At 63.2% G+C, this 55,675-nt stretch carries 55 protein-coding genes and 1 pseudogene (2 of these 56 only partly in view); 30 read left to right on the forward strand and 26 right to left on the reverse strand.

Translation table 11 applies throughout. The features are described from left to right. Positions 1–514, reverse strand: partial view of a D-amino acid dehydrogenase gene (dadA, locus tag FEM01_RS17090; protein ID WP_138220666.1) — the 5' end (the start) only. Its footprint begins 788 nt before the window's first position; the window shows 514 of its 1,302 coding nt (coding positions 1–514); it begins with the start codon at positions 512–514; its stop codon lies off the left edge, out of view. A gap of 155 nt (positions 515–669) precedes the next feature. On the opposite strand from dadA, the gene dadR reads away from it, so the two are divergent. Next, the gene (gene dadR, locus FEM01_RS17095; protein WP_003258963.1) at positions 670–1,158 is read left to right on the forward strand and encodes a transcriptional regulator DadR; all 489 of its coding nucleotides are present in this window, start codon (positions 670–672) and stop codon (positions 1,156–1,158) included. Positions 1,159–1,162: 4 nt separating this feature from the next. Here the strand turns inward: dadR and FEM01_RS17100 are convergent, their stop codons facing one another. Beyond that, entirely contained in the window at positions 1,163–1,516 is a 354-nt protein-coding gene (locus FEM01_RS17100; RefSeq protein WP_138220667.1) for a YkgJ family cysteine cluster protein, read from the reverse strand. Between the two features lie 147 nt (positions 1,517–1,663). On the opposite strand from FEM01_RS17100, the gene FEM01_RS17105 reads away from it, so the two are divergent. Then, positions 1,664–2,956, forward strand: a complete 1,293-nt coding sequence (locus FEM01_RS17105) for an NAD(P)/FAD-dependent oxidoreductase (protein WP_138220668.1) — start codon at positions 1,664–1,666, stop codon at positions 2,954–2,956. Positions 2,957–2,993: 37 nt separating this feature from the next. Here FEM01_RS17105 and FEM01_RS17110 read toward each other — a convergent pair whose 3' ends face one another. Beyond that, positions 2,994–3,224, reverse strand: a complete 231-nt coding sequence (locus FEM01_RS17110) for a DUF1127 domain-containing protein (protein ID WP_138220669.1) — start codon at positions 3,222–3,224, stop codon at positions 2,994–2,996. Between the two features lie 177 nt (positions 3,225–3,401). On the opposite strand from FEM01_RS17110, the gene FEM01_RS17115 reads away from it, so the two are divergent. After that, positions 3,402–4,832 (forward strand): PLP-dependent aminotransferase family protein, encoded by a 1,431-nt coding sequence (locus tag FEM01_RS17115; RefSeq protein WP_138220670.1) that lies wholly within the window; start codon positions 3,402–3,404, stop codon positions 4,830–4,832. Positions 4,833–4,893: 61 nt separating this feature from the next. After that, entirely contained in the window at positions 4,894–6,450 is a 1,557-nt protein-coding gene (locus FEM01_RS17120) for a phospholipase D family protein (protein ID WP_138220671.1), read from the forward strand. Positions 6,451–6,500: 50 nt separating this feature from the next. Here the strand turns inward: FEM01_RS17120 and FEM01_RS17125 are convergent, their stop codons facing one another. Both FEM01_RS17125 and FEM01_RS17130 read right to left on the reverse strand, forming a co-directional pair. Next, positions 6,501–7,640, reverse strand: a complete 1,140-nt coding sequence (locus FEM01_RS17125) for an MFS transporter (protein ID WP_138220672.1) — start codon at positions 7,638–7,640, stop codon at positions 6,501–6,503. 126 nt (positions 7,641–7,766) lie between these two features. Next, on the reverse strand, positions 7,767–9,260 hold the full coding sequence (locus FEM01_RS17130; protein ID WP_138220673.1) for an aldehyde dehydrogenase: 1,494 nt from the start codon (positions 9,258–9,260) through the stop codon (positions 7,767–7,769). Between the two features lie 196 nt (positions 9,261–9,456). Here FEM01_RS17130 and FEM01_RS17135 point away from each other — a divergent pair, with 196 nt between their 5' ends. Further along, a complete protein-coding gene (locus tag FEM01_RS17135; RefSeq protein ID WP_138220674.1) occupies positions 9,457–9,816 on the forward strand; it encodes a cupin domain-containing protein in 360 nt (119 codons plus the stop codon). Between the two features lie 112 nt (positions 9,817–9,928). On the opposite strand, the gene rpmG is transcribed toward FEM01_RS17135, so the two are convergent. Continuing rightward, positions 9,929–10,084: a 50S ribosomal protein L33 gene (rpmG, locus tag FEM01_RS17140; protein WP_003253507.1), complete on the reverse strand. Its 156-nt coding sequence runs from the start codon at positions 10,082–10,084 to the stop codon at positions 9,929–9,931. Positions 10,085–10,095: 11 nt separating this feature from the next. Continuing rightward, a complete protein-coding gene (gene rpmB, locus FEM01_RS17145; protein ID WP_054894119.1) occupies positions 10,096–10,332 on the reverse strand; it encodes a 50S ribosomal protein L28 in 237 nt (78 codons plus the stop codon). A gap of 362 nt (positions 10,333–10,694) precedes the next feature. Here rpmB and FEM01_RS17150 point away from each other — a divergent pair, with 362 nt between their 5' ends. Next, entirely contained in the window at positions 10,695–12,284 is a 1,590-nt protein-coding gene (locus tag FEM01_RS17150; protein WP_138220675.1) for an ABC transporter substrate-binding protein, read from the forward strand. A gap of 130 nt (positions 12,285–12,414) precedes the next feature. Here the strand turns inward: FEM01_RS17150 and radC are convergent, their stop codons facing one another. Beyond that, positions 12,415–13,095 (reverse strand): RadC family protein, encoded by a 681-nt coding sequence (gene radC, locus FEM01_RS17155; RefSeq protein WP_138220676.1) that lies wholly within the window; start codon positions 13,093–13,095, stop codon positions 12,415–12,417. 126 nt (positions 13,096–13,221) lie between these two features. Between radC and coaBC the strand changes: the two genes are divergently transcribed. From coaBC to argB, 4 genes and pseudogenes are all read left to right on the forward strand, one after another. Then, the gene (gene coaBC / locus FEM01_RS17160) at positions 13,222–14,433 is read left to right on the forward strand and encodes a bifunctional phosphopantothenoylcysteine decarboxylase/phosphopantothenate--cysteine ligase CoaBC (RefSeq protein WP_138220677.1); all 1,212 of its coding nucleotides are present in this window, start codon (positions 13,222–13,224) and stop codon (positions 14,431–14,433) included. A 5-nt stretch (positions 14,434–14,438) separates the two neighbouring features. Further along, positions 14,439–14,894 carry a dUTP diphosphatase gene (gene dut / locus FEM01_RS17165; protein WP_138220678.1) on the forward strand — a complete coding sequence of 152 codons (456 nt, stop codon included), beginning with the start codon at positions 14,439–14,441 and terminating at the stop codon, positions 14,892–14,894. A gap of 137 nt (positions 14,895–15,031) precedes the next feature. Continuing rightward, positions 15,032–16,405: pseudogene (locus FEM01_RS17170) on the forward strand (phosphomannomutase/phosphoglucomutase); the annotation flags it as partial. Positions 16,406–16,435: 30 nt separating this feature from the next. Beyond that, a complete protein-coding gene (argB, locus tag FEM01_RS17175) occupies positions 16,436–17,341 on the forward strand; it encodes an acetylglutamate kinase (RefSeq protein WP_138220680.1) in 906 nt (301 codons plus the stop codon). 167 nt (positions 17,342–17,508) lie between these two features. Here the strand turns inward: argB and pyrE are convergent, their stop codons facing one another. Then, the gene (gene pyrE / locus FEM01_RS17180; RefSeq protein ID WP_138220681.1) at positions 17,509–18,150 is read right to left on the reverse strand and encodes an orotate phosphoribosyltransferase; all 642 of its coding nucleotides are present in this window, start codon (positions 18,148–18,150) and stop codon (positions 17,509–17,511) included. A gap of 80 nt (positions 18,151–18,230) precedes the next feature. Between pyrE and FEM01_RS17185 the strand changes: the two genes are divergently transcribed. Beyond that, positions 18,231–19,010 carry an exodeoxyribonuclease III gene (locus tag FEM01_RS17185; protein WP_138220682.1) on the forward strand — a complete coding sequence of 260 codons (780 nt, stop codon included), beginning with the start codon at positions 18,231–18,233 and terminating at the stop codon, positions 19,008–19,010. Between the two features lie 64 nt (positions 19,011–19,074). Here FEM01_RS17185 and rph read toward each other — a convergent pair whose 3' ends face one another. Further along, complete coding sequence (gene rph / locus FEM01_RS17190) at positions 19,075–19,797, reverse strand: ribonuclease PH (protein WP_138220683.1); 723 nt, start codon at positions 19,795–19,797, stop codon at positions 19,075–19,077. 226 nt (positions 19,798–20,023) lie between these two features. Between rph and FEM01_RS17195 the strand changes: the two genes are divergently transcribed. Both FEM01_RS17195 and gmk read left to right on the forward strand, forming a co-directional pair. Then, a complete protein-coding gene (locus FEM01_RS17195; RefSeq protein WP_138220684.1) occupies positions 20,024–20,887 on the forward strand; it encodes a YicC/YloC family endoribonuclease in 864 nt (287 codons plus the stop codon). A 12-nt stretch (positions 20,888–20,899) separates the two neighbouring features. Next, entirely contained in the window at positions 20,900–21,520 is a 621-nt protein-coding gene (gmk, locus tag FEM01_RS17200; protein WP_138220685.1) for a guanylate kinase, read from the forward strand. Positions 21,521–21,711: 191 nt separating this feature from the next. Here gmk and FEM01_RS17205 read toward each other — a convergent pair whose 3' ends face one another. From FEM01_RS17205 to FEM01_RS17215, 3 genes are all read right to left on the reverse strand, one after another. Next, positions 21,712–23,250, reverse strand: coding sequence for an APC family permease (locus tag FEM01_RS17205; protein ID WP_138220686.1), 1,539 nt, complete (start codon positions 23,248–23,250; stop codon positions 21,712–21,714). Positions 23,251–23,363: 113 nt separating this feature from the next. Beyond that, positions 23,364–24,137: a gamma-glutamyl-gamma-aminobutyrate hydrolase family protein gene (locus tag FEM01_RS17210; protein WP_138220687.1), complete on the reverse strand. Its 774-nt coding sequence runs from the start codon at positions 24,135–24,137 to the stop codon at positions 23,364–23,366. 4 nt (positions 24,138–24,141) lie between these two features. Further along, the gene (locus tag FEM01_RS17215) at positions 24,142–25,524 is read right to left on the reverse strand and encodes a glutamine synthetase family protein (RefSeq protein WP_138220688.1); all 1,383 of its coding nucleotides are present in this window, start codon (positions 25,522–25,524) and stop codon (positions 24,142–24,144) included. Between FEM01_RS17215 and FEM01_RS24520 the strand changes: the two genes are divergently transcribed. The 6 genes from FEM01_RS24520 to FEM01_RS17240 all read left to right on the forward strand — a co-directional run bounded on the left by FEM01_RS24520 (position 25,523) and on the right by FEM01_RS17240 (position 30,467). Beyond that, complete coding sequence (locus FEM01_RS24520; protein WP_276610868.1) at positions 25,523–25,654, forward strand: hypothetical protein; 132 nt, start codon at positions 25,523–25,525, stop codon at positions 25,652–25,654. The genes FEM01_RS17215 and FEM01_RS24520 overlap by 2 nt on opposite strands. A gap of 76 nt (positions 25,655–25,730) precedes the next feature. After that, complete coding sequence (locus FEM01_RS17220; protein WP_138220689.1) at positions 25,731–26,603, forward strand: LysR family transcriptional regulator; 873 nt, start codon at positions 25,731–25,733, stop codon at positions 26,601–26,603. Between the two features lie 229 nt (positions 26,604–26,832). Further along, positions 26,833–27,096, forward strand: coding sequence for a DNA-directed RNA polymerase subunit omega (gene rpoZ, locus FEM01_RS17225; RefSeq protein ID WP_008091595.1), 264 nt, complete (start codon positions 26,833–26,835; stop codon positions 27,094–27,096). A 59-nt stretch (positions 27,097–27,155) separates the two neighbouring features. Further along, on the forward strand, positions 27,156–29,264 hold the full coding sequence (spoT, locus tag FEM01_RS17230) for a bifunctional GTP diphosphokinase/guanosine-3',5'-bis pyrophosphate 3'-pyrophosphohydrolase (protein ID WP_138220690.1): 2,109 nt from the start codon (positions 27,156–27,158) through the stop codon (positions 29,262–29,264). A 24-nt stretch (positions 29,265–29,288) separates the two neighbouring features. Further along, the gene (locus tag FEM01_RS17235) at positions 29,289–29,669 is read left to right on the forward strand and encodes a RidA family protein (protein WP_138220691.1); all 381 of its coding nucleotides are present in this window, start codon (positions 29,289–29,291) and stop codon (positions 29,667–29,669) included. 66 nt (positions 29,670–29,735) lie between these two features. Continuing rightward, positions 29,736–30,467, forward strand: a complete 732-nt coding sequence (locus FEM01_RS17240; protein WP_138220692.1) for a hypothetical protein — start codon at positions 29,736–29,738, stop codon at positions 30,465–30,467. Between the two features lie 63 nt (positions 30,468–30,530). Here FEM01_RS17240 and FEM01_RS17245 read toward each other — a convergent pair whose 3' ends face one another. Then, positions 30,531–31,388, reverse strand: a complete 858-nt coding sequence (locus tag FEM01_RS17245) for an SDR family oxidoreductase (RefSeq protein WP_138220693.1) — start codon at positions 31,386–31,388, stop codon at positions 30,531–30,533. A 190-nt stretch (positions 31,389–31,578) separates the two neighbouring features. On the opposite strand from FEM01_RS17245, the gene exbB reads away from it, so the two are divergent. The 6 genes from exbB to FEM01_RS17275 all read left to right on the forward strand — a co-directional run bounded on the left by exbB (position 31,579) and on the right by FEM01_RS17275 (position 38,298). Then, positions 31,579–32,550 carry a tonB-system energizer ExbB gene (gene exbB / locus FEM01_RS17250; protein WP_138220694.1) on the forward strand — a complete coding sequence of 324 codons (972 nt, stop codon included), beginning with the start codon at positions 31,579–31,581 and terminating at the stop codon, positions 32,548–32,550. A gap of 3 nt (positions 32,551–32,553) precedes the next feature. Then, entirely contained in the window at positions 32,554–32,982 is a 429-nt protein-coding gene (gene exbD / locus FEM01_RS17255; protein ID WP_138220695.1) for a TonB system transport protein ExbD, read from the forward strand. Beyond that, positions 32,979–33,713, forward strand: coding sequence for an energy transducer TonB (locus tag FEM01_RS17260; protein ID WP_138220696.1), 735 nt, complete (start codon positions 32,979–32,981; stop codon positions 33,711–33,713). Before exbD ends, FEM01_RS17260 begins: the two co-directional genes overlap by 4 nt. Positions 33,714–33,807: 94 nt before the next feature. Continuing rightward, entirely contained in the window at positions 33,808–34,734 is a 927-nt protein-coding gene (locus tag FEM01_RS17265) for a hydrogen peroxide-inducible genes activator (protein ID WP_138220697.1), read from the forward strand. 3 nt (positions 34,735–34,737) lie between these two features. Next, complete coding sequence (recG, locus tag FEM01_RS17270) at positions 34,738–36,816, forward strand: ATP-dependent DNA helicase RecG (protein WP_138220698.1); 2,079 nt, start codon at positions 34,738–34,740, stop codon at positions 36,814–36,816. A gap of 78 nt (positions 36,817–36,894) precedes the next feature. Continuing rightward, a complete protein-coding gene (locus FEM01_RS17275; RefSeq protein WP_138220699.1) occupies positions 36,895–38,298 on the forward strand; it encodes an HDOD domain-containing protein in 1,404 nt (467 codons plus the stop codon). Positions 38,299–38,421: 123 nt separating this feature from the next. Here FEM01_RS17275 and FEM01_RS17280 read toward each other — a convergent pair whose 3' ends face one another. The 4 genes from FEM01_RS17280 to FEM01_RS17295 form a co-directional block, all read right to left on the reverse strand. After that, on the reverse strand, positions 38,422–38,793 hold the full coding sequence (locus FEM01_RS17280; protein WP_138220700.1) for a helicase: 372 nt from the start codon (positions 38,791–38,793) through the stop codon (positions 38,422–38,424). A 141-nt stretch (positions 38,794–38,934) separates the two neighbouring features. Further along, a complete protein-coding gene (locus FEM01_RS17285; protein WP_138220701.1) occupies positions 38,935–39,231 on the reverse strand; it encodes an HU family DNA-binding protein in 297 nt (98 codons plus the stop codon). A gap of 185 nt (positions 39,232–39,416) precedes the next feature. Continuing rightward, entirely contained in the window at positions 39,417–40,565 is a 1,149-nt protein-coding gene (locus FEM01_RS17290) for an NAD(P)/FAD-dependent oxidoreductase (protein ID WP_138220702.1), read from the reverse strand. A gap of 33 nt (positions 40,566–40,598) precedes the next feature. Beyond that, positions 40,599–40,766 carry a rubredoxin gene (locus FEM01_RS17295; RefSeq protein WP_138220703.1) on the reverse strand — a complete coding sequence of 56 codons (168 nt, stop codon included), beginning with the start codon at positions 40,764–40,766 and terminating at the stop codon, positions 40,599–40,601. A gap of 156 nt (positions 40,767–40,922) precedes the next feature. Between FEM01_RS17295 and FEM01_RS17300 the strand changes: the two genes are divergently transcribed. Together FEM01_RS17300 and ubiA are read left to right on the forward strand one after the other, a co-directional pair. Further along, complete coding sequence (locus tag FEM01_RS17300; protein WP_138220704.1) at positions 40,923–41,480, forward strand: chorismate--pyruvate lyase family protein; 558 nt, start codon at positions 40,923–40,925, stop codon at positions 41,478–41,480. Then, the gene (ubiA, locus tag FEM01_RS17305) at positions 41,480–42,370 is read left to right on the forward strand and encodes a 4-hydroxybenzoate octaprenyltransferase (RefSeq protein WP_138220705.1); all 891 of its coding nucleotides are present in this window, start codon (positions 41,480–41,482) and stop codon (positions 42,368–42,370) included. Before FEM01_RS17300 ends, ubiA begins: the two co-directional genes overlap by 1 nt. A 362-nt stretch (positions 42,371–42,732) precedes the next feature. Here the strand turns inward: ubiA and FEM01_RS17315 are convergent, their stop codons facing one another. Beyond that, positions 42,733–43,101 carry a COG4315 family predicted lipoprotein gene (locus FEM01_RS17315; RefSeq protein ID WP_138220706.1) on the reverse strand — a complete coding sequence of 123 codons (369 nt, stop codon included), beginning with the start codon at positions 43,099–43,101 and terminating at the stop codon, positions 42,733–42,735. A gap of 173 nt (positions 43,102–43,274) precedes the next feature. Here FEM01_RS17315 and phoB point away from each other — a divergent pair, with 173 nt between their 5' ends. The 3 genes from phoB (at position 43,275) to FEM01_RS17330 (ending at position 46,881) form a co-directional block, all read left to right on the forward strand. Next, positions 43,275–43,964 (forward strand): phosphate regulon transcriptional regulator PhoB, encoded by a 690-nt coding sequence (gene phoB / locus FEM01_RS17320; protein ID WP_003253341.1) that lies wholly within the window; start codon positions 43,275–43,277, stop codon positions 43,962–43,964. A gap of 180 nt (positions 43,965–44,144) precedes the next feature. Next, the gene (gene phoR, locus FEM01_RS17325; protein ID WP_240791770.1) at positions 44,145–45,416 is read left to right on the forward strand and encodes a phosphate regulon sensor histidine kinase PhoR; all 1,272 of its coding nucleotides are present in this window, start codon (positions 44,145–44,147) and stop codon (positions 45,414–45,416) included. 124 nt (positions 45,417–45,540) lie between these two features. Next, positions 45,541–46,881 (forward strand): hemolysin family protein, encoded by a 1,341-nt coding sequence (locus tag FEM01_RS17330; RefSeq protein ID WP_138220708.1) that lies wholly within the window; start codon positions 45,541–45,543, stop codon positions 46,879–46,881. Positions 46,882–47,107: 226 nt separating this feature from the next. Here FEM01_RS17330 and FEM01_RS17335 read toward each other — a convergent pair whose 3' ends face one another. The 7 genes from FEM01_RS17335 to FEM01_RS17365 all read right to left on the reverse strand — a co-directional run. Further along, positions 47,108–48,007, reverse strand: a complete 900-nt coding sequence (locus FEM01_RS17335) for a peptidoglycan DD-metalloendopeptidase family protein (protein ID WP_138220709.1) — start codon at positions 48,005–48,007, stop codon at positions 47,108–47,110. Positions 48,008–48,207: 200 nt separating this feature from the next. After that, complete coding sequence (locus FEM01_RS17340) at positions 48,208–49,113, reverse strand: response regulator (RefSeq protein WP_138220710.1); 906 nt, start codon at positions 49,111–49,113, stop codon at positions 48,208–48,210. Positions 49,114–49,276: 163 nt separating this feature from the next. After that, positions 49,277–50,047 carry a phosphate signaling complex protein PhoU gene (phoU, locus tag FEM01_RS17345; RefSeq protein ID WP_023630537.1) on the reverse strand — a complete coding sequence of 257 codons (771 nt, stop codon included), beginning with the start codon at positions 50,045–50,047 and terminating at the stop codon, positions 49,277–49,279. Between the two features lie 114 nt (positions 50,048–50,161). Continuing rightward, positions 50,162–50,995: a phosphate ABC transporter ATP-binding protein PstB gene (pstB, locus tag FEM01_RS17350; protein ID WP_138220711.1), complete on the reverse strand. Its 834-nt coding sequence runs from the start codon at positions 50,993–50,995 to the stop codon at positions 50,162–50,164. 102 nt (positions 50,996–51,097) lie between these two features. Next, the gene (gene pstA / locus FEM01_RS17355) at positions 51,098–52,768 is read right to left on the reverse strand and encodes a phosphate ABC transporter permease PstA (RefSeq protein ID WP_138220712.1); all 1,671 of its coding nucleotides are present in this window, start codon (positions 52,766–52,768) and stop codon (positions 51,098–51,100) included. Positions 52,769–52,785: 17 nt separating this feature from the next. Continuing rightward, a complete protein-coding gene (locus tag FEM01_RS17360) occupies positions 52,786–55,074 on the reverse strand; it encodes an ABC transporter permease subunit (RefSeq protein WP_138220713.1) in 2,289 nt (762 codons plus the stop codon). 148 nt (positions 55,075–55,222) lie between these two features. Next, positions 55,223–55,675 carry the 3' portion of a phosphate ABC transporter substrate-binding protein PstS gene (locus FEM01_RS17365; protein WP_138220714.1) on the reverse strand. The gene runs 546 nt beyond the window's last position, so only the last 453 of its 999 coding nucleotides appear in the window; its start codon lies beyond the right edge, outside the window; it ends in the stop codon at positions 55,223–55,225.

The raw sequence follows: 55,675 nt of genomic DNA on the forward strand, positions 1-55,675 counted from the left end.
TGGCGTCACGGTCGAGCAACTCGTAAGGCACACCGGACTGCTCGAGCACGGCGATATCCTTGGCTGCGGCATCCACTTGGGCCTGGGTGCGGAACAGCTGGGTGGTGCCCAGTGTACGAGCCTCGTAGGCGATGCCGGTTTCGGCGCGCAGCTCGTCGAGGCAGTCGCGGCTGTACTCGGACAGACGCACCATGCGCTCCTTGTTCACCGCATAGCGGCTGGCGGTGCAGTTGCGCAGCATCTGCGCCATCCACAGGTATTGATCGACGTCGCCGGTGAGCTTGATCGCCAAGGGGGCGTGGCGTTCGAGCAGCCACTTGATGGCTTTGAGCGGCACACCTGGAGCGGCCCACGGCGAAGCATAGCCAGGCGAGATCTGGCCGGCGTTGGCAAAGCTGGTTTCCATGGCTACCGCCGGCTGACGATCGACCACGGTCACATCGAAACCTTGCCGGGCCAGGTAGTAGGCGCTGGCGGTACCAATCACACCGCTACCAAGTACCAGAACTCGCATCGTTTATTCCTCGCACGCAGCACGCCGCGTTGTGTTGTTGATAGAGCAGGGATGCGCGCAGTATAAAAATTCAAGGCCAGTGCAATTCACTATATAAACGCCTATATTTGGCGAGAATTCTCGGCAAAAACGCCTTTGACGGAGCGGCATCCCCTATGAGAACCCAGCACCAGAGCAAGCGTGAACTGGACAAGATCGACCGCAATATCCTGCGGATCCTGCAGAATGACGGCCGCATCTCGTTCACTGAACTGGGTGAGAAAGTCGGGCTGTCCACCACACCATGCACTGAGCGTGTACGTCGTCTGGAGCGCGAAGGGATCATCATGGGCTATAACGCCCGCCTGAATCCGCAGCACCTCAAAGGCAGCCTGCTGGTGTTCGTCGAGATCAGCCTGGACTACAAGTCTGGCGACACCTTCGAGGAATTTCGCCGCGCCGTGCTCAAGCTGCCGCATGTGCTGGAGTGCCACCTGGTATCGGGCGATTTCGACTACCTGGTGAAAGCGCGCATTTCGGAGATGGCTTCGTACCGCAAGCTTTTGGGCGACATCCTGCTCAAGCTGCCGCACGTGCGCGAATCGAAGAGCTACATCGTTATGGAAGAGGTCAAGGAGAGCCTCTGCCTGCCGATCCCGGACTGATTGTTCAGACCAGCACCTGCCGGGTGCTGGCGATGAACTGATGCACCAGTTGCTCGGCCGCCGGGTCGATCGGCTGCACCGGGCCCTTGCCGCGTGGGCAGGCCAGGCGCGGGGTGGTGCCGAACAGGCGGCAGATCATCGGCCGCTCCTCGTAGACCGTGCAGCCGTTCGGCCCCAGATGCACGCAGTCCAGGCGTTCCAGGGCCGCCTCCTGCTCCTGCTGGGTCTTGCGTGGCAAGCGCGCCATTTCCTCGGCCGAGGTGGTGACCGGGCCGCAGCAGTCGTGGCAACCAGGCACGCACTCGAAAGAGGGAATGAGTTCGCGCAGGAAGTGGATCTTGTGGCGGTTGCAGGACATGGCGGGATACAAGGCAAGGAAATGATCCGAATTATAGTCTCATTCGCCGCTCAACCCGCTGAGCGGACACGCCCCCGGTAAGCGGGTTGCCGCCCTGCAAGAGCACAGCTTATCCTCGCTCCTCTTCTGACTTTCCATGGCCGTCCTATGATCCATAGCGCGCAGCACGCCGCCTCCTACTACGCCGCCAGCAGCGCGCCACACCCGGACCACGCGTTCCTGCAAGGCGAGCACAGCGCTGACGTGTGCATCGTCGGTGGTGGCTACTCGGGGCTCAATACCGCCATCGAGCTGGCCGAACGCGGCCTGTCGGTGATCCTGCTCGAAGCGCGCAAGCTGGGCTGGGGCGCCAGCGGGCGCAACGGTGGGCAACTGATCCGCGGCGTTGGCCATGGCCTGGAGCAGTTCCTGCCAGTGATCGGCGAGGACGGCGTGCGCAGCCTCAAGCTGATGGGGCTGGAAGCTGTGGAAATCGTGCGTGAGCGGGTCGCACGGCATGCCATCGCCTGCGACCTGACGTGGGGTTACTGCGACCTGGCCAACAAGCCGGAGCAACTGCAAGGCTTCGCCGAGGAGGCAGAGACCCTGCGCAGCCTCGGTTACCGGCACGACTTGCGCCTGGTGGCCAAGGACGACATCTACAGCGTGGTGGGCTCCGACCGCTACGCAGGCGGTCTGATCGACATGGGCTCGGGGCACCTGCATCCGCTCAACCTGGCCCTTGGCGAAGCCGCTGCAGCTGCCCGGCTGGGCGTGCGCCTGTTCGAACAGTCGCAAGTCACCCGTATCGACTATGGCCCGCAGGTAAAAGTGCACACCGCCCAGGGCCAGGTACGCGCCAACACCCTGGTGCTGTGCTGCAACGCCTACCACAACGATCTCAACCGCGAACTGGGCGGCAAGGTGCTGCCCGCCGGCAGCTACATCATCGCCACCGAGCCGTTGGGCGAAGAACGTGCGCGCCAGTTGCTGCCGCAGAACATGGCGGTCTGCGACCAGCGGGTGGCGCTGGATTACTACCGGCTGTCGGCAGACCATCGCCTGCTGTTCGGCGGTGCCTGCCACTACTCCGGGCGCGACCCGAAGGACATTGCCGCCTACATGCGGCCGAAGATGCTCAAGGTCTTCCCGCACCTGGCCGATGTGCGCATCGACTACCAATGGGGTGGCATGATCGGTATTGGCGCCAACCGCCTGCCACAGATCGGCCGCCTGGCCAGCCAGCCGAACGTGTACTACGCCCAGGCCTATTCCGGCCATGGCCTCAACGCCACGCACCTCGCCGGGCGACTACTCGGCGAGGCTATCTGCGGGCAACACGGTGGGCGCTTCGACCTGTTTGCCAAGGTCCCGCACACCACCTTCCCTGGCGGCAAGCTGCTGCGCTCGCCGCTGCTGGCACTGGGAATGCTGTGGTATCGGCTCAAGGAGCTGGTCTGACCCCTGCAGGAGCGGCCTTGCCGGGGCGCTCCTACAATCATTCCCGCCAGAACGGCTTGCAGCCCTCCTCCCGCGCCTGCTCCCAGCTCAGGCCAATATCGCGCAACTGCCGCGCGTCCATCTCCAGCAGCGCCCGGCGGGTCCGCCAGCGATGCAACATCAGACCCCAGCGCCCCAGGTCTGCGAACGGATCGTAGACCCGAGTGCGTTGCTCGGCCTCCATTTCTTTGGCCAGCAGCTGCACGCGGACATCGCTCATACCCCCCATCACCGTGCTCTCCCACTCAATCGATAGCGTGTGGATAGCTTGCCCGCGCAGGCAGTGAACGATACAGATCCAACAGCCGTTTATTATTCTCATACAGAATTGGCGATACCACGGCTGAATGGAGTATTTTCCTACGATCTGTATTGGTCCATCCCCCAAAAAAAGCCGGAGTATGCCGTGACGCTTTACCTCAACCTGGCAGAACTGCTCGGCTCGCGCATCGAGCAGGGCCTGTATCGACCCGGCCAGCGCCTGCCATCAGTGCGCGCCTTGAGCGTGGAACACGGCGTCAGCCTGAGTACCGTGCAGCAGGCTTATCGTCTGCTGGAAGACAACGGCCTGGTCTCGCCGCGCCCCAAATCCGGGTATTTCGTCGCCGAAGACCGCCACCTTCCGGCGCTGCCGGATATCAGCCGCCCGGCCCAGCGGCCTGTGGATATCTCCCAGTGGGAGCAAGTGCTGGAGCTTGTGCGCAGTACACCGCGCCCTGACGTGATCCAACTCGGTCGAGGCATGCCCGATGTCGACAGCCCGACCCTCAAGCCGCTGCTGCGCAGCCTGGCGCAGATCAGCCGACGCATGGACATGCCTGGCCTGTATTACGACAACATCCACGGCAACGCACAGTTGCGCGAACAGATTGCCCGGCTGATGCTCGACTCCGGCTGCCGCCTGGGGCCGGCTGATCTGGTGGTGACCACCGGCTGCCACGAGGCATTGTCGTGCAGCATCCGCGCGGTGTGCGGCCCCGGCGATATCGTCGCGGTGGACTCGCCGAGCTTCCACGGCGCCATGCAGACGCTCAAGGGCCTGGGCATGAAAGCGTTGGAGATTCCCACCGACCCCATCACCGGTATCAGCCTGGAAGCCCTGGAGTTGGCCCTGGAGCAGTGGCCGATCAAGCTCATCCAGATCACCCCCAACTGCAACAACCCACTCGGCTACATCATGCCCGAGGCCCGCAAAAAGGCCCTGCTGACCCTCGCCCAACGCTACGACGTGGCGATTCTGGAGGACGACGTGTACGGCGACCTGGCCTACACCTACCCGCGCCCGCGCACCGTCAAGTCATTCGACGACGATGGCCGCGTGCTGCTGTGCAGTTCGTTCTCCAAGACCCTCGCTCCGGGCCTGCGGATCGGCTGGGTCGCGCCGGGACGCTATCTGGAGCGGGTGCTGCACATGAAGTACATCAGTACCGGCAGCACGGCCTGCCAGCCGCAACTGGCGATTGCCGACTTCATCGCCGACGGCCACTACCAGCCCCACCTGCGGCGCATGCGCAGCCAATATCAGCGCAGCCGCGACCAGATGAGCGACTGGGTAACCCGCTACTTTCCGCCCGGCACGCGCGCCAGCCGGCCCCAGGGCGGCTTCATGCTGTGGGTGGAATTGCCGGAAAGTTTCGACACGCTGCGCCTGAACCGGGCTTTACTGGAGCAGGGTGTACAGATTGCTGTCGGCAGTATCTTTTCCGCCTCAGGCAAGTACCGTAATTGTCTGCGCATGAACTTCGCCGCGCGGTCCACCCCGCAGATCGAGGCTGCCGTGCGCAAGGTGGGGGAAACCGCACTTCGTCTACTGGATGCCGAACACACCGACGGGTAACTTTGCCCCGCCTGCGACGGTCCAACCCCATAAGTCCCTTGTTGCACAGGATGCCCCACCCTTGAGACTCCAGCGCGCTCTGCCTGTGCTGCTGGCGCTGTTGTTCGGCCTGTCGGGCTGCGCCAGCGTCGGTACGCCCCGTGACGTCAGCCAGGCCCTGCCGGCAGGCGAGTCGGCCTTTGGCCGCTCGGTATTGCGCCAGGCCGCGCCCTACGAGGGTCGCTCGGGCTTTCGTCTGCTACCCAACAGCAACGAGGCGTTCCGGGCGCGTGCCGAACTGATTCGCAACGCCCAGGCCAGCATCGACGTGCAGTACTACATCGTCCACGACGGCCTCAGCACCCGCGCGCTGGTCCACGAACTGCTGCGCGCCGCCGACCGTGGCGTGCGCGTACGGGTGCTGCTGGACGATACCGCCAGCGATGGCCTGGACACACTGATCGGCACCTTGGCCGCCCACCCGAACATCCAGATCCGTGTGTTCAACCCGCTGCACCTGGGCCGCAGCACCGGTTTCACGCGTGCCGCTGGCAGGCTGTTCAACCTGTCACGCCAGCACCGACGCATGCACAACAAGTTGTTCCTAGTGGACAACAGCATGGCCATCGTCGGCGGTCGCAACCTGGGCGACGAGTACTTCGACGCCGAGCCCAACCTGAACTTCACCGACATTGACCTGCTTGGCGTGGGTCCGGTAGCCGAGCAGTTGGGACATAGCTTCGACCAATACTGGAACAGCGCCCTGAGCCGCCCGATCAGCGACTTCCTGTGGCGTCAGCCGGACGCCGCCGACCTGCACGCCAGCCGCCAGCGTCTGGAAACCTGGCTGGCCAAGGCGCGCATCGAGCGCAAGGCGCTGTACGACCGGTTGATGGCCTACCAGACCCAACCGCGTCTGGATGTGTGGCGCAACGAGCTGATCTGGGCTCACAGCCAGGCGCTCTGGGACGCGCCGAGCAAGGTACTGGCCGACAACGAGCCCGACCCGCAGTTGCTGATGAGCCATCAGTTGGCACCGGAACTCAACGGCGTGCACCGCGAACTGATCCTGGTCTCGGCGTACTTCGTGCCGGGCCAACCTGGCTTGCTCTACCTCACCAGCCGCGCCGACTCGGGCACTTCGGTCAAGCTGCTGACCAACTCGCTGGAGGCTACCGATGTACCCGCCGTGCATGGGGGCTATGCGCCCTACCGGCGTGCCCTGCTGGAGCATGGCGTGCAGCTGTACGAACTGCGACGCCAGCCGGGTGATCGCATCAGCCGACGTGGCCTAACCTTCCACGGCAGCTCCGATTCGAGCCTGCACAGCAAGGCGATGGTGTTCGACCGACACAAGACGTTCATCGGCTCGTTCAACTTCGACCCGCGTTCAGTGCTGTGGAATACCGAAGTCGGGGTATTGGTGGACAGCCCGGAGCTGGCCGAATACACCCGCGAACTGGCCTTGCAGGGCATGGCGCCAGCGCTGAGCTACCAGCCGCAGCTGGTGGACGGAAAAATGGTGTGGGTCACCGAAGACAACGGTCAACGGCACATGCTGCTGACAGAGCCTGGCGGGCTGTGGCGGCGCTTCAATGCCTGGATCAGCAAGGCGGTGGGGCTGGAAAAAATGTTGTAGCGCGCCCCGCACCTGCATCACTTGAGCGGTCATGCTGCGCTCGCCATGACTCACGTAGCGGCCGGGTCGAACGCCCCCTTGCGCCGGGTCAGCAACACCAAACCGGCCGCCCCCGCCGCCATCAGCAATGGCAACGCATGCCCGCTGATCCACTGGCTACCGGCCCCGGCCAGCAATGGCCCAAGCAGGCAACCGATGCCCCACAGCTGCGCCACATGGGCATTGGCGCGCACCAGCGCATCGTCGCGATAGCGCTCGCCGATCAACACCAGCGACAAGGTAAACAAGCCGCCCGCACTGGCCCCGAACAACACCCACAGTGGCCAGATCACCCAGGTGTGCAGCAACAGCGGAATCGCCAGGCTGGACACCAGCAGGGTCAGCGCACAGCCACTGAACAACGCACGTCGCGACAGACGGTCGGCCAGCGCACCAATCGGCAATTGCAGTACCGCATCGCCCACCACCACGGTGCTGACCATGAACAGCGCAAGCTCCGTGGTGAAACCTTGTTGCAGGCAATACACCGGAAGCAGGGTGAGGATCATCGCCTCGAAGGCCGCGAACAAGGCAATAGCCCAGGCGATCACCGGTAGGCGCCGACAGAAGCCGAACAGATCAGCGAAGGTCACGCTGCAGGCCTCGGTGATCGGTGCCCCGCCCCGCCCCAACAGAATCAGCGGCGCCACCAGCAGCAAGCCGGTGGCGGCCCAGAAACCGAAATCATCGTCCGAGCCCAGCACGCCCAGCACCAGCGGTCCGGCCAATTGGCTGAGGGCGTAACTGCTGCCATACAGGGCGACCAGCCGACCGCGCCAGTGCTCGACCACCAGCTGGTTGATCCAGCTTTCGCCGAGGATGAACACGACGGTCAGCGACATGCCGATCAACAGGCGCAACGCCAACCACAGGGGATAGCTGGGCAGCAGCGCGACCAACCCGATCGACACCGCCCCACCCCACAGGCACAGGCGCATGGCCATGGGCACCCCGACCCAGCCGGCCAGGCGGCTGGCCAGGCTGGCACCGATCAGTACGCCAATCGCCGGCATCGCGGCCATCACGCCGATGGCGAACCCGCCGTAGCCCCAGCCTTCCAGGCGCAAGGACACCAACGGCATGCTCACACCGAGCGCAAGCCCGACACTGAGCACCGAGGCCAGTACGGCAAAGTAGGTTCCCCAGCGCATACATGCCTCCTGGAAAAACTGTTTTGGCCCATTCGCGGGCAAGCCCGCTCCCACAGGTTCAGCGCAAGCTTGAGACTTTGCGCAATCCTGTGAGAGCGGGCTTGCCCGCGAACTAGACCGAGTGGATTACAGCTTGATCCAGGTCGCCTTCAGCTCGGTGTACTTCTCCAGCGCATGCAGCGACTTGTCCCGGCCGTTGCCCGACTGTTTGAAGCCACCGAACGGTGCGGTCATGTCGCCGCCATCGTACTGGTTGACCCAGACGCTGCCGGCACGCACGGCACGGGCTGTCTGGTGGGCCTTGGAAATATCCGCAGTCCAGATCCCGGCAGCCAGGCCGTAAGGGGTGTCGTTGGCAATCGCCACGGCTTCTTCGGCGGTGTCGAAAGTGATCACCGACAGCACCGGCCCAAAGATTTCTTCCTGGGCGATCTTCATGGCGTTGGTTACGCCGTCGAAGATGGTCGGCTCGACGTAGGTGCCACCGGTCTCCTCAAGAATGCGCTTGCCACCGGCCAACAACTTGGCGCCGTCCTGATGGCCGGCGTCGATGTACGACAGCACGGTGTTCATCTGCTGGGTATCCACCAAGGCGCCGACGCTGGTGGCCGGGTCCAGTGGGTTGCCCGGCTTCCAGGCCTTCAGGGCCTCGACCACCATGGGCAGGAAGGTATCCTTGATCGAACGCTCCACCAGCAGGCGCGAACCTGCGGTGCAGACCTCCCCCTGGTTGAAGGCGATGGCACTGGCAGCGGCTTCGGCTGCGGCCTGCAGGTCCGGGGCGTCGGCGAAGACGATGTTCGGGCTCTTGCCGCCAGCCTCCAGCCAGACACGCTTCATGTTCGACTCACCGGCATAGACCATCAGTTGCTTGGCGATCTTGGTCGAGCCGGTGAACACCAGGGTGTCGACGTCCATGTGCAGGGCCAAGGCCTTGCCCACGGTATGGCCGTAGCCCGGCAGCACGTTCAGCACGCCTTTCGGCAGCCCGGCTTCGACGGCCAGTTGAGCGATACGGATGGCGGTCAGCGGCGACTTTTCCGACGGCTTGAGCACGACGGAGTTACCGGTGGCCAGGGCCGGGCCGAGCTTCCAACAGGCCATCAGCAACGGGAAGTTCCACGGCACGATGGCACCCACCACGCCTACCGGCTCGCGGGTTACCAGGCCGAGCTGGTCGTGCGGAGTCGGGGCGACTTCGTCGTAGACCTTGTCGATGGCTTCGGCAGTCCAGTGGATGGCGTTGGCAGCACCCGGCACGTCGATGCTCGACGAGTCGCCGATTGGCTTGCCCATGTCCAGGGTTTCCAGGAGGGCCAGCTCTTCGACGTGCTTGCGCAACAGGTCGGCAAAGCGAATCAGGGTAGCCTTGCGCTTGGCCGGGGCCAGGCGCGACCAAACACCGGAATCGAACACCGCACGGGCATTTTCCACCGCACGGTTGGCGTCGGCCAGGTCACAGCTGGCAACCTTGGCCAGGAAGCGTCCGTCCACCGGGCTCAGGCAGTCGAAGGTTGCACCGGATGCGGCATCGGTGTATTCGCCGTTGATGAAGGCACGGCCTTCGATCTTCAGTTGCTGGGCACGCTGTTCCCAGTCCGCACGCGTCAGGGTGGTCATCGGAAACTCCTCTGTTGTTAAGGTGCAGCACCGCACTGAGGACTCACGGGCGCTGTCAGGAATTCTGGCCGGGTGATGAACGTACACCGGCACACGACACCCTAAACCAGGGCGGTGAAACTATCAATATATTTGACACAAAAGGCCTAAAAGCCTACTGATGTGCATTTTATTAAACAACAACAGGAAATCCACCATGAGCATCGCCAGCATCGTCGACTTCGCCCAGGTTCTGACCGAAGCCGAACGCTACCGTCCTGCGGCCGAAAAAATCCTCAAAGGTGAGCCGGACCAGGCTGTCTACAACCATTACGCCAGCCCCTGCGGACAGTTCGCCGCAGGCGTATGGGAAGGCGAAGTGGGTCAGTGGACGGTGAACTACACCGAACACGAATACTGCGAAATCGTTCAGGGCGTCTCGGTACTGCGTGACCAGGACGGTCATGCCAAGACCCTGCGCGCCGGTGACCGCTTCGTCATCCCGGCGGGCTTCAAGGGCACCTGGGAGGTGCTGGAGTCGTGCCGCAAGATCTACGTGCTGTTCGAGCAGAAGTAACTATGTAGCTCCCGGCACCTGGGCCTGCACTTCAGCTGATCCAATCCCTGTTGGCAGGTAAAAAAAAACCCGCTTCCGTGAGGAAGCGGGTTTTTTTCAGGTTGCCGACCAATTACTTGATCTTGGCTTCCTTGTACACCACGTGCTTGCGGACGACCGGATCGTATTTCTTGATCTCGATCTTGTCCGGAGTGGTGCGCTTGTTCTTGTCGGTGGTGTAGAAGTGGCCGGTACCGGCACTCGAAACCAGACGGATCAATTCACGCATGATGCTCTCCCTTAAACCTTGGCGCCAGCTTTGCGGATGTCGACCAGAACGGCATCGATGCCGCGCTTGTCAATGATACGCATGCCTTTGGCGGAAACGCGCAGACGCACGAAACGATTCTCGGATTCAACCCAGAAACGGTGGTGCTGCAGGTTTGGCAGGAAACGACGACGGGTTTTGTTGTTTGCGTGGGAAATGTTGTTCCCGGTTACTGGACCCTTACCAGTAACTTGACAGACTCTCGACATGCCTCAGCCCTCTAAAACCACATGCCCAACCCGGCATGGGTTGGCCGCTTAATCTCTCAGTCTATGGCGCCAGGCGCCGTGTTTCCGAGGGTCTTATCGACCGGATCCGCTTTCGCGACAGGCCGAGCCCCTAGAAAAGAGCGCTGCTTTATACCAGAAAGACTCCGGCACAACAACAGAAGATGTGTCTTCAGGTCGGGCCAGGCGCGTCGGGGCAGCATAACGACTCGCTTGCCGAGCTGTCGACCGCCCGTCGCCGAATTAATGCGAAAGGGTGTGGTCATTTGCCCTTACCCGCACTAGGGTAGGAAATTTCCAGACTGCACCGGCAGAGGGTGCCATTGACCAGCCAAGGAGCCACCATGCGTGCTGCCGCCTTTTCTTTATTGTTCTCCACGCTCTGCGCTGCGGGCCTGGCCCAGGCCGCGCCGCTGTCGGTTTGCACCGAAGCCAGCCCTGAAGGCTTCGACGTGGTCCAGTACAATTCGCTGACCACCACCAACGCCTCGGCCGACGTGCTGATGAACCGTCTGGTGGAGTTCGACGCAGAGCAAGGCAAGGTGGTGCCCAGCCTGGCCGAGCGTTGGAGCGTGTCGCCCGACGGACTGATCTATGACTTCCAACTGCGCAAGGACGTGAAGTTCCACACCACGCCTTACTTCAAGCCCAGTCGCGAACTGAACGCCGACGACGTGCTGTTCAGCTTCCAGCGCATGCTCTACCCCGCGCACGCTTGGCACAAGACGGCACCCGGCGGTTATCCGCATGCCCAGTCGCTGCAACTGGGCAGCCTGATCAAGTCGATCGACGCACCCACGCCGTACACCGTGCGCTTTACTTTGACCCACCCAGACGCCACCTTCCTGGCCACCTTGAGCATGGGCTTCGCCTCGATCTATTCCGCCGAGTATGCCGACAAGCTGCTCAAGGCCGGCACCCCAGAGAAGCTCAACAGCCAGCCGGTGGGCACCGGTCCGTTCGTGTTCCAGCGTTTCCAGAAGGACGCGGTGGTGCGCTATCGCGCCAACCCGGAGTATTTCGCCGGTAAGCCTTCGGTCGATCCGTTGATTTTCGCCATCACCACCGACGCCAACGTGCGCTTGCAGAAACTCAAGCGCGGCGAGTGCCAGGTGGCGCTGTCGCCCAAGCCACTGGACGTGGCCGAAGCCGGCAAGGACGGTAACCTCAAGGTGGCGAGCGCGCCCGCGTTCATGACCGCGTTCGTTGCCATCAACAGCCAGCACCCGCCGCTGGACAAGCCCGAGGTGCGCCAGGCGATCAATCTGGCCTTCGACAAGCAGGCCTACCTGAAGGCCGTGTTCGAAGATACCGCGACTGCCGCCAACGGTCCCTACCCACCCAACACCTGGAGTTACGCCAAGGACCTGCCGGGCTACCCGATGGACCAGCACAAAGCCAAGGCGCTACTGACCAAGGCCGGTCTGGGAGAAGGCTTCCAGACCACGATCTGGACCCGCCCATCGGGCAGCCTGCTCAACCCCAACCCGGCCCTGGGGGCGCAGATGCTCCAGGCCGACCTCGCGAAGATCGGCATCAAGGCCGAAATCCGTACCCTGGAATGGGGTGAGCTGATCCGCCGCGCCAAAGCCGGCGAGCACGACCTGCTGTTCATGGGCTGGGCCGGCGACAACGGCGACCCGGACAACTTCCTCAGCCCGCAGTTTTCCTGCGCGGCGGTGACTTCGGGCACCAACTTCGCGCGTTTTTGCGACAGTCGCCTGGATCAACTGATCAACGCTGGGCGCACCACCAACGACCAAAGCGTGCGCAGCCGCCTGTACCAGCAGGCGCAGACGCTGATCCAGCAACAAGCACTGTGGTTGCCTTTGGCGCACCCGACTGCCGCGACGCTGCTGCGCGAGGATGTCCAGGGCTATCACGTGAGCCCGTTCGGGCGGCTGGATCTGAGCAAGGTGTCGGTGGGCCGTTGAGTCGGTAGACCGCAGGACCGGCCTTTTCGCGGGCAAGCCCGCTCCCACAGGTACAGCGCTTTTCTGAAGGTTGCGCAATACCTGTGGGAGCGGGCTTGCCCGCGAAGGGGGCGGCACAGGCCATGAAGTTCTACCCTGCCAGCCACCCATGCTCGACCATCGACAAAGGCTCACCATCACCCACGATGACGTGATCCACCACTCGCACGTCGATCAGCGCCAGCGAGCGCTTGAGCACCTGCGTCAGGTGCACGTCGTCCTGGCTCGGCTCACAATGGCCTGACGGATGGTTATGGCACAGGATCAGCGCCGCCGCGTTGTGCAGCAAGGCCCGCCGGACCACTTCGCGCGGGTAGATGCTCGCCCGGTCGATCGTGCCGCGAAACAGGATTTCGAACGCCAACGGCCGGTGCTTGGAATCCAGAAACAGACAGCCGAACACTTCGCTCGCCTCATGGCGCAACATGGATTTCAGGTAACGCCGCACCGTATGGGGGCTGTCCATGGCCGACTCGCGCTCGATGGACATCGCCAGGTGCCTGCGGCCGATCTCCAGCAGCGCTTGCACCTGGCTGTAGCGAACCGGACCCAGTCCCAACTCGCCAACGAACGCCTGCCGGTCAGCCTCCAGCACCTGGCGCAAACCGCCGAATTTCAGCAACAGCCCGCGAGCCAAGTCCAACACACCACGGCCTTTGATCCCTGAACCAAGAAACACGGCCAGCAGTTCGGCGTCGGTCAGGCTGCCCGCCCCACGCGCCAGCAACTTTTCCCTCGGCCGCTCTTCGCGCGGCCACTCCCTGATGTTCATCCCCACTCCTTGCGTGGTACTGCGGCGTATTTGACCGCTGTGTTAATCTAGTTCGCTTCGAAAATGCGACGATCTGCCGCAGGCCATGGTCGTCGCCGCCCGCTTTCACTGGATAAAGGCAAGCCTATGCAGCGGCTGTATCGCAAGCGCATCGTTCTCGGCGTCGGAGGTGGCATTGCCGCCTACAAGAGCGCCGAACTGATTCGCCGACTCCTGGAACACGGCGCACAAGTGCGCGTGGTCATGACCCGTGGTGGCGCCGAGTTCATCACGCCGCTCACGCTGCAGGCGCTGTCCGGCCATCCGGTCCACATGGACCTGCTCGACCCCGCCGCCGAAGCAGCCATGGGCCATATCGAACTGGCCAAATGGGCCGACCTGGTGCTCATCGCCCCAGCCACTGCCGACCTGATGGCGCGCCTGGCCCAAGGCATGGCCGACGATTTGCTGACCACCCTGGTACTGGCCACCGACGCCACCGTCGCCGTAGCACCGGCCATGAACCAGGCCATGTGGCGCGACCCGGCAACCCAAGACAACCTCGACCTGCTCAAGCGTCGTGGCATCCAGGTATTCGGCCCTGCCTCGGGCAGCCAGGCCTGTGGCGACGTGGGCCTGGGCCGCATGCTCGAAGCCACCGACCTTGCCTGGTGCGCCGCCGAGAGCTTCAAACGCGAAGCGCTGACCGGCAAGCACGTCCTGATCACCGCCGGCCCGACGCAAGAAAACATCGACCCGGTGCGCTACATCACCAACCATAGTTCAGGGAAGATGGGCTTCGCCCTGGCCGAAGCGGCCGCCGAAGCCGGGGCTCGGGTAACCCTGGTCACAGGCCCGGTGCACCTGCCAACCCCCGACCGGGTCAGCCGTATCGACGTGGTAAGCGCACGGGACATGCTCGCAGCCTGCGAAGCCGCCATGCCCTGCGACCTGTTCATCGCCTCGGCCGCTGTCGCGGACTACCGCCCGGAAGTCGTCGCCCCACAAAAACTCAAGAAAGATCCCACCACCGGTGACGGCATGCTGCTGCAGATGGTGCGCAATCCCGATATCCTTGCGACCATTGCCGGCCGGGCCGATCGCCCGTTCAGCGTAGGTTTCGCCGCCGAAACCGAGCACCTGCTCGACTACGCCACACGCAAGCTCAAGGACAAGAACCTCGACCTGATCGTCGCCAATGATGTGGCCAACCCCAGCATCGGCTTCAACAGCGAGGAAAATGCCCTCACCGTGATCGACCGTCAGCAACACCAGACTCTCTTCGCGCAGACCAGCAAGGGCAAGATCGCCCGCCAGCTGGTTGCCTTCATCGCCGAACGACTCAATCAGGTTCAATAAGTTACATGCACGCTCTTCAAGCCAAGATCCTCGACCCACGCCTGGGCACTGAATTCCCCTTGCCGCAGTACGCCACCCCCGGCTCCGCCGGCCTGGACCTGCGCGCGCTGCTCAAGCAGGACACCGTCCTCGAGCCCGGCCAGACCTTGCTGATCCCCACCGGTCTGTCCGTCTATATTGGCGATCCAGGCCTGGCGGCGATGATTTTGCCGCGCTCGGGCCTGGGCCATAAGCACGGCATCGTGCTGGGCAACCTGGTCGGCCTGATCGACTCGGACTACCAGGGCGAACTCATGGTGTCGTGCTGGAACCGTGGCGATACCCCGTTCACCATCAGCGTTGGCGAGCGCATCGCGCAGCTGATCCTGGTGCCGGTGGTGCAGGCGCATTTCGACATCGTCGAGCAGTTCGACGAAACCCAGCGCGGCGCAGGCGGCTTCGGCCACTCCGGCACCCGCTGAGCCCCCTGCATCGACCGTTGCCGCCATGGACGGCGAACTCTCGGGGCATTCCACCGTCCAAGCGTTCAGTTTGTGCCTGCCCAGAAGCCTTTGAATACTTGGAGTCCCCAGAGATGAACGACATGGCCCAACTGGTCCCCGCACTGCCCGACAGCATCTTCCGCGCCTACGACATCCGTGGCGTGGTGGGCAAGACCCTGCACGCCGAGACCGCCTACTGGATTGGCCGCGCCATCGGCGCGCAAACGCTCGCCCAAGGCGAGCCACAGATTTCGGTTGGCCGCGATGGCCGGCTGTCCGGCCCGATGCTGGTCGAGCAACTGATCAAGGGGCTGGCCGACGCCGGTTGCCAGGTCAGCGACGTCGGCCTGGTGCCGACCCCTGCGCTGTACTATGCCGCCAACGTATTGGCCGGCAAGTCGGGGGTAATGCTCACTGGCAGCCATAACCCGTCGGACTACAACGGCTTCAAGATCGTCATTGCCGGCGACACCCTGGCCAACGAGCAAATCCAGGCACTGCTGACCCGCCTCAAGACCAACGACCTCACCCGTGGCGAAGGCCGCGTGGAAAAGGTCGAGATCCTCGATCGCTACTTCAAGCAGATCGTCAGTGACGTGAAGCTGAGCAAACGCCTGAAAGTGGTGGTCGATTGCGGCAACGGCGCCGCCGGGGTAATCGCCCCACAACTGATAGAAGCCCTCGGCTGCGACGTGATTCCGCTGTTCTGCGAGGTCGACGGTAACTTCCCCAACCACCACCCTGACCCCGGTAAGCCCGAAAACCTGGCGGACCTGATCGCCCAGGTAAAAGCGACCGGCGCCGACATTGGTCTGGCCTTCGACGGCGATGGCGACCGCGTGGGCGTGGTGACCAACACCGGCAGCATCGTCTACCCTGACCGCCTGCTGATGCTGTTCGCCCAGGACGTGCTGTCGCGCAACCCGGGCGCCGAGATCATCTTCGACGTCAAGTGCACCCGCCGCCTGACCCCGCTGATCGAACAGCACGGTGGTCGTGCCCTAATGTGGAAGACCGGCCACTCGTTGATCAAGAAGAAGATGAAGCAGACCGGCTCGCTGCTCGCCGGCGAGATGAGCGGTCACATCTTCATCAAGGAACGCTGGTACGGTTTCGACGACGGTATCTACAGCGCCGCACGTCTGCTGGAGATCCTCAGCAAGGCCAGCCAGGACGCCGAAAGCCTGTTCGCCGCGTTCCCGAACGACATTTCCACGCCGGAAATCAACATTGATGTGACCGACGAGGGTAAATTCAGCATCATTGATGCTCTGCAACGCGATGCCGACTGGGGCGAAGCCAACCTGACCACCATCGACGGTGTGCGGGTCGACTACCCACACGGCTGGGGCCTGGTCCGCGCCTCCAACACCACGCCGGTGCTGGTGCTGCGTTTCGAGGCCGACAGCGCGGCAGAACTCGACCGTATCAAGGCTGTATTCCGCACGCAATTGCTCAAGGTCCAACCCGACCTGCAACTGCCGTTCTGACGACTATCCGTTCCTTACCTGGAGCCCTGCATGACCCTCGATCGCGATGCCGCTTCCCATGTAGCCGAGGTTTTGTCCGAAGCACTGCCTTACATCCGCCGTTTCGTCGGCAAGACCCTGGTGATCAAGTACGGCGGCAACGCGATGGAGAGCGAAGAGCTCAAGACCGGCTTTGCCCGTGACATCGTGCTGATGAAAGCCGTGGGCATCAACCCGGTGGTCGTGCACGGTGGCGGCCCGCAGATCGGCGACCTGCTCAAGCGTCTGTCGATCGAAAGCCACTTCATCGACGGCATGCGCGTCACCGACTCGGCGACCATGGACGTGGTGGAGATGGTCCTGGGCGGCCAGGTAAACAAGGATATCGTCAACCTGATCAACCGCCACGGCGGCAGCGCCATCGGCCTGACCGGCAAGGACGCCGAGTTGATCCGTGCGCGCAAGCTCACCGTCAGCCGCCAGACCCCTGAGATGACCCAGCCGGAAATCATCGACATCGGCCATGTCGGCGAGGTCGAGAGCGTCAATACCGACTTGCTGAACATGCTGGTCAAAGGTGACTTCATCCCGGTGATCGCGCCAATCGGCGTGGGCGCCAATGGTGAGTCGTACAACATCAACGCCGACCTGGTCGCAGGCAAGGTAGCCGAAGCACTGAAAGCCGAGAAGCTGATGCTGCTGACCAACATCGCCGGCCTGATGGACAAGCAGGGCCAAGTGCTGACCGGCCTGACCACCGAGCAGGTCAATAGCCTGATCGCTGACGGCACCATCTACGGCGGCATGCTGCCGAAGATCAAATGCGCACTGGAGGCAGTCCAGGGCGGCGTGAACAGCTCGCACATCATCGACGGTCGCGTACCGAACGCCGTGCTGCTGGAGATCTTCACCGACAGCGGCGTGGGCACCTTGATCACCAACCGTAAGCGTCACTGATCGTGCGTCCACGGGTACGGCGTCTGCCTTGAACGCAGCACGTACCCTGTGCGGCTGAAAGATCGTGACGGGCCAGGGTGATGCGTTAGAAGACCCTTACACCGAGTAAGACAGCAGCAATGAAAAAGGCGACCTTGAAGGTCGCCTTTTTCATTGCACAAGCGCCATCAGATCCCGTACTGGGCGCGATATGCCTCGACCGCTGGCAGGTGCTGCTTGAGCTGCGGATCGTCGGCCAGGAACTCCAGCACTTGCGTCAGCGAGACGATGCTCACCACCGGGATACCGAAGTCGCGCTCGACTTCCTGGATCGCAGACAGCTCGCCATTGCCGCGCTCTTCGCGGTTCAACGCAATCAATACGCCAGCGGCCTTGGCCTGCTGGGCATTGATGATCTGCATCACTTCGCGGATGGCGGTACCGGCGGTGATCACGTCGTCGATGATCAGCACGTCACCGGCCAGCGGGGCGCCGACCAGGCTGCCACCTTCGCCGTGGGCCTTGGCCTCTTTGCGGTTGAAGCACCATGGCACGTCCAGCTGATGCTGCTCAGCCAGGGCCACCGCGGTAGCCGCCGCCAACGGGATGCCCTTGTAGGCTGGGCCGAACAGCACGTCGAACGGGATCTTGCTGTCGACGATGGCCGCAGCGTAGCAACGCCCCAGCTGTGCCAACGCAGACCCTGTATTGAACAGGCCGGCATTGAAGAAGTACGGGCTGGTACGCCCCGATTTCAGGGTGAACTCACCGAAGCGCAGAACGCCGCGATCGATGGCAAAACGGATGAAGTCGCGCTGATACGGCTGCATGAAAGGTCCCGGACACCACGGATTTAGCTAAATGTGTTGAGCTCGGGTATCATACACGCACGAGATTTTTGGGGCCATTTATGCGGATCATCAGTGTGAACGTGAATGGCATTCAGGCTGCGGCCGAGCGTGGATTGCTCAGCTGGCTGCAAGCCCAGAATGCCGACGTCATCTGTCTTCAGGATACCCGCGCCTCGGCCTTTGAACTCGACGACCCAGCTTTCCAGCTCGATGGCTATTTCCTTTACGCCTGCGATGCGGAGGTGCCCACCCAAGGTGGCGTGGCACTTTACTCGCGCATGCAGCCCAAGGCAGTCATCACCGGCCTGGGCATCGAGACAGCCGACCGCTACGGGCGTTACCTGCAAGCAGATTTCGACAAGGTAAGTATTGCCACGCTGCTCCTGCCCTCGGGCATGAACGGCGATGAAGACTTGAACCAGAAATTCAAGTTGATGGACGACTTCGCCAAGTACCTGGACAAGCAACGTCGCAAGCGCCGTGAGTACATCTATTGCGGCTCGTTCTACGTGGCGCAGCAGAAGCTCGACATCAAGAACTGGCGCGACAGCCAGCAGTCGGTGGGCTTCTTGCCACCGGAGCGGGCCTGGATGGACGCTATTACCGGCGACATGGGCTACGTCGATGCGCTGCGCGAAGTCAGCCGTGAGGGCGACCAGTACAGCTGGTGGCCGGATAACGAACAGGCCGAGATGCTCAACCTGGGCTACCGGTTCGACTACCAGATCCTGACGCCAGGCCTGCGCCGTTTCGTGCGCAACGCCCGCCTGCCGCGCCAGCCACGCTTCTCGCGCCACGCGCCGCTGATCGTGGACTACGACTGGACCCTCACCATCTGAGGAACACCAGCCACAAAAAAGCCGACCTTCCAAGGTCGGCTTTTTTGTGGCTGCGAAACAGCGATCAGTCGGCCAGTGCCGCCTGTTGCAGTTCGAAGATCTCGGTCATGCCCTTCTGCGCCAGCGCCAGCATGGCGTTGAAGTCTTCAGGCTGGAACGGCGCGCCTTCGGCGGTGCCCTGTACTTCGATGAAACCACCGGCGCTGGTCATGACCACGTTGAGGTCGGTCTCGGCAGCGGAGTCTTCGAGGTAGTCGAGGTCCAGCACCGCCTCGCCCTGGTACATGCCCACCGATACCGCGGCGATCATGTGCTTGAGTGGGTTGCCGCCCTTCAGGCCGCCACGCTTCTTGATGACCGTCAGCGCATCGCACAGGGCGACCATGGCACCGGTGATCGACGCGGTACGCGTACCGCCGTCGGCCTGGATCACGTCGCAGTCGACGTAAAGGGTGATATCGCCGAGCTTGCTCATGTCGAGTGCCGCACGCAGCGAACGGCCGATCAGGCGCTGGATTTCCAGGGTGCGACCACCCTGCTTGCCACGGCTGGCCTCACGCTGGTTACGCTCGCCAGTGGAGCGCGGCAGCATGCCGTATTCAGCCGTCAGCCAGCCTTGACCCTGGCCCTTGAGGAAGCGGGGAACACCATTTTCGACGCTGACCGTGCAGATGACCTTGGTGTCACCGAACTCGACCAGTACCGACCCCTCGGCGTGCTTGGTGTAGTTGCGGGTAATGCGGATCGAGCGGAGCTGATCGGCGGCGCGACCACTTGGACGTTTCATCTGGGATACCTGTACCGGGACTTTGAATCTGCCGAGCATTATAGAGCCCGACGCCTCTCGAAGACATGCCTATCGTCGAGCGCGGCGCAGCCTGTCGACTTTTCCCATCCAACAGACCCGCACCTGTAGCATGGGCGGATTGGGCGCCCGGGCCGCACTGCGCTACAATCCTGCGCCTTGCAGCCGACAGGCTCCCCCGTTCACCCGATTACGCGAGGTACTCCCCATGGTGCACAGCATGACCGCCTTCGCCCGCGCCGAACGCGCCGGCAGCCAGGGCACCCTGGTCTGGGAACTGCGCTCGGTCAACCACCGCTACCTGGAACCTCACCTGCGCCTGCCCGAGGCCCTGCGCGACCTCGAAGGCGCGGTGCGCGAGGGCCTGCGCCAAGGCCTGTCACGCGGCAAGGTCGAGTGCACCCTGCGCCTGTCCGAAGACAGCACCGGCAAGCCGTTGCAGGTCGATCGCGAGCGCGCCGCGCAGCTGGTCGCCGCAGCCGAAACCGTGGCCAGCCTGATCAAGCAGCCAGCACCGCTCAACCCCCTGGAGGTGCTGGCCTGGCCAGGCGTACTGGTGGCCGACGCCAGCGACCCGCAGGCCCTCAACGCCGAAGCCCTTGCCCTGTTCGACCACGCCCTGACCGAACTCAAGGCCGGCCGCCAGCGCGAAGGCGCGGAGCTTGCCAGGTTGATCAACGAACGCTTGGACAGCATGGCCCACGAGGTCACCACCTTGCGCGCCCTGGTGCCGCAGATGCTCGCCGCGCAGCGCCAGAAAATCCTCGACCGCTTCGGCGACATGCAGGCCGAACTCGACCCGCAACGTCTGGAGCAGGAGATGGTGCTGCTGGCCCAGAAAAGCGACGTCGCCGAAGAACTGGACCGCCTTAGCACCCACGTCGGTGAAGTACGCCGGGTACTCAAGTCCGGCGGTGCTGCCGGTCGGCGCCTGGACTTCCTGATGCAGGAACTCAACCGCGAAGCCAACACCTTGGGCTCCAAGGCCTTCGACCCACGCAGCACGCAAGCGGCGGTCAACCTGAAGGTGTTGATCGAGCAAATGCGTGAACAAGTACAGAACATCGAGTAAGGCCACCCCACCATGAACCACAGCAGCGGCACCCTCTACATCGTCTCGGCCCCCTCTGGCGCTGGCAAGACCAGCCTGGTCACAGCGCTGATCAAGGACGACCCACGCGTCAGCGTCTCGGTCTCGCACACCACCCGCAACAAGCGCCCGGGCGAAGAAAACGGAGTGAACTACCACTTCGTCAGCCACGACGCGTTCAAGGCGCTGATCGCCAAGAACGACTTCCTGGAGCATGCCGAAGTGTTCGGTAACTTCTATGGGACATCGCGCAGCTCGATCCAGCAAGTGCTGGACAAGGGCAATGACCTGATCCTGGAAATCGACTGGCAAGGCGCCCAGCAGGTACGCAAGCTGATGCCTGAAGCGGTGTCGGTATTCATCCTGCCACCGAGCCAGCAAGCCCTGCGCCAACGCCTGGACGGCCGAGGCCAGGACAGCGAGGAGATCATCGCCGGACGCATGAAGGAAGCCGTCAGCGAGATGGTGCACTACGACGAGTACGACTACCTCATCATCAACGATGAATTCGCCGTGGCACTGGAAGAGATGAAGGCGGTGTTCACCTCGAATCGCCTGCGACTGAAGCAGCAGCAGGCGCGGCATGGTGAGTTGCTCAAACAGCTGATCGGCTGAAGAGGCCCTTTCCGCTCCCATAGGATTGTGCAAAGCCTGAATCCAACGCTGCACCTGTAGGAGATCACCCAGCCCTTTGGGCTGCGCTGTCGCGCAGAGAACTGATTTCGCAAGCGCTCCGCGTACCCTGTGGGAGCGGGCTTGCCGGGGCGCCGGACCGGTCGAAAAGGGCCGCAAAGCGGCCCCACTCATTATTCCTGCAACTGGATCGTGGCCTGCTGACGCAGCGTTGCCCCCAGGAAATACGCCGGCAAGCGCAGCCGCGAGAGCATCATCAGCACGATGCCCAACGCCGAGATGATCACCGCGATCACGAACACCAGCCCAAGCCCCGCCACATGCGAGCCACTGCCAAAGTCCGGCGAGGCGCTGTCGATGGCCGTGCGTACGAAAATCACCGACAGGATCAGCCCACCCACCAACGGGCACAGGCCGCGCATGAAGAAGTGGCGCAGGCTGTCGAACAGGCTGTGGCGGAAGTACCACACGCAGGCGAACGCGGTCAGCGAATAGTAGAAGCAGATCATCATCCCCAGCGCGGTGATGGTGTCAGCCAGCACGTTCTCGCTCAGGGTACGCATGGTCACATAGAACAACCCTGCGGCAACCCCGGCGCAAATGGTCGCGTAGCGCGGCGTCTGCGAGCGCGGACAAACCTTGGCAAAGCGCTGCGGCACGGCGCCGTAATACCCCATGGCCAGCAGCGTGCGCGCCGGCGAGACGAAGGTCGACTGCAACGACGCTGCCGTGCTGGCCAGCACCGCGATGGACATCAGGATCGCCAGCGGCCCCATCACCGGCCCGGCCAGGTGGGCGAAGACATTCTCCTGGATACGCGGGTTGTTCAGGCCCAGGCCCTCTTCGCTGATTCCGGCGAACTGCAAGGTCGCAATAGCGGTGACCAGGTACAGGCCGAGAATCAGCAGCACGGTCCAGGTGGCAGCCTTGCCTGGCACCTCATCACTGCCGACCGACTCTTCGCTGACGGTCAGGCACACATCCCATCCCCAGAAAATGAAGATCGACAGTGAAAGGCCGGCTGCGAACGCCGAGAACGACTCGACGCCGAACGGGTTGAACCAGGCCAGATCGAAGGCCAACGGTGGCGGTGCGGTGGTCTCGCGAAAAGCCGCGAAGGCAAAGCCGATCAACACCAGAAGCTGCAACGCCACCAGACCGTACTGTACGGTCATGGTGGTCGCCATGCCCCGGCAGCAGATCCACACCGCCAGGGCGATGAACACGCAACAGGTGCTGATGTTGACCATCAGGTTGTCGGCCAGGGCCGCCAGCTCGTGGTTGCCGGTGATCTGGGCGAGGAACAGGTAGAAGAAGTCGACCGCCACCCCCGCCAGATTCGACAGCACGATGGTGGTGGCGACCACCAGCCCCCAGCCGCCGATCCAACCGATCATCGGACCGAAGGCACGGGCCGACCAAGTAAAGGAGGTGCCGCTGTCAGGTTCCGCGGAGTTCAACTCGCGATAACCCAGCGCCACCAGCAGCATCGGCAGGAAGCCAACGATGAATACCGCAGGCAGATGGGCGCCGACTTCGCGAACGGTCGGGCCGAGTGCACCGGTCAGGGTGTAGACCGGCGCGATAGTGGAAATGCCAAGCACCACGCTGGCCAGCAGCCCCAGCCGGCCCTTGGCCAGACCTTTGCTGCGCTGAGTGGTGTCCGAGTCGGCCGCATCGGGTGGGCGGCCGGCGTCTGTGTAATCGTTCATGAGTCTGTGCCGTCACTATTGGAATTGTTCTCACAGGCCCGCCGTAGAGGGCCCGCTTTCACTCATTGAAAGCTCGTGGTGGGGGCACGGTCATCCCAGACCTTCGGCGCACGTCAGCAGGATCTGCGACGCTTACCTTCCCGTGCAGCATGGGCAATGCAGGCCTCGCGGAACGCCTCGAACAGGCGCAGCGAAACCGGGTTGTCGGCGAAACGCCATTCGGGGTGCCACTGCACGCCAAGCACGAAGCCCGGCGCATCCGGCATCGACACCGCCTCAATCAGACCATCCGGGGCACGCGCCTCGACCCGCAGGCCCGGAGCCAGGCGGTCGATGCCCTGCGCGTGCAGGGAATTGACCTCGAACTGCGCAGGCAAGCCCAAGCGCTCGAACAACCCACCCGAGGCCACCGCTACCGGGTGCCGTGGGCCGTATTGCACCTCAAGCGCGGCGTCCGGCGGTTCACGGTGGTCCAGGTAGCCAGGCAGCTCGTGCACACGCGGGTACAGGCTACCGCCCAGAGCCACGTTAAGTTCCTGGAAGCCCCGGCAGATACACAACACCGGCACGCCGGCGGCAATGGCCGCACGCAGCAACGGCAAGGTCAGGCGGTCACGCGCCAAGTCGTGGCGGGTGCCTTCGGCGCTGGGCGCGCCATTGTAATGATGCGGCTCGACATTGGAAGGCGAGCCGGTGAACAGGATACCGTCCAACGGGGCCAGCAGCGCCTGGCTGTCGCTGCCACCGTCGCGGGCCGGCAGGATCAGTGGCAATCCGGCGAAGCCTGCGGCCTCGACATACTTGTCGCCCACCGTATGTGACGCGTTCTTGCCCACCTGCTGACGGCAGGCGCTAATACCGATCAAGGGGACCGCAATTGCGCTCATGGGCTTATACCGTGTGCAGGTACCAGTTGTATTCGAGGTCGGAGATCGACACTTCGAACTCGGCCAGCTCGCTCTCTTTGCAGGCCACGAAGATATCGATGTAGTCCGGGCTGATGTATTGGTTGAGCACTTCGCTGTCGTCCAGCGCACGCAGCGCGTCGCGCAAGTTGTTCGGCAGGCTCTGCTCCAGTTGCTCGTAAGAGTTGCCTTCGATCGGCTGACCCGGCTCGATCTTCTGGGTCAGGCCATGATGGATGCCGGCGAGGATCGCCGCGAGCATCAGGTATGGGTTGGCGTCGGCGCCCGCCACGCGATGCTCGATACGCACGTTCTCGCGGCTGTCGGTCGGCACGCGCAAGGCCACGGTGCGATTATCCAGACCCCAGCTTGGCGCGTTGGGCACATAGAACTGCGCGCCAAAGCGGCGGTAGGAGTTGATGTTCGGACAAAGGAAGGCCATGGACGCCGGCATGGTCTCCAGCACACCGCCGATGGCGTGGCGCAGGGTGTCGCTTTCCAGCGGATCGTCGCTGGCGAAGATGTTCTTGCCGGTTTTCTTGTCCAGCAGCGATATGTGCACATGCAGTCCGTTACCCGCCTGGCCCGGGTAGGGCTTGGCCATGAAGGTGGTGTCCATCTCATGGTCGTAGGCGATGTTCTTGATCAGGCGTTTGAGCAGGATGGCGTAGTCGCAGGCCTTGAGCGGATCGGCGACATGGTGCAGGTTCACCTCGAACTGCGCCGGGGCGCTTTCCTTGACGATGGCATCGGCCGGGATGCCTTGCTCCTTGGCGGCTTCGAGCATGTCTTGCAGGCAGTCGGCGTATTCGTCGAGGTCGTCGATCAGGTACACCTGGGTTGACTGCGGGCGCTTGCCCGAGATCGGCGAGCGCGGCGGCTGCGGACGGCCGTTGAGGTTGTCCTGGTCGATCAGGTAGAACTCCAGCTCGAACGCGGCGCAGATATCCAGGCCCAGGGCATCGAACTTGTCCACCACCTGGCGCAGCACCTCACGCGGATCGGCGAAGAACGGCTGGCCTTCGATCTCGTGCATGGTCATCAGCAACTGCGCGGTCGGGCGCTTCTGCCACGGCTCGTCGGCCAGGGTGCCGGGGATCGGGTAGCAGATGCGATCGGCATCGCCGATGTCCAGGCCGAGCCCGGTACTCTCGACGGTGGAGCCGTTGATGTCCAGGGCGAACAGCGAGGCCGGCAGGTTGATGCCTTTCTCGTAGACCTTGTGCAGGCTGGCACGCTCGATGCGCTTGCCGCGCACTACACCGTTCATGTCGGAGATCAGCAGGTCAACGTACTGCGTGTCCGGGTGGGCTTCCAGGAATTGATTCATCTCGCGGGAAGAACGGGCGCACGGGGAGACCGACGTCATGGCTGTACATCCTTTGATTCGGAGCGGCGATGTGGAGCTGCGGATGACGCCTTGGCAGGCGACGATGGTGCTGCTGTTGTTGTTTTCACGAGCCCATCGTGGGGGGCTGGTTGCCGACCGGCTGGATTGATTCCCGGGGGCCGTTTCACTATAAAATGGCCCCAACGCAACAGACATTGGCATTTCGGCAAGCAGAGCGTGCATCGATGCAATATCAGATCAATCATACGGACCTTGCACTGGTCCTGGCCCTGGAACGCGGCCGGTCCCTGGCAAAGGCTGCCGAATTGCTCAAAGTGGACGTTTCCACGGTGTTCCGCTCGATCCGCCGCCTGGAATCGGCGCTGGGCACCGCGTTGTTCGTCAAGAGCCGCAAGGGCTACCTGCCCACCGACACCGCCCAGGCCCTGGCCGAGCAGGCCGAACGCGCCGAGCAGGCCCTGGATGCCGCGCGTATCGCCCTGACCAGCGGCGAACAAGTGGTCAGCGGCACCGTACGCCTGACCTGCACCGAAGCCGTACTGCATAGCCTGCTGCTGCCCGCGCTGGCGCAGTTCATGCCCAACTACCCGGCGCTGTCGCTGGAAATGGGCACCTCCAACACCTTCGCCAACCTCAGCCGGCGCGACGCAGACATCGCCCTGCGCCTGACCAACACGCCACCGGAGCACTTGGTAGGCCGCTGCCTGGGCTCGACCAGCTATGTGATCTGCGGCCGCCCCGAACTGCGCGAACGCCTCGACGCCTCGGCCACCAGCGTGCCGTGGATCGCCCCGGACGACTCCATGCAGGACCACGCCACCGTAGTCTGGCGCAACCAGCAACACCCAGGGCTGGTGCCGCGCTACCAGTGCAGCGGCATGTCGACCATCGCCCAGCTGGTGAGCACAGGCCTCGGTGTGGCGGCGCTGCCCGACTACATGGTGCACGCCCTGCCGGGCGTCGAGGCGCTCAGCGGCCCGCTGCCGGGTTGCGACACGCAGCTGTGGCTGCTGACCCGGCCCGATTGCCGAGCCTTGCGGTCGGTACAGACACTGTTCGAGGAACTGACGCCGCGATTGCGTGACGCGATGCTGTGAGGTGGTTGTGTTTGCGGGGTTCCAGGCGTTATCGTCAGGCCCATGTACTGAGGCTGTCTGTTCCGGCGTTTTGCGCGGCAAGCCCACGCTCACGTTGCAGGTTGCCGTACACCCTGGAGACGTACTTGATAAAACAGTCCTTCCCTATTGGCTGGTGATTTTTTAAACTATCGAGTCCGCCTGCCCGTACAGGGCTGCACGCCCACCGCATTTGCTACTGAGGAAGACCATGGCCCGCGTAACTGTTGAAGACTGCCTGGAACACGTGGATAACCGCTTCGAGCTGGTCATGCTCTCGACCAAGCGCGCCCGTCAGCTGGCGACCGGCGGCAAAGAACCGCGCGTTGCATGGGAAAACGACAAACCAACCGTCGTTGCCCTGCGCGAAATCGCCGAAGGTATCGTCACCCCTGAATTCATCGCCGCCGAAGAGATCGTCACCGAGGATCCGGTGTTCGCCGCATTCGAGGACGAGAACAACGAGGCGGTCTGATTGATGCCCGGTCGACGTCGCGCGGCGCAAGGTCCTCTTCAACGGCAAGAGGTGAAACCATGCCGGGTATAGAAGCCCTCGCCGAACGGCTGTCGACCTATCTGGGCCCGGAGCAGGTCAACCTGGTCCGCCGCGCCTACTTCTACGCCGAACAGGCGCACGACGGGCAACGCCGCCGCAGTGGCGAGCCGTACGTCACGCATCCGCTGGCCGTTGCCTGCATCCTCGCCGACATGCACATGGACCATCAGAGCCTGATGGCAGCCATGCTGCACGACGTCATCGAAGACACCGGCATCGCCAAGGAAGCCTTGAGCCAGCAATTCGGCGAAACCGTCGCCGAGCTGGTCGACGGGGTCAGCAAACTGACCCAGATGAACTTCGAGACCAAGGCCGAGGCGCAGGCCGAGAACTTCCAGAAGATGGCCATGGCCATGGCACGCGATATCCGCGTGATCCTGGTCAAGCTCGCCGACCGCCTGCACAACATGCGCACCCTTGAAGTGCTGTCTGGCGAAAAACGCCGACGCATCGCCAAGGAAACCCTCGAAATCTACGCCCCCATCGCCAATCGCCTGGGGATGCACACCGTACGCGTGGAGTTCGAGGACCTGGGCTTCAAGGCCATGCACCCGATGCGTTCGTCGCTGATCCATCGAGCCGTCAAGGCCGCGCGCGGCAACCGCAAGGAGATCGTCGCCAAGATCGAGACCTCGCTGGCTAATTGCCTGGCCGCCGACGGTATCGAAGGCGAGGTCAGCGGTCGGCAGAAACACCTCTATGGCATCTACAAGAAGATGCGCGGCAAGCGCCGCGCTTTCACCGAGATCATGGACGTGTACGCCTTCCGCATCGTCGTCGACAAGGTCGACACCTGCTACCGCGTGCTCGGCGCCGTGCACAACCTGTACAAGCCGCTGCCGGGGCGCTTCAAGGACTACATCGCGATCCCCAAGGCCAACGGCTATCAGTCGTTGCACACCACGCTGTTCGGCATGCACGGGGTACCCATCGAAATCCAGATCCGCACCCGCGAAATGGAAGAGATGGCCAACAACGGCATCGCCGCGCACTGGCTGTACAAGTCCAACGAGCAAGAGCAGCCCAAGGGCAGCCACGCCCGCGCACGCCAGTGGGTCAAGGGCATCCTCGAACTGCAACAGCGCGCCGGTAACTCGCTGGAATTCATCGAGAGCGTGAAGATCGACCTGTTCCCGGACGAGGTCTACGTCTTCACCCCCAAAGGCCGGATCATGGAGCTGCCCAAAGGCTCCACCGCTGTCGACTTCGCCTACGCGGTGCACACCGACGTCGGCAACAGCTGCATCGCCTGCCGCATCAACCGCCGCCTGGCACCGCTGTCCGAACCGCTGCAAAGCGGCTCCACGGTCGAAATCGTCAGCGCCCCCGGGGCCCGGCCAAACCCGGCATGGCTCAACTTCGTGGTCACCGGCAAAGCGCGCACGCATATCCGCCACGCCCTCAAGCAGCAGCGTCGATCCGAGTCCATCAGCCTGGGCGAGCGCTTGCTGAACAAAGTGCTCACCGGCTTCGACAGCAGCCTGGAGAAGATCCCCCCGGAACGCATCCAGCCGATTCTCGACGAGTACCGCCTGGAACTGATCGAGGACCTGCTCGAAGACATCGGCCTGGGCAACCGCATGGCCTATGTGGTCGCCCGCCGCTTGCTGTCAGCCGAAGGCGAGCAACTGCCAGCGCCGGAAGGGCCGCTGGCGATTCGCGGCACCGAAGGCCTGGTACTGAGCTACGCCAAGTGCTGCACCCCGATCCCGGGCGACCCCATCGTCGGCCACCTGTCGGCGGGCAAGGGCATGGTCGTGCACCTGGAAGACTGCCGCAACATCAGTGAAATCCGCCACAACCCAGAAAAATGCCTACAGCTTTCCTGGGCCAAGGACGTCACTGGCGAGTTCAACGTCGAACTGCGGGTCGAGCTGGAACACCAGCGCGGCCTGATCGCCCTGCTGGCCAGCAGCGTGAACGCCGCCGACGGCAACATCGAGAAGATCAGCATGGACGAACGCGACGGCCGTATCAGCGTGGTCCAACTGGTGGTCAGCGTGCACGACCGCGTGCACCTGGCTCGCGTGATCAAGAAACTGCGCACCTTGACCGGCGTGGTCCGCATCACCCGGATGCGTGCGTAGTCCGCCCACCGCAAGGAGTCATTCATGAGCAAGACCGTCATCAACAGCGACAAGGCCCCTGCCGCTATTGGCACCTACTCGCAAGCGATCAAGGCCGGCAATACGGTGTACATGTCGGGCCAGATCCCGCTGGACCCGAATACCATGGAACTGGTCGAAGGCTTCGAAGCCCAGACCGTGCAGGTGTTCGAGAACCTGAAATCGGTAGCCGAAGCCGCTGGCGGCTCGTTCAAGGACATCGTCAAGCTGAACATCTTCCTCACCGACTTGAGCCACTTCGCCAAAGTCAACGAAGTGATGGGCCGCTATTTCGAGCAACCTTACCCAGCCCGCGCCGCCATCGGTGTGGCCGCGCTGCCCAAGGGTGCTCAAGTCGAAATGGACGCTATCCTGGTCCTCGAGTGACGCCTTCGGTGACGGGCGCCTGCCCGTCACCCCCTCCCCGCCGCCTCCCGCACCAAGGTCATTCCCATGCGCCATACATTGTCACTCGTGCTGGCAGCCCTGCTCCTGGGCGGCTGCGCCAGCCATAAACCCGAAGACTTCAACGGCACCTGGATCAACCAGGACGCCATCGACGCCGCCGCCAAGGGCATCAGCCTGCGCCAGGCCTTGAGCGATCACGGGCCGGTGTTCGAATGGAAGGTCGACGTCAAGAACCAGCAAGCCAGCTTCAGCAATGGCTTCGAAGCCGTAGACGGGCGCCTGACCGCCAACCAACAGAACTGGCAGGTAGACTTCGAAGGTGGCCAGAGCGAACAGCTCAAACTCGATGGCGATCAACTGCAAGCCACCGATCCTTCGGGCCACCAACAGACCTTCACCCGCGCCACGCTACCGGCAAGCGCCAGCGCAGCACTGGGTAGCAGCTTCGAGAAGGCGCTGTACAACGCCTACCTGGGCGGTGACTGGACAATCACCGAAGGGCCAGGCAAAGGCGCACGGGTGCGTTTCAGCGACAACGGTGTCGTCACCGGCCTGCCGGGCCCGGACCGCTTCGCCCTGTGCCTGGCCGGCGACTGCGCGAGCATGGGTGATGGCAACGACAGCCTATGGCTGGAGCGCAACCAACTGGGCGCGCCATGGATCTTCAAGCGCGACGGCGACACCCTGGAGATCTTCCAGGCCGTGAACCGCGCGCAGCCCGATGAAATGCCACAGCTGGCTGCCGGCGCGCGGCAGTGGGTGCTGGAGAAAGATTGAAGACGCTCGGCCGGTCGTATGGATGAACCGATGCGACCGGCCCCGCGACAAAGCCGGACAACCTCAGCTACGCCCCTCCAGGATCGCAGCGTAACCTTCTTTATAACTAGGGTATTGCGGCACCCAGCCCAGCCCACGCATCCGCGCATTGCTGCAGCGCTTGCTGCCGGTGCGCCGCACGCGCTGCTCATCCGACCACTCGGTAACCCCCAGGTACTCGCGTAGCCACGCCACCACCTGCGCCAGCGGCGCCGGGTCGTCATCGACACCGAGGTAGCACTCTTGCAAGGCAACGCCGTCGGCATCGGCCTTGAGCAAAAAGGCCAACAGGCCGGCAGCGTCCTCGGCGTGAATGCGATTACCGTACAGCGGCGGCTCTTCAGCCACACGATAGCCCTGACGTACTTGGCTCAGCAGCCATTCGCGCCCTGGACCATAGATGCCGGTCAGACGCACGATGCTCGCAGGCAGGCCACTGTCCAGCGCCAAACGCTCAGCCGCCAGCATGATCCTGCCGGAATAGCCCTCGGGGGTTGCCTCGGAAGTCTCATCGACCCACTCGCCGTGCTTCTGGCCAAACACGCTGCTGCTGGAGACGAACAACAACCGGCGCGGCGACTGCCCACTGCGTTCGAGCCAACCCAGCACATGCCGCAAACCCTCGACGTAGGCGGCCTGGTAACCGGCCTCGTCATGCTGGCTGGCAGCCACGCAGTACACCACGTAGTCAGGCGCCCGCTCAGGCCAGTCGGCAGGTATACGCCGGTCGGACAAGTCAGCTGCGATGGGTCGCACGCCTGTGGGCAGATGCTGGACGGAGCGCCGCAGGCCGCTGACCTGCCATCCCTCGGCCAGTAGCTGGCGCGCCAAACGGCCACCTACATCCCCACAGCCTACGATCAAAGCTGAAAGACCTGACATGCGATTCCTCCTCTTCTTAATAGCCGCAGGCTATAGCGCCAAGCGATCAACGGCCATACCAATGACAAAAAAAGCAATCTCATTACTTTTGTTAACAAGAATTACTTGCAATAATGGCGGCCTTGTCTGTTCTCGGCCTGTATCGAGGCCGCGGAGAACTCCACCTACTTCTTCATCAGGTCCGGCCAGCATGACACGTACTCCCTCTTCCGCTTCGCCAACCACGTCACGCGCCTGGCGCGCCATCGCCGCGCTGATGTTCAGCCTGGTACTGGCACCTGTGGCTATGGCCGATGAGCCCGCCAACCACGCCGCAGCCCCGGCCGCAGCCAGCGCCCCGGCAGCCCCTGCCGAAGGCCAGGCCCCGCTCGCAGCGCCAGCCGATGCAGCCGCTCCAGTACAGGGCCAGGCAACTGCTGGCGAAGCTGCGCAGGCAACGGTCGAGGACACCTCGCTGGGCATGGCCCATGACCTGTCCCCCTGGGGCATGTACCAGAACGCTGACATCGTGGTGAAAGCCGTGATGATCGGCCTGGCCATCGCGTCGATCATCACTTGGACCATCTGGATCGCCAAAGGCTTCGAACTGATGGGCGCCAAGCGTCGCCTGCGCGGCGAGCTGGTAGCCTTGAAGCGCTCGGTAAACCTCAAGGAAGCCAGCGAAGCTACCCAACAACAAGGCACCCTCGCCCATACCTTGGTGCACGACGCGCTCGAAGAGATGCGCCTGTCGGCCAACGCCCGCGAGAAAGAAGGTATCAAGGAGCGCGTCAGCTTCCGCCTGGAGCGCCTGGTTCACGCCAGCGGCCGGACCATGAGCAGCGGCACCGGGGTGCTGGCCACCATCGGTTCCACCGCGCCGTTCGTCGGTCTGTTCGGCACCGTATGGGGCATCATGAACAGCTTCATCGGCATCGCCAAAACCCAGACCACCAACCTGGCCGTAGTCGCCCCAGGTATCGCCGAAGCCCTGCTGGCCACCGCACTGGGCCTGGTTGCCGCGATTCCGGCCGTGGTCATCTACAACGTCTTCGCCCGCTCCATCGCAGGCTACAAGGCGCAGGTTTCCGATGCGTCGGCACAAGTCCTGCTCCTGGTCAGCCGTGACCTGGACCACCAAGGCAGCGAGCGCGCCGCCCCGCATATGGTGAAAGTGGGGTAAACCATGGGCCTGCATCTCAACGAAGGTGGCGACGACCTCGCCGAAAACCACGAAATCAACGTCACGCCGTTCATCGACGTCATGCTGGTGCTGCTGATCATCTTCATGGTCGCAGCGCCGCTGGCCACGGTCGACATCAAGGTCGACCTGCCGGCCTCCACCGCGAAACCTGCGCCGAGACCGGAAAAGCCGGTGTTCGTCAGCGTAAAAGCCGACAAGAAGCTCTACGTCGGTGACGATGAAGTGGCCCAGCCCGAACAGATTGGCGCCTTGCTCGACGCCAAGACCAAGGGTGACAAGGAAACCACCATCTTCTTCCAGGCTGACAAGGGCGTCGACTATGGCGACCTGATGGAAGTGATGAACACCCTGCGTGCGGCCGGCTACCTGAAAGTCGGTCTGGTCGGACTCGAGACGGCAGCCAAGAAATGACGAAAACGCGCTCAAACGTGGCGCGCTACGGTGGCAGCCTGGCACTCGTGCTGGGTGTGCACGTGGTCGCCGTGCTGCTGACGCTCAACTGGTCGGTGCCGCAAGCCATCGAACTGCCGCCAGCAGCGATGATGGTCGAGCTGGCACCGTTGCCCGAGCCCGCACCACCGCCGCCGCCGAAGGTCGCCCCGCGCCCGCCGACCCCGGTCGAGGAGCCGCCACTGCCAAAACTGGTGGAAGCCCCGAAACCGAAGATCGCCATCCCCAAACCGCCCAAGCCCAAGGCCAAGCCACAGCCGCCCAAGCCTGAAAAAAAGCCTGAGCCGCCCAAGGATGAACCGCCGGTCGAGCAGGACGTGGCCGACACGCCGCCCAGCACCACGCCGCCGCAGAAATCGGCCGCGCCGCAGCCGAGCATCGCGTCCAACAGCAATGCCCTGCCCACTTGGCAGAGCGACCTGTTGCGCCACCTGGCCAAGTACAAGAAGTACCCCGAGGATGCACGCCGTCGCGGACTGCAAGGCATCAACCGCCTGCGTTTCGTGGTCGACGCCGAAGGCAAGGTCGTCTCGTACTCGCTGGCAGGGGGCTCGGGCAGTGCCGCGCTGGACCGCGCCACGCTGGAGATGATCCGTCGCGCAGGCACGGTACCCAAGCCACCAGCAGAGCTGCTGAACAACGGCACCATCGAAGTGGTCGCGCCGTTCGTGTACTCGCTGGACCGACGCTAGATTTTTTGTTTCTGTCACACAACGGCAAGTCTGATAACGTGCGTCTATCGATTGCAGCCGCTATGCTGGGGCCGCAACTTCATGGACGCACGTTATGACCCTCACCGAACTTCGCTACATCGTCACCCTCGCCCAGGAGCAGCACTTCGGCCACGCCGCCGAGCGCTGCCACGTCAGCCAGCCTACCCTGTCGGTCGGGGTGAAGAAGCTCGAGGACGAACTCGGCGTATTGATTTTCGAGCGCAGCAAGAGCGCGGTGCGCCTGACCCCGGTCGGCGAGAGCATCGTCGCCCAGGCACAAAAGGTCCTGGAGCAAGCCCAAGGCATCCGTGAATTGGCCCAGGCTGGCAAGAACCAGCTCACCGCGCCGCTCAAGGTCGGGGCCATCTACACCGTCGGCCCCTACCTGTTCCCGCACCTGATTCCGCAACTGCACCGCGTGGCGCCGCAGATGCCGTTGTACATCGAAGAGAACTTCACTCACGTGCTGCGCGAAAAACTGCGCAATGGCGAGCTGGACGCCGTGATCATCGCCTTGCCGTTCAACGAGGCCGACGTGCTGACCCTGCCGCTGTACGACGAGCCGTTCTGCGCCCTGATGCCAGCCGACCACCCCTGGACCGCGAAGCAGACCATCGACACCGCCCTGCTCAACGACAAGAGCCTGCTGCTGCTCGGTGAAGGCCACTGCTTCCGCGACCAGGTCCTGGAAGCCTGCCCGACCCTGAACAAAGGGGGCGAAGGCGCCAAGCACACCACGGTCGAATCCAGTTCGCTGGAAACCATTCGCCACATGGTCGCCTCGGGGCTTGGGGTTTCGATCCTGCCGCTGTCGGCGGTACATAGCCACCACTATGCGCCGGGCGTGATCGAAGTGCGTCCGCTGACCGCACCCGCGCCATTCCGCACCGTCGCCATCGCCTGGCGTGCTAGCTTCCCACGACCGAAAGCCATCGAGATCCTTGCCGACTCGATCCGCCTCTGCTCGGTGGCCAAGCCGCCTGTGGAACAATCGGCCTGAGCCATGACCGAGCTGTCGAACGTCCCGGTCACCGCGCTCAAGGGCGTTGGCGACGCCATGGCGGAAAAACTCGCCAAGGTGGGTCTGGAGAACCTGCAAGACCTGCTGTTCCACCTGCCCTTGCGCTATCAAGACCGCACCCGCGTGGTGCCCATCGGTCAGTTACGCCCAGGGCAGGACGCAGTGATCGAAGGGGTCGTCAGCGGCGCTGACGTGACCATGGGCAAGCGCCGCAGCCTGGTGGTGCGCCTGGGCGATGGCACGGGCGTGCTAAGCCTGCGCTTCTACCACTTCAGCAATGCGCAGAAGGAAGGCCTCAAGCGCGGCACGCACCTGCGCTGCTATGGCGAGGCGCGCCCCGGCGCCTCTGGGCTAGAGATCTACCACCCCGAGTACCGCGCGCTCAATGGCGATGAGCCAGCACCGCCGGTCGAGCAAACCCTGACGCCCATCTACCCCAGCACCGAAGGCCTCACCCAGCAGCGCCTGCGCCTGTTGTGCCAGCAGAGCCTGGGCATGCTCGGCCCACGCAGCCTGCCCGACTGGCTGCCGGACCAACTGGCACGCGACTACCAGCTGGCGCCACTGAGCGATGCCATCCGCTACCTGCACAACCCGCCTGCCGACGCCGATCTCGACGAGCTTGCCGAAGGCCAGCACTGGGCCCAGCATCGCCTGGCCTTCGAGGAACTGCTGACCCACCAGCTGTCGCAGCAACGCCTGCGCGAAAGCCAGCGCGCACTGCGCGCGCCGGTACTGCCCAAGGCCACGCGCCTGCCGGCCCAGTACCTGGCCAACCTTGGCTTCAACCCGACCGGCGCCCAACAGCGCGTTGGCAACGAGATCGCCTACGACCTCAGCCAGCCCGCGCCGATGATGCGCCTGGTACAAGGCGATGTGGGCGCCGGCAAGACCGTGGTCGCCGCGCTGGCCGCGCTACAGGCCTTGGAGGCCGGCTATCAGGTCGCGCTGATGGCGCCCACAGAAATCCTCGCCGAGCAGCATTACCTCACTTTCAAGCGCTGGCTCGAACCGCTGGGCATCGAAGTCGCCTGGCTGGCCGGCAAGCTCAAGGGCAAGGCCCGCGCCAGCGCCCTGGAACACATCGCCGGCGGCGCACCGATGGTGGTCGGCACCCATGCGCTGTTCCAGGATGAAGTGCAGTTCAAGCACCTGGCCTTGGCGATCATCGACGAACAGCACCGTTTCGGCGTACAGCAACGCCTGGCCCTGCGCAAGAAAGGCGTGATGGGCCAGCTGTGCCCGCACCAGCTGATCATGACCGCCACGCCGATCCCGCGTACCCTGGCCATGAGCGCCTATGCCGACCTCGACACCTCCATCCTCGACGAACTGCCCCCTGGCCGCACCCCGGTGAACACAGTGCTGGTGGCCGACAGCCGCCGTTTCGAGGTGGTCGAGCGGGTGCGTGCGGCCTGCGCCGAAGGGCGCCAGGCCTACTGGGTGTGCACGCTGATCGAAGAGTCCGAAGAACTCACCTGCCAAGCGGCTGAAAGCACCTTCGAGGAGCTGGGCAGCGCCTTGGGCGAGCTGCGCGTGGGGCTGATCCACGGGCGCATGAAGCCTGCTGAAAAGGCCGCGGTGATGGCCGAATTCAAGGCCGGCGACCTGCAACTGCTGGTGGCCACCACGGTGATCGAAGTTGGCGTGGACGTACCCAACGCCAGCCTGATGATCATCGAGAACCCCGAGCGTCTGGGCCTGGCCCAGTTGCACCAGCTGCGCGGCCGGGTTGGCCGGGGCAGCGCGGTGAGTCACTGCGTCCTGCTGTATCACCCACCGCTGTCGCAGATCGGTCGCGAGCGGCTGGGCATCATGCGGGAAACCAACGACGGCTTCGTGATTGCCGAGAAAGACCTCGAATTGCGTGGCCCCGGCGAGATGCTCGGGACCCGACAGACCGGCCTACTACAGTTCAAGGTTGCCGACCTGATGCGCGACGCTGATCTACTACCCGCCGTACGCGATGCCGCGCAGGCGCTGATGGCGCGCTGGCCAGACCACGTCAGCCCGTTACTCGACCGGTGGTTGCGCCATGGGCAGCAATATGGCCAGGTGTGACGTCCGTCCCATTATGGATCCAGCTTGCCGGTCAGGCTGGTTATACTTCGCGTTTAAAAGAATTAGTGGATACAGACCATGACTGAAGTTGCCCTGGACACCGCAACCCCACACGCACCGTCTGTCATCCGGCTGTTGCTCGAAAAAATCGGCGTCGCCTATCGCGAGGTGCCCGAGCATCTCGCACTGCCGGCGGCTTCACGGGTGCAGGCGGTGCTGCTCGACGACGAGATCGGTGCCCTGATGGTGCTGTTCCCGCAGAGCCAGTTGCTGGACCTCAAGCGCCTCGAAGAACTCACCGGTCGCACGCTCACTGCCGTGCCACTGGCGCGCCTGAAACAGATGCTCGACAAGCACCACCTCAAGACCCTGCCCGCCATTCCGGCGCTTACCAGCTCGCCATGCCAGTACGAAAAGAGCCTGCTCGACAACGAAACCGTACTGATCCAGTCCGGGGAAACCGGCGTGCTGCTGGAAATCGGCCACACCGCGTTCAAGAAAATGCTCGCCAAGGCCAGCGCCAGCAGCTTTGGGCTGGAGGTTACCAGCATCCGTCCCAACCTCGATCGTCCCGGCGACGACTCCAAGGAGATCACGCAGGCGGTCCAGGCCTTCACCGCCCGACGCATCCAGAAGCGCCTTGAGGAAACCATCGAAATTCCGCCACTGGCAGACACGGCGCAGAAGATCATCAAGCTACGCGTCGACCCCAACGCCAGCACCGACGACATCACCGGCGTGGTGGAGACCGACCCGGCCCTGGCCGCACAGGTCGTCAGCTGGGCGGCTTCGCCCTACTACGCCTCGCCCGGCAAGATCCGCTCGGTGGAAGATGCCATCGTTCGTGTGCTGGGCTTCGACCTGGTGATCAACCTCGCCCTGGGCCTGGCCCTGGGCAAGACCCTGAGCCTGCCCAAGGATCACCCGCAACAGGTGACGCCCTACTGGCAGCAGTCGATCTACACCGCTGCCGTGATCGAAGGCCTGACTCGCGCCATGCCGCGCGCCGAGCGCCCCGAGGCGGGCCTCACCTACCTGGCCGGTCTGCTGCACAATTTTGGCTATCTGCTGTTGGCCCACGTGTTCCCGCCGCATTTTTCGCTGATCTGCCGGCATCTGGAGGTCAACCCGCACCTGTGCCACAGCTATATCGAACAGCACCTGCTGGGCATCAGCCGCGAGCAGATCGGCGCGTGGCTGATGAAGCTGTGGGACATGCCGGACGAGCTGTCCACGGCCTTGCGCTTCCAGCACGATCCGTCCTACGACGGCGAATACGCGGCGTATCCCAACCTGGTGTGCCTGTCGGTACGCCTGCTGCGCTCGCGCGGCATTGGCTCAGGCCCGCAGGACGAGATTCCAGACGCCCTGCTCGACCGCCTGGGGCTGACCCGAGACAAGGCTGAAGAGGTGGTGAACAAGGTGCTGGAAGCCGAAGCGCTGCTGCGTGAGCTGGCCTTGCAGTTCCAGAGCCCGCACTGAGGGGCATCCCTTTGTGCCTGGCTTGAGCCTGTTGGGGCTGCTGCGCAGCCCTTTCCGGCCGGTCCGGCGCCCCGGCAAGGCCGCTCCTACAGGGATCGAGCCGGTTTTCAGATAGAGTCGCTTCTACTTCTTCTTCGGCTTCAGGTACTTCATCAGGCCCTGGAACCAGATCACCAGCGCCGGATTACCCTTGATCTGGATGCTTTTCTCCTGAATACCCTGCATGAACGCCAGCTGTTTGTTCGGCGCTTGCAAGGTGGCGAAGCCATAGGCCGCGTCCTTGAAGGCGATGGCGAACGCCGGCTGCGGATGCACGCCGCCTTTGCTGCTGATGCGCTGATCCTTGACGATGAAGTGCCGGGCCACCTTGCCGTCCAAGGTCTGCATCTGGAACACCAGATCCTTGTCCTGCAGTTGCTGCTGGAATGCCGGGTTGTTGCGGCTGGCCTTGGCCATCAGCAGCCCCATGGCCCAGAGAAGAAAGCGAAACTTCATCAACGCGCCTCGATTGAAAAATGACTGAGTGGCGCAGTTTATCCGCTTAGCGGGCTAATTATGCAAGTTCGCTTCATTTTCACCCCAGAAACGCAACGGGCGCCTCCTGGCGCCCGTTTAACCGACCGTTGGGGCCGACGGTTACTTCTTCTTGGCGGGCTTGGCCGGCGCGTTGACGCTGTCACGCAGGTTCTTGCCGGGCTTGAAAGCAACGGTGTTGCTGGCCTTGATCTTCACGGGCTCGCCGGTTTGCGGATTCTTGCCCGTACGAGCGCCACGGTGACGCTTCTCGAAGGTGCCGAAGCCCACCAGGGTCACGGTGTCCTTGTCGAGCGCGCCGGTAATGCTGTCGAGAATCGCGTTCAGGACCTGGTTGGCCTTTTCCTTGGTCAGATCAGCCTTTTCGGCGATAACGGCGGCGAGTTCTGGTTTACGCATAGTGAAGCCTCTTTGACGGGATTTCTTGTTGTTATGCCGTGCTGCCGGGGGCAGCGTTCAAGGCACCGCAGGCTCTAGGCTGCGGTAGACGCCAGTGAGAATGGCACGCCCTCCAGGGGCGCGCCAGTACCTCTGCGGCCATTGTCGCGGTCAGAACAGGATAAATCCGACAGAACGCCTGCTATTTACGCCATTAGCGCGGGTAACTGGCGATTCAGCGCCAGTTTTTCGAGCACCGCTGCGCCTGTCAGCGCATAGCCTAGCAATTGGCCGTCAGCGCCGTGGCAGAGCACTTTCAGGTCGGCACCGCTGCCCTGCACCTGCCAGGTGCCCTCGACCCCGTGTGGTGGGGGCGACACCACCAGTGGGCAAGCCGGCGTCTTCACGGTCACCGGCATCGGCCCATAGCTCACGGCGGTCGGCTTGCCGCACAGGGTTTGCGCCAGGGCGCGGGCGCAGGCCATCAACGGCATCACGTACAGCAGGTTGATACCCTCGACTTCAGCACAATCGCCCAGGGCGAAGATGTGCGCGTGGGAGGTGCGCAACTGGCGGTCGACCACCACGCCACGGTTGACTTGCAAACCCGCAGCAGCGGCCAGGTCCGTGCGTGGACGCAAGCCGATGGCCGACACCACCAGGTCACAGCTGAGTACCTGGCCGTCGGACAGATGCGCCTCAAGCGCGGCACCAGCCTGCTGCAAGCGCGTCAGCACCGGGCCCAGGTGAAAACGCACACCCAACGCCTCCAGGCCTGCCTGCACAGCGGCGGCCGCCACCGGGGGCAGCAAGGTCGGCATCACCTGCTCACAAGGCGCAACCACCTCGCACTGGTAGCCGCCCAGGCACATGTCGTTGGCGAACTCGCAGCCGATCAGCCCAGCGCCCAGTATCAGTACCCGCTGCTTGCCCGCCGCGGCGGCGCGAAAACGGGCATAGTCCTCGAGGTCGTTGATCGGGAACACACGCTCACCGGCATCGCCTTGGATCGGCACCTGCACGCTTTGCGCGCCCCAGGCCAGCACCAAGTCGCGGTACTCGACCGCCTCCTCGCCGATCCATAGGCGCTTGTGCCCTGGGTCGATGCCGCTGATGCGGGTATGGGTGCGGATCTGGGCGTTGAGCTGTTCAGCCATCGCGCCGGGTTCGGCCATGCACAGGCCATCGGCGTCCTTGTGCTTGGCGAACCCCGTGGAGAGCATGGGCTTGGAATACGACCGACCGTCGTCGGCGGTAATCAGCAGCAGCGGTGTTTCGCTGTCGAGCTTGCGAAACTCGCGGGCCAGGTTGTAGCCGGCAAGGCCGGTGCCGATGATCACCACAGGGGACGTCATGTCGTGCTTTCCTCGTTCAAGGCCGCCGTGCGATCAACCGATCGCGATCATTTCGAAGTCGCTCTTGCCCACGCCGCAGTCGGGGCACAGCCAGTCTTCAGGTACATCTTCCCAACGAGTGCCCGGCGCGATGCCGTCATCCGGCCAGCCCTTGGCCTCGTCGTAGATCAAACCGCAGACAACGCATTGCCATTGTTTCATGGGGGTTCTTCCTCGGTCAGGCGTGGTGTCGCAGCTGATGGCCCCAGGAACACTCGAGGCCATCGCGCAATCTCGTTGGGGCTTTGTACTGTATGCAGGCCCTTGGGGCAATCGTGCTAAGCTCGCCGCCTCTCTGGCTGTAACAAGCATACCGACGTGCCGTACGAATCCCCGCAAGCAGCCGCTGTGGCGTGGCTGGCCTATCCGCGACTGGCCAACGACCTCGACTCGCACACCCTCGACTGGCTGTTCGACGAAGGCTCCCTCACCCGTCGCCTGACCCGGCTTTCCCACGATCATTTCAGCGTCACCCCACTGTTCGAGGGCTGGCAGGCGCTGCGCGACGATGAATGCACAGCCCTGGGCCTGGCGCCCGGCGCCGAAGGCTGGGTGCGTGAGGTGTACCTACGCGGTCATGGCCAGCCCTGGGTGTTCGCCCGCAGCGTGGCCGGGCGCAGCGTGCTGCAACGTGGCGGCCTCGATCTGGAAACCCTGGGCAGCCGCTCGCTGGGCGAGTTGCTGTTCTGCGACCAGGCGTTCATTCGCCATCCCATCGAGGCATGCCGCTATCCACAGCCCTGGCTACCGGCGGATGCCGCGCATGCCGGGCTGTGGGGACGCCGCTCGCGCTTCGAACGCGCAGGGCTCGACCTCTTGGTAGCCGAGGTGTTCCTGCCAGCGCTGTGGCAAGCGGACAAGGAGGATCACCGCTAATGTACCTGCAACTGCTCAAGGCACTGAATCGCCTGCACCCAAGGGCCTGGGACTTCGTCCAGCTGAGCCGTATGGACCGCCCGATCGGCATCTACCTGCTGCTATGGCCGACGCTGACGGCGGTGTGGATCGCCGGCAACGGCTCGCCAAGCCTGGCCAATGTGTTGATCTTCGGCCTGGGTGTGGTGCTGATGCGCGCCGCCGGATGCTGCGTCAACGATTTTGCCGACCGCAAGGTGGACGGCCACGTCAAGCGCACCGCCGACCGCCCCTTGGCCAGCGGGCGGGTCAAGCCGCGCGAAGCATTGGCACTGTTCGCCGTGCTGGTGGGGCTGAGCTTCCTGCTGGTGTTGTGCACCAATGCCAGCACTGTCTGGCTGTCCTTCGGCGCGCTGGCCCTGGCCTCCTGCTACCCGTTCATGAAGCGCTACACCTATTACCCGCAGGTGGTGCTGGGGGCGGCGTACTCGTGGGGCATCCCCATGGCCTTCACCGCGGCCGGGCAATCGCTGCCGGCCGCCGCGTGGCTGCTGTACATCGCCAACTTGCTGTGGACCGTGGGCTATGACACCTACTACGCCATGGTCGACCGCGACGACGACTTGAAGATCGGGGTGAAGTCCACCGCCATCCTGTTCGGTGAGGCCGACCGGGTGATCATCCTTACCCTGCAACTGCTGTCGCTGGGCTGCCTGCTGCTGGCGGGCAACCGCTTCGAGCTGGGTGGTGGGTTCTACCTCGGGATACTGGGGGCTGCGGCGTGCTTCGCCTGGGAGTTCTGGTCGACCCGCAAGCTGGACCGTGAATCGTGCTTCAAGGCGTTCCTGCACAACCACTGGGCGGGGATGCTGGTGTTCGTGGGGGTGGTGCTGGATTACGCACTGCGTTGAGTGTCGACGGGCCTGTAGGAGTTCACCCAGCCCTGCCGGGCTGCGCTGTCGTGCAGAGAACTGATTTCGCAAGCGCGCCGCGTACCCTGTGGGAGCGGCGGTTCGGCGCCCCGACTTGCCCGCGAAGCAGGCGACTCGGTGTATGGCACCGGCTTCGCCGGTGTTCGCGGGCAAGCCCGCTCCCACAGGTCCCTGCTAAATCAAAAAGTTATGTGTAGTTCTATGAGAGCGGCCTTGTGTCGCGAAAGGGCTGCAAAGCAGCCCCGGCGATTCTGCAGGATGCCAAGATCCTGGGGCTGCTACGCGGCCCTTTCGCGACACAAGGCCGCTCCTACAAAGACCGCGCCAAATCATTCAGCCTTTCATGGCTTGGCCACGTGCCACACGTCCTTCATGCCGTCGCCGGTCATGTCTCCGGCTTTCTTGTCCTTGACGAAGGTGTACAGCGGCTTACCGTCATAGGCCCACTGCATCTTGCCGTCGTCTCGCTTGATTTGCGACCACTTGCCTTCGGCCTTTTCACCATCCTTGACCATCAGCGGCGGCCAGTTGGCGGCGCATTCACCGTTGCACATGGACTTGCCAGCGGCATCCTTGTCGAAGGTATACAGGGTCATGCCGGCGTGATCGACCCACATCCCATTCTTCTCCATGGCGTGATGCGCCGACGCCACCCCCGGCAGTGCCAGTGCTGCGAAAAGGGCCATCCAGCTCAGCGTATGTCGTGTCATTGGAATCACCATTGTCTCGGCTTTTTAGGGGTTGCGACGCCACATCGGCGGCCCCTTGAAGCCTAGTCGAGTCATGCAATGTCGCCAGAACCGCCCCGACTCTGTCACACAGCTGCAATAATTCCGTTATCTAATGCGGGCCAAGACACCGTATCCGGGAGAGGTAATTGAGCATGGTTGGCAGGAACATTCTGATCGTCGACGACGAAGCGCCTATCCGCGAGATGATCGCCGTTGCATTGGAAATGGCCGGCTATGACTGCCTGGAGGCGGAAAACTCTCAGCAGGCCCACGCCATCATCGTCGACCGCAAACCCGACCTGATCCTGCTCGACTGGATGCTGCCGGGCACCTCCGGCATCGAGCTGGCCCGCCGTCTCAAGCGCGACGAGCTTACCGGCGATATCCCGATCATCATGCTCACCGCCAAGGGCGAAGAGGACAACAAGATCCAGGGCCTGGAAGTCGGCGCCGACGACTACATCACCAAGCCGTTCTCGCCGCGCGAGCTGGTGGCGCGGCTCAAGGCTGTGCTGCGCCGTACCGGGCCGAGCGACAGCGAAGCACCGATCGAAGTGGGCGGTCTGCTGCTCGACCCGATCAGCCATCGCGTGACCATCGATGGCAAGCCAGCCGAGATGGGCCCCACCGAGTACCGCCTGCTGCAATTCTTCATGACCCACCAGGAGCGCGCCTACACCCGCGGCCAATTGCTCGACCAGGTCTGGGGCGGCAACGTCTACGTCGAGGAGCGCACCGTCGATGTGCACATCCGTCGCCTGCGCAAGGCGTTGGGTGAGGCCTATGAAAATCTGGTACAAACCGTCCGCGGCACGGGCTACCGCTTCTCGACCAAGAGCTAGGAGAAGCAGCTGCGCACTTTCGGCCTCAAGCTGCAAGAAGAAGCAGACAGCGACAGGCTGGAAAATGGACTTAAAGCATTACCGATTCGCTTCTTCTTGCAGCTTCTAGCTTGCGACTTGTAGCTGATCCGAAGGATCTGTGAATTGAACCAGAACTGGCACGCGACCCTGATTCGCCACATGCTGCTGCTGATCACCCTCTGCCTGATCGGCGGCCTGATCAGCGGCTACTATGGCTGGAGCCTGGCCATCGGCCTGGCGTTCTACCTGGGCTGGACGCTCAAGCAACTGCTGCGTCTGCACGACTGGCTGCGCAACCACCAGCCCGACGAAGCTCCCCCCGATGGCTACGGCCTGTGGGGCGAGGTGTTCGACAGCATCTACCACCTGCAACGCCGCGACCAACGCGTGCGAGGCCGTCTGCAGGCAGTCATCGACCGGGTCCAGGAGTCCACCGCCGCACTGCGCGACGCGGTGATCATGCTCGACAGCGAAGGCAACCTGGAATGGTGGAACCGCGCCGCCGAGACGCTGCTGGGCTTCAAGACCCCACAGGACGGCGGCCAGCCGGTGACCAACCTGGTGCGCCACCCGCGCTTCAAGGAGTACTTCGAGTCCGAGAACTACGCCGAGCCGCTGGAAATCCCATCGCCGATCAACGACCGCCTGCGCGTCCAACTGCACCTGACCCGTTACGGCAACAACGAGCACTTGATGCTGGTGCGCGATGTCACGCGCATTCATCAGCTCGAACAGATGCGCAAGGACTTCGTCGCCAACGTCTCCCACGAGCTGCGCACACCGCTGACAGTAATCACCGGCTACCTCGAAACCCTGCTGGACAACGTCGAGGACGTCAACCCGCGCTGGAGCCGCGCCCTGCAACAGATGAGCACGCAAGGCTCGCGCATGCAGACGCTGCTCAACGACCTGCTGCTGCTGGCCAAGCTCGAAGCCACCGACTATCCCTCGGATAACCAACCGGTCGCGGTCGACACGCTACTTGGCGCCATCACGAACGACGCCCAGGCGCTGTCGGGCCCACGCAACCAGCGCATCACCCTGGAGGCGATGCCCGGCATCCGCCTGAAAGGCAGCGAATCGGAGCTGCGTAGCGCGTTTTCCAACCTGGTGTTCAACGCGGTCAAGTACACCCAGGACGAAGGCAATATCCGCATCCGCTGGTGGGCGGATGAACAGGGCGCCCACCTGAGCGTGCAGGACTCTGGCGTCGGCATCGATGCCAAGCATCTGCCACGCCTGACCGAGCGCTTCTACCGGGTCGACTCCAGCCGTGCGTCCAATACCGGCGGCACCGGGCTGGGATTGGCGATCGTCAAGCACGTGCTAATGCGCCATCGCGGCAAGCTCGAGATCAGCAGCGTGCCCGGGCATGGCAGCACCTTCACCTGTCATTTTGCGCCCGCACAGTTGGCCACGACCCGCGTATGACGCCTCGGGGGCACGCCCCCCTTTGCTTTTACGGCCCCAGCCGCTACATTGGATCCCCTGTGCCAGCAATCGCTGGCACTTTTTTTCCCCTTATTTCACCGACGGACCCTGTAAAAACTCCATCATGGACCCTTCCCCTGGTATCAGCCTCACCTCGTTGTTCGCCGACTTCGGCATGATTCTTTTCGCCTTGTTCCTGGTGCTGCTCAACGGCTTCTTCGTAGCCGCCGAGTTCGCCATGGTCAAGCTGCGTGCCACGCGCGTCGAAGCCATCGCCGAGTTGCACGGCTGGCGCGGCAGCATCCTGCGCAAGGTACACAACCAACTCGATGCCTACCTGTCGGCGTGCCAGCTGGGCATCACCCTGGCCTCGCTGGGCCTGGGCTGGGTAGGTGAACCGGCTTTCGCCCACCTGCTCGAACCCCTGCTGGCCTACTTCGGCGTCGACAGCCCCGAGCTGATCAAGGCTGTCTCGTTCTTCGTCGCGTTCTTCGTGATCTCCTACCTGCACATCGTTGTCGGCGAGCTGGCGCCCAAATCCTGGGCAATCCGCAAACCCGAGCTGCTGTCGCTGTGGACCGCCGTGCCGCTGTACCTGTTCTACTGGGCGATGTACCCGGCGATCTACCTGCTCAATGCCAGCGCCAACACCATTCTGCGCATCGCCGGCCAAGGCGAGCCCGGCCCGCACCACGAGCACCACTACAGCCGTGAAGAACTCAAGCTGATCCTGCACTCCAGCCGTGGCCAGGACCCAAGCGATCAAGGCATGCGCGTACTGGCCTCGGCGGTCGAGATGGGCGAGCTGGAAGTGGTCGACTGGGCCAACTCCCGCGAAGACATGGTGTGCATCGACGCCAACGCGCCGCTCAAGCAGATCCTCGCGCTGTTGCGCCGGCACAAGTTCAGCCGCTACCCGGTGTACGACGCCGAGCGCGAGGAGTTCACCGGCCTGCTGCACATCAAGGACCTACTGCTGGAGCTGGCCGAGCTGGACCACCTGCCCGAAACCATCGACCTGCAGGACATGGCCCGCCCGCTGGAGCGAGTGTCCCGGCACATGCCGCTGTCCCAATTGCTGGAGCAGTTCCGCAAGGGCGGCGCGCACTTCGTACTGGTGGAGGAAGCCGACGGCAAGGTCATCGGCTATCTGACCATGGAAGATGTGCTGGAAGTGCTGGTAGGTGATATCCAGGACGAGCACCGCAAGACCGAGCGCGGCATCCTCGCCTATCAGCCCGGCAAGCTGCTGGTACGCGGCGACACCCCGCTGTTCAAGGTCGAGCGCCTGCTGGGCATCGACCTGGACCACATCGAGGCGGAAACCCTCGCCGGGCTGGTCTACGAGACGCTCAAACGCGTACCTGAGGAAGAAGAAGTGCTGGAAGTCGAAGGCCTGCGCATCATCATCAAGAAGATGAAAGGACCGAAGATCGTGCTAGCCAAGGTACTCAAGCTGGATTGATCGGTCAGAAGCCACGTTTCCCTGTAGGAGATCACCCAGCCCTTTGGGCTGCGCTGTCGCGCAGAGAACTGATTTCGCAAGCGCTCCGCGTACCCTGTGGGAGCGGGCTTGTGCCGCGATGGGCTGCGCAGCAGCCCCGGCGATTGTGCAGGCTGCCAATACTTGGGGCTGCTACGCAGCCCATCGCGGCACAAGCCCGCTCCTACAGTGGATCGTGAAACGACCTTCAGGGGTTACCTGCGGTGAAATCCGGCATCCCGCCAATCGGCCGATCGAATTGGTACGGGATCGACTCCAAGCCCATCCCCACGTTGCGCTGTACCACAAAATGCAGGTGCGGCCCGGTGCTGTTGCCGGTATTGCCTGACTTGGCCAGCGCTTGGCCCACCGCCACCTGCTGCCCCTCCCTGACCACCACCGACCCACGCATCAGATGCAAATACACCCCCATGGTGCCGTCTGGGTGCAGGATACGCACGAAGTTACCCGAGGGGTTGGAGCCCCGACCGCTTTGGCCGTTCTCGATCTTGACCACCACCCCGCCCCTGGCGGCGATGATCGGCGTACCTTCGGGCATGGCGATATCGATGGCGTAGCGGCCCTTGGGCCCGAAATGGCTGACACGCCCGTTAGGTCCCTGACTGATACGAAACGGCCCCCCCTTCCACGGAAACGGATAGCGGTAGCCCTGGCTGCGTTGCACCGGATCGCCCATGGCGTACTGGAAGCGGCTGTTGTACTTCAGCGCTCCCCCTGGCCCGGCGAGTATCGCGCTGAGGACCTGCGTCGAACGTGGCGGCACCACCCGCCGCACGAGGCGCGGGGCATTACCGCCAAAAGCATTGGCCAAACCATCCAGACGCAGCTCGACCTCCATCGGGACGTACAGCTCATTACGGGCGAGGAAGCGCACGCCACCGGGGAACGGTTCAGTCTTGAGCACCACTTGGCGGTCGATGCGCTCGACCATCGGCTCCTGGAGCACGAACGGCTTGGCCCCCGGACTCGGCCAGTCGGAGTAAGACACCACGCCATTGTTGTCGGTGGTCTTGTAGAGGGTGATGCCCAGGCTCGAGGCAGAAGCCGTGAGCAACGCGCAGAACAGCAGCAGGCGGGCGGCGGGCATGATGATGGCCATTTGACAGATTGGGTCTGTCGTAGACTAGCAGCCGGATTTGAAGGAGGAATTGCAGTTGGTCGGGAGAGCCGATGGCGCTGCGAACTGCATCCCTGTGGGAGCGGGTTCACCCGCGAATGCGTCGATGGGCTTCACATCGCATTCGCGGGTGAACCCGCTCCCACAGGGCCAGGTGCACATGATCGAGATCAAGCGCCTGGCGTGAAGTGTTTCTGGGTAGTGCCGCGGGCGATCAGGCGCGACAGATAGTCGAGCTTCTGGGCATCCTGGTCGACGAACTTGAAGGTCAGTTGCAGCCAGTCGCTTTCAGGCTTGGGCTCGAGTGCGGCAACCGCGTGCAGGTAACCATTCAGGCGCGCGACTTCGGCGTTCTCACCCTGCTCCAGGTCCAGTACCGCACCTTCGAGCACCTGTGGCAGGTTGGCGCTACGACGCACCACCAGCAGGGCTTCTTTGAGGCTCAGGGCCTTGATCACACAGGCTTGCGGGCCACTGGCCAGACGCAACTGACCCTGGCCACGACCGGCCTGGGCAGCGGCGGCAGCGCTTTTCGGCGTGGGTGCATTGATCAGTGGCTTGCCCGGCGCAGGTGCCGCTGCGGCAGGCGCGGCCACCTTGGCGGCCTCGGTACGGCCACCGGTCAGCGCACTGAGCGAGTCGTTGGCGAACGCCGAATTGGCCTTCGGCGCACCGGCCATGAGGGTGTCGAGCTTGCCGATCTTGGTCAGGGATTTCTTCACCTTAGTCAGCAGTTGCTCGTTGGTGAACGGCTTACCGACGAAATCGGAAACACCCGCCTGGATCGCCTGGATCACGTTCTCCTTGTCACCACGGCTGGTCACCATGATGAACTGCATGGCTTTCATTTCTTCCTGCTGACGGCACCAGGTCAGCAGTTCGAGGCCCGACATCTCGGGCATCTCCCAGTCGCACAGGACCAGGTCGAAACGTTCCTTGACGAGCATGGCCATGGCCTTGCGACCGTTGACCGCATCCTCGATAACCATGCCTGGGAAGGCATTTCGCAGGCACTTCCTTACCAGATCGCGGATGAACGGCGCATCGTCCACGACCAGCACATTGACTTTACTCATCGATACTCCTCTTGAATCCCGACTAGCATACCGCCGACTGATGGCAATTTGCCAAACCACTGGTCACGCCGGGACTTCTACGATCGTTCGCGGGTGCCTGCTGGGTGCTCGACCACAAACGAAAACGCCCGGCCAAAGCCGGGCGTGATGCTCGGGAGCAATCTTATTTATCGTCCGGTTCAGCCGGAACATTAGCGATTTCACCTTCATCGAAGGCTTCGCCCTGAACCTCGGCCTTCATGCGCTTGAGGCCCATGTGCCGCACGTCGGTGCCGCGCACCAGGTAGATCACCAGCTCCGAGATGTTACGCGCATGGTCGCCGATGCGCTCCAGCGAACGCAGCGCCCAGATCACGCTCAGTACACGGGAGATCGAACGCGGATCTTCCATCATGTAGGTGACCAGTTCACGCAGGGCCGTCTTGTACTCGCGGTCGATAGTCTTGTCGTACTGGGCCACCGACAGGGCCAGGTCAGCGTCGAAGCGGGCAAACGCGTCCAACGCGTCGCGCACCATGTTGCGCACCTGGTCACCGATGTGACGCACCTCGACGTAGCCACGCGGCGATTCACCCTCTTCGCACAGCTGGATGGCACGGCGGGCGATCTTGGTGGACTCGTCACCGATGCGCTCAAGGTCGATCACCGACTTGGAAATGCTGATGATCAGGCGCAGGTCGGAGGCAGCCGGCTGACGGCGGGCGAGGATGCGCACGCATTCCTCGTCGATGTTGCGCTCCATCTGGTTGATCTGCTCATCGACCTCGCGCACCTGCTGCGCCAGCCCCGAATCGGCCTCGATCAGCGCGGTGACCGCGTCGTTGACCTGCTTCTCGACCAGGCCGCCCATTGCCAGCAGGTGGCTGCGGACTTCTTCGAGCTCGGCGTTGAACTGCTGGGAAATGTGGTGGGTAAGGCTTTCTTTATTAATCATGCGTTCGCTCCGCGAAGCTACGAGCTGAAAGCTGCAAGCTTCATGTGATTCGTGTCTTTCCCTGGCTTTCGCTAACCGCTCTTTCTTGCAGCTTGCAGCTGCGCCAACCGCGCCCTAGCCATAGCGACCGGTGATGTAGTCTTCGGTCTGCTTCTTCGCCGGGTTGGTGAACAGAGTATCGGTGTCCCCGAACTCGATCAGTTTGCCCATGTACATGAACGCGGTGTAGTCCGAAACGCGGGCCGCCTGCTGCATGTTGTGGGTCACGATGACGATGGTGTACTTGGACTTGAGCTCATAGATCAGTTCCTCGACCTTCAGGGTCGAGATCGGGTCCAGTGCCGAGCACGGTTCGTCGAGCAGCAGTACCTCAGGCTCCACGGCGATGGTACGGGCGATGACCAGACGCTGCTGCTGACCACCGGACAAACCCAGTGCCGAGTCGTGCAGACGGTCCTTGACCTCGTCCCACAGCGCCGCGCCCTTGAGCGCCCACTCCACTGCTTCGTCGAGGGTGCGCTTCTTGTTGATGCCCTGGATGCGCAGGCCGTAGACCACGTTCTCGTAGATGGTCTTGGGGAACGGGTTAGGCTTCTGGAACACCATGCCCACCCGGCGACGCAGTTCGGCCACATCCTCGCCCTTGCGGTAGATGTTATTGCCGTACAGGTTGATGGCACCTTCCACACGGCAGCCGTCGACCAAGTCGTTCATGCGGTTGAAGGTCCGCAGCAGCGTGGACTTACCGCAGCCGGACGGGCCGATGAAGGCGGTCACGCGCTGCTTGGGGATGTTCATGCTGACGTCGAACAGCGCTTGCTTGTCGCCATAGAACAGGGACAGACCAGGGACTTCGATGGCCACGGTCTCTTCGGCCAGGCGCAGGCTCTGCTTGTCGCGGCCCAGGGCCGACATGTCGATGCCGTGGGTATGAGCTTCGTGTTGCATGTTCTCACTCCATTTGAAGCTGCAAGCTTCACGCTGCTAGCTGCAAGTTTGGACAAAGCGGCAATCTGCTTGAAGCTTGCCGCTTGTGGCTTAAGGCTTAAATTAGCTGTCGAGGGCCTTGTACTTCTCGCGCAGGTGGTTACGGATCCACACCGCCGAGAGGTTGAGGGTGGCGATCACCATCACCAGCAGCAGCGCGGTGGCGTACACCAGCGGCCGCGCGGCCTCGACGTTGGGGCTCTGGAAGCCGACGTCGTAGATGTGGAAGCCCAGGTGCATGATCTTCTGGTCCAGGTGCAGGTACGGGTAGTTGCCATCCACCGGCAGCGACGGCGCCAGTTTCACCACACCTACCAGCATCAGCGGCGCCACTTCGCCCGCGGCGCGAGCCACGGCGAGGATCATGCCGGTCATCATCGCCGGGCTGGCCATTGGCAGGACGATCTTCCACAGCGTCTCGGCCTTGGTCGCCCCCAGGGCAAGCGAGCCTTCGCGCACGGTACGCGGAATCCGCGCCAGACCTTCCTCGGTGGCCACGATCACCACCGGCACCGCCAGCAGTGCGAGGGTCAGCGAGGCCCACAGCAGGCCAGGCGTACCGAGGGTCGGTGCCGGCAGCGATTCGGGGAAGAACAAGCGGTCGATCGAGCCCCCCAGCACATAGACGAAGAAGCCCAGGCCGAACACGCCGTAGACGATCGCCGGAACACCGGCCAGGTTGTTCACGGCGATACGGATCAGGCGGGTCACCGGGCCCTGCTTGGCGTATTCACGCAGGTAGACTGCCGCCAGGACGCCAAACGGGGTGACGATCACGGCCATGATCAGGGTCATCATCACGGTGCCGAAGATCGCCGGGAAGATCCCGCCCTCGGTGTTGGCCTCACGCGGGTCATCGCTGAGGAATTCCCACACCTTGGTGAAATAGGCGCCCATCTTGGTCAGGCCGGACATGGCATTCGGCTGGATCGCGTGGACCACCTTGCTCAGGTTGATCTCGACTTCCCGGCCATTGGCATCGCGGGCTACCAGGCTGTCGCGGGCGAAGGCTTGGTGCAGACCCGTCAGGCGCTCCTCGATGGCCTTGTAGCGGTTGTTCAGCTCGGCGCGCTCGGCATCCATGTCGGCCTGGGCGGCGGCGTCCAACTTGCCGTCCAGTTCCAGCTTGCGGCTGTGCAGGCGCAGACGCTCCAAGCCATGGTTGATGGCGCCGATGTCTTTCTTCTCAAGCTTGACCAGTTGATCGTTAAGCTCGCTGGCGCGCTTGAGACGGGCTTGCAGCTCGCTCCAGGCCTCAGGGCCCTGGGCGACCACACGACCGTCTTCCTTCACGCTCACCAGGAAACCGTAGAAGTTGCCCCACTCGCGGCGCTCCAGGGCGATCAGTTCGGCGGGCTTTTGCTGGTCCACCAGCCATTCGCCGACCACCCAGGTGAAGTCGCTGCCGTTGAGGTCGCGGTTACCCACCTTGATCAGCTCACGGGTCATGAACTCCGGGCCTTGGTCAGGCACCGGCAAACCGGCACCCTTGAGGCGTTCGCGCGGGACTTCTTCCTTCTGTACCACTTCACCGATGACGATGTGATCGGCCTGGCCCGGCACCTTGTAGGTGGCCTGGACCAGATCGGCGGGCCAGAAGTGGCCCAGGCCGCGCACGGCGATCACCGCCAGCAGGCCAACGGTCATGATGACCGCCATGGCCACCGCGCCACCGCTGATCCAGACGCCAGGGGCGCCGCTCTTGAACCAGCCTTTGAGGGAATCCTTTTTCACGGATCTCTACCTTTCTATCAAAGCGACGAGTATTTCTTGCGCAGGCGCTGGCGAATCAGCTCGGCCAAGGTGTTCATCACGAAGGTGAACATCAGCAGCACGAGGGCGGCGAGGAACAGCACACGATAGTGGCTACCGCCGACTTCCGATTCAGGCATTTCCACGGCCACGTTGGCGGCCAGGGTGCGCATGCCCTCGAACAGGTTCAGTTCCATCACCGGGGTGTTGCCGGTGGCCATGAGCACGATCATGGTTTCGCCCACCGCACGGCCCATGCCGATCATCAGCGCCGAGAAGATACCCGGGCTGGCGGTGAGGATGACCACGCGGGTCAGGGTCTGCCAAGGCGTGGCGCCCAGCGCCAGCGAGCCCAGGGTGAGGCTGCGCGGCACGCTGAACACGGCGTCTTCGGCGATGGAGTAGATGTTCGGGATGACCGCGAAGCCCATGGCGATACCGACTACCAGGGCGTTGCGCTGGTCGTAGGTGATGCCTAAGTCGTTGGTGATCCACAAGCGCATGTCGCCGCCGAAGAACCAACTTTCGAGGAACGGGCTCATGGACAGCGCGAACCAACCGATCGCCAGGATCACCGGGATCAGGATCGCCGCTTCCCAGCCATCCGGAATACGCAGGCGGATCGACTCCGGCAGGCGGCTCCAGGCAAAGCCTGCCACCAGGATGCCCACCGGCAGGATCAGCAGCAGGCTGAATACGCCGGGCAGGTGGCCTTCAAGGTACGGCGCCAGGAACAGGCCGGCGAAGAAGCCGAGGATCACCGTCGGCATCGCTTCCATCAGCTCGATCACCGGCTTGACCTTGCGGCGCATACCCGGGGCCATGAAGTAAGCGGTGTAGATGGCGGCGGCGATGGCCAGCGGGGCCGCCAGGATCATCGCGTAGAACGCGGCCTTGAGCGTACCGAAGGTCAGCGGCGAAAGGCTCAGCTTGGGTTCGAAGTCGGTGTTCGAGGCGGTTGACTGCCACACGTACTTGGGCTCGTCGTAGTTCTCGTACCAGACCTTGCCCCACAGCGCACTGAAGGAGATTTCCGGGTGCGGGTTACGCAGGCTCAGCGGCAGCAGCTTGCTGCCTTGCTCGATGAAGATGCGGTTGGCGCGCGGCGACAGGGCCAGCACGCCGGCGCCTTCGGCGACGGGCTCGACCAGCAAGGTGCGATGCGCGGTGCTGTGGAACACACCCAGCTTGCCTTCGCTGTCCAGGGCGATGAAGCCCTTGCGGCGCTCTTCGGCGTCGATCTGCACCACCGGGGCCTTGCCCAGCTGGAAACTGCGGATCAGCTTCAGGCGCGACTCACCATCCGGGTCACGCGCCATGAACCACTGGCTCAGGCCGCCCTTGGAGTCACCGAAGATCAGCGAGATGCCGCCAACCAGCTGGGCGGTGGCGGTGATTTCGGCGTTGCCGTCTTCGAGCAGCTTGTAGCGACCGTTGAGGCTCTTGTCGCGCAAGCTGAACACGTCAGCGGTGGCACGCCCGTTGACCACGTACAACCACTGCTGGCGTGGGTCGACGAAGATGTTCTTCACCGCCTCGGTCATCTGCGGCAGCTCGATGCGATTCTGCTCGGTGGTCACTTCACCGGTCATCATGTTCTCGGTGCGCGACAGTTGGACCACCTGCAGGTGCGAACCGGTGGAGCCAGCCAGCAGCAGGGTGTCACCATTGACGTTGACGCTCACGTGCTCCAGCGCGCGGCCTTCATCGTCGAGGGTGAACGGGTCCTGACCATAGGGGTAGTCGATACCGGCCTCGATGGTCTTCTTGTTGTCCGGGTAGGTGATCTTGTAGGTGTGATGGAACACGATCGCCTGGCCGTTGGACAGCCCCAGAACCACCAGCGGGCTGCCCGGCTGGTCGGTGCTGATGGAACTGACCTGGGTACCGGCAGGCAGCGGCAGGTCGACGCGCTTAAGCGCGTTGCCGGTCTTGGTGTCGAAGAACAGAGCCTGGCCCTTGTCGGAGACACGCATGCCCACCAGGTTCTGCTCTTCAAGGGCGATCATCAGCGGCTTGCCGGCATCCTGTTGCAGCCAGGCAGGCTCCAGGGCCTTCTTGCTGGTCAATTCGGCGCCCTGGAACAGCGGCAGCACCACGTAGGCCAGGTAGAAGAAGATCAGCGTGATCGCAGCCAGCACGGCCAGCCCGCCCACCAGAACATACCAGCGGGTCAGGCGATCCTTGAGGGCGCGCATGCGGCGCTTGCGTTGCAACTCTGGCGTATTGAAATCAATACGCACCGGCGGAGAATTTTGGGTCATTGTGGAGTTGGCCAGATCATTCATGCGCACACCCTAGCGGTCCCGTATGACAAAAACATGACAGTGCAGTGACGCAACAAAGCCCGACGCTCAGGACCCCTGGCCTCGGACTGACGAATTCATGGAAAGAGGCCGGTGCATGTGCGGCCGGCCTCTTCCGATTACTGCCTAGTTACTTCTTTGCAACGTTGCCAGCGTGGGACAGGCCCAGGTCAGCCAGGGTCTTGTCGACCACTTTGGCAGGCAGCGGGATGTAGCCGTCTTTCACGACAACCTGCTGGCCAGCTTGCGACAGGACCAGCTTGACGAACTCAGCTTCCAGCGGGGCCAGCGGCTTGTTCGGCGCCTTGTTGACGTAGACGTACAGGAAGCGCGACAGCGGGTAGGTGCCGTTCAGGGCGTTGGCTTCGTTGTCTTCGATGAACTCGCCGCCTTCTTTCTTGGCCAGGGCGACCGTCTTGACCGAAGCGGTCTTGTAGCCGATACCCGAGTAGCCGATGCCGTTCAGCGAGGAGCTGATCGACTGCACGACCGAAGCCGAACCTGGCTGTTCGTTGACGTTAGGCTTGAAGTCGCCTTTGCACAGGGCTTCTTCCTTGAAGTAGCCGTAGGTGCCCGATACCGA

Origin of the sequence: Pseudomonas mosselii (assembly GCF_005796105.1) — a bacterium.
GTDB lineage: Bacteria > Pseudomonadota > Gammaproteobacteria > Pseudomonadales > Pseudomonadaceae > Aquipseudomonas > Aquipseudomonas mosselii_C.

What these genes read in the sequence shown, in the direction of transcription:
- FEM01_RS17110 (WP_138220669.1), bottom strand. Translation starts at nt 3,224, where the DNA reads ATGGGGGGTATGAGCGATGTCCGCGTGCAGCTGCTGGCCAAAGAAATG.
- FEM01_RS17295 (WP_138220703.1), bottom strand. Translation starts at nt 40,766, where the DNA reads ATGAAACAATGGCAATGCGTTGTCTGCGGTTTGATCTACGACGAGGCC.
- FEM01_RS17315 (WP_138220706.1), bottom strand. Translation starts at nt 43,101, where the DNA reads ATGACACGACATACGCTGAGCTGGATGGCCCTTTTCGCAGCACTGGCA.
- FEM01_RS17215 (WP_138220688.1), bottom strand. Translation starts at nt 25,524, where the DNA reads ATGACGTCGGTCTCCCCGTGCGCCCGTTCTTCCCGCGAGATGAATCAA.
- FEM01_RS17340 (WP_138220710.1), bottom strand. Translation starts at nt 49,113, where the DNA reads ATGAGTAAAGTCAATGTGCTGGTCGTGGACGATGCGCCGTTCATCCGC.
- FEM01_RS17290 (WP_138220702.1), bottom strand. Translation starts at nt 40,565, where the DNA reads ATGACGTCCCCTGTGGTGATCATCGGCACCGGCCTTGCCGGCTACAAC.
- FEM01_RS17210 (WP_138220687.1), bottom strand. Translation starts at nt 24,137, where the DNA reads ATGAGCGCAATTGCGGTCCCCTTGATCGGTATTAGCGCCTGCCGTCAG.
- FEM01_RS17335 (WP_138220709.1), bottom strand. Translation starts at nt 48,007, where the DNA reads ATGCCCGCCGCCCGCCTGCTGCTGTTCTGCGCGTTGCTCACGGCTTCT.
- dut (WP_138220678.1), top strand. Translation starts at nt 14,439, where the DNA reads ATGCACGCTCTTCAAGCCAAGATCCTCGACCCACGCCTGGGCACTGAA.
- FEM01_RS17130 (WP_138220673.1), bottom strand. Translation starts at nt 9,260, where the DNA reads ATGACCACCCTGACGCGTGCGGACTGGGAACAGCGTGCCCAGCAACTG.
- FEM01_RS17105 (WP_138220668.1), top strand. Translation starts at nt 1,664, where the DNA reads ATGATCCATAGCGCGCAGCACGCCGCCTCCTACTACGCCGCCAGCAGC.
- FEM01_RS17125 (WP_138220672.1), bottom strand. Translation starts at nt 7,640, where the DNA reads ATGCGCTGGGGAACCTACTTTGCCGTACTGGCCTCGGTGCTCAGTGTC.
- FEM01_RS17195 (WP_138220684.1), top strand. Translation starts at nt 20,024, where the DNA reads ATGGTGCACAGCATGACCGCCTTCGCCCGCGCCGAACGCGCCGGCAGC.
- argB (WP_138220680.1), top strand. Translation starts at nt 16,436, where the DNA reads ATGACCCTCGATCGCGATGCCGCTTCCCATGTAGCCGAGGTTTTGTCC.
- FEM01_RS17240 (WP_138220692.1), top strand. Translation starts at nt 29,736, where the DNA reads ATGCGCCATACATTGTCACTCGTGCTGGCAGCCCTGCTCCTGGGCGGC.
- FEM01_RS24520 (WP_276610868.1), top strand. Translation starts at nt 25,523, where the DNA reads ATGGCTGTACATCCTTTGATTCGGAGCGGCGATGTGGAGCTGCGGATG.
- rpmB (WP_054894119.1), bottom strand. Translation starts at nt 10,332, where the DNA reads ATGTCGAGAGTCTGTCAAGTTACTGGTAAGGGTCCAGTAACCGGGAAC.
- phoB (WP_003253341.1), top strand. Translation starts at nt 43,275, where the DNA reads ATGGTTGGCAGGAACATTCTGATCGTCGACGACGAAGCGCCTATCCGC.
- ubiA (WP_138220705.1), top strand. Translation starts at nt 41,480, where the DNA reads ATGTACCTGCAACTGCTCAAGGCACTGAATCGCCTGCACCCAAGGGCC.
- FEM01_RS17360 (WP_138220713.1), bottom strand. Translation starts at nt 55,074, where the DNA reads ATGAATGATCTGGCCAACTCCACAATGACCCAAAATTCTCCGCCGGTG.
- FEM01_RS17220 (WP_138220689.1), top strand. Translation starts at nt 25,731, where the DNA reads ATGCAATATCAGATCAATCATACGGACCTTGCACTGGTCCTGGCCCTG.
- FEM01_RS17245 (WP_138220693.1), bottom strand. Translation starts at nt 31,388, where the DNA reads ATGTCAGGTCTTTCAGCTTTGATCGTAGGCTGTGGGGATGTAGGTGGC.
- FEM01_RS17150 (WP_138220675.1), top strand. Translation starts at nt 10,695, where the DNA reads ATGCGTGCTGCCGCCTTTTCTTTATTGTTCTCCACGCTCTGCGCTGCG.
- exbD (WP_138220695.1), top strand. Translation starts at nt 32,554, where the DNA reads ATGGGCCTGCATCTCAACGAAGGTGGCGACGACCTCGCCGAAAACCAC.
- phoU (WP_023630537.1), bottom strand. Translation starts at nt 50,047, where the DNA reads ATGATTAATAAAGAAAGCCTTACCCACCACATTTCCCAGCAGTTCAAC.
- rpoZ (WP_008091595.1), top strand. Translation starts at nt 26,833, where the DNA reads ATGGCCCGCGTAACTGTTGAAGACTGCCTGGAACACGTGGATAACCGC.
- exbB (WP_138220694.1), top strand. Translation starts at nt 31,579, where the DNA reads ATGACACGTACTCCCTCTTCCGCTTCGCCAACCACGTCACGCGCCTGG.
- FEM01_RS17265 (WP_138220697.1), top strand. Translation starts at nt 33,808, where the DNA reads ATGACCCTCACCGAACTTCGCTACATCGTCACCCTCGCCCAGGAGCAG.
- FEM01_RS17205 (WP_138220686.1), bottom strand. Translation starts at nt 23,250, where the DNA reads ATGAACGATTACACAGACGCCGGCCGCCCACCCGATGCGGCCGACTCG.
- dadR (WP_003258963.1), top strand. Translation starts at nt 670, where the DNA reads ATGAGAACCCAGCACCAGAGCAAGCGTGAACTGGACAAGATCGACCGC.
- pstB (WP_138220711.1), bottom strand. Translation starts at nt 50,995, where the DNA reads ATGCAACACGAAGCTCATACCCACGGCATCGACATGTCGGCCCTGGGC.
- pyrE (WP_138220681.1), bottom strand. Translation starts at nt 18,150, where the DNA reads ATGCAGCCGTATCAGCGCGACTTCATCCGTTTTGCCATCGATCGCGGC.
- rph (WP_138220683.1), bottom strand. Translation starts at nt 19,797, where the DNA reads ATGAAACGTCCAAGTGGTCGCGCCGCCGATCAGCTCCGCTCGATCCGC.
- phoR (WP_240791770.1), top strand. Translation starts at nt 44,145, where the DNA reads ATGCTGCTGCTGATCACCCTCTGCCTGATCGGCGGCCTGATCAGCGGC.
- FEM01_RS17330 (WP_138220708.1), top strand. Translation starts at nt 45,541, where the DNA reads ATGGACCCTTCCCCTGGTATCAGCCTCACCTCGTTGTTCGCCGACTTC.
- gmk (WP_138220685.1), top strand. Translation starts at nt 20,900, where the DNA reads ATGAACCACAGCAGCGGCACCCTCTACATCGTCTCGGCCCCCTCTGGC.
- FEM01_RS17285 (WP_138220701.1), bottom strand. Translation starts at nt 39,231, where the DNA reads ATGCGTAAACCAGAACTCGCCGCCGTTATCGCCGAAAAGGCTGATCTG.
- recG (WP_138220698.1), top strand. Translation starts at nt 34,738, where the DNA reads ATGACCGAGCTGTCGAACGTCCCGGTCACCGCGCTCAAGGGCGTTGGC.
- FEM01_RS17260 (WP_138220696.1), top strand. Translation starts at nt 32,979, where the DNA reads ATGACGAAAACGCGCTCAAACGTGGCGCGCTACGGTGGCAGCCTGGCA.
- FEM01_RS17100 (WP_138220667.1), bottom strand. Translation starts at nt 1,516, where the DNA reads ATGTCCTGCAACCGCCACAAGATCCACTTCCTGCGCGAACTCATTCCC.
- FEM01_RS17275 (WP_138220699.1), top strand. Translation starts at nt 36,895, where the DNA reads ATGACTGAAGTTGCCCTGGACACCGCAACCCCACACGCACCGTCTGTC.
- FEM01_RS17135 (WP_138220674.1), top strand. Translation starts at nt 9,457, where the DNA reads ATGAGCATCGCCAGCATCGTCGACTTCGCCCAGGTTCTGACCGAAGCC.
- coaBC (WP_138220677.1), top strand. Translation starts at nt 13,222, where the DNA reads ATGCAGCGGCTGTATCGCAAGCGCATCGTTCTCGGCGTCGGAGGTGGC.
- FEM01_RS17235 (WP_138220691.1), top strand. Translation starts at nt 29,289, where the DNA reads ATGAGCAAGACCGTCATCAACAGCGACAAGGCCCCTGCCGCTATTGGC.
- radC (WP_138220676.1), bottom strand. Translation starts at nt 13,095, where the DNA reads ATGAACATCAGGGAGTGGCCGCGCGAAGAGCGGCCGAGGGAAAAGTTG.
- spoT (WP_138220690.1), top strand. Translation starts at nt 27,156, where the DNA reads ATGCCGGGTATAGAAGCCCTCGCCGAACGGCTGTCGACCTATCTGGGC.
- FEM01_RS17280 (WP_138220700.1), bottom strand. Translation starts at nt 38,793, where the DNA reads ATGAAGTTTCGCTTTCTTCTCTGGGCCATGGGGCTGCTGATGGCCAAG.
- rpmG (WP_003253507.1), bottom strand. Translation starts at nt 10,084, where the DNA reads ATGCGTGAATTGATCCGTCTGGTTTCGAGTGCCGGTACCGGCCACTTC.
- FEM01_RS17185 (WP_138220682.1), top strand. Translation starts at nt 18,231, where the DNA reads ATGCGGATCATCAGTGTGAACGTGAATGGCATTCAGGCTGCGGCCGAG.